The organism is Caballeronia calidae, from assembly GCF_900044055.2.
In the GTDB taxonomy this organism is placed as follows: Bacteria; Pseudomonadota; Gammaproteobacteria; order Burkholderiales; family Burkholderiaceae; genus Caballeronia; species Caballeronia calidae.
On the sequence record NZ_FCOX02000004.1, the window covers coordinates 112,736 to 168,285 of the forward strand.

A 55,550-nucleotide genomic window follows, 5' to 3' on the forward strand; every position below is an offset into this window, starting at 1 on the left:
TCACCGGGCGGATCGCCTGCGGCAGCACTACGCCGGTATAGGTGCGCCAGGGCGAGAGCGACAGCGCGCACGATGCTTCCCATTGCCCGCGCGCGACGCCGTTGAGCCCCGCGCGATACACCTCGGACACATAGCACGCATAGTGCACCGCGATGCCGAGCGTGCCCGCCGTCAGCGCGGACATCGTGAAACCGTAAAGCGGCGCGACATAGAAGAGCACATACACCTGAATCAGCAGTGGCGTGCTGCGTATGAACTCGATGAAAAACGCGGTCGTCTTCGCGAGCGGCGCGAATTCGCTGCGCCGCATGATCGCGAGCACGAGGCCGAGCACGAGCGCGATCGCAAAGCCGATGAGTGTGATGCCGATCGTATAGGTCGCCGCGCGCGCCAGCTCGGGCAGGATATGCAGCGCGTATTTCACATCGAAGAGTTGACCCAGCGTCGTCATGATGCGGCCCTCGGAACGGTGCTGCGGATGGCGACATGGCTGCTCACGCGCCGCTCGAACACGCGCATCACGGCGACGATCACCTGCGCGAGCACGAAGTAGATGAGGAGCGTGAGCCCGAAGACTTCGGCCGTCTTGAACGTGGCTTCATCGAGCTGGCGCGCGCGGAACGTGAGATCCGAGAGCGTGATCAGCGAGACGAGCGACGTGCCTTTCAGCAGTTCGATCATCAGGTTGGTCGCGGGCGGCAGCGCGTTGATCATCGCCTGCGGCAGCACCACGCGGCGCAGGCGCACCGCGGCCGGCATGTTCAGCGCGAGCGCCGCTTCGTATTGCCCGCCCGGCACCGAGCGCAGCGCGCCGCGCAGGATCTCCGAGCCATACGCGCCGTAGTGCAGCCCCAATCCGACGATGGCGACCGTGAAGGGCGTCAGCTGCAGATTGAAGGGCGGCAGCGGCAGCACGAAGAAAAGCCAGAACAGCTGCACGAGCAGCGACGTGCCGCGAAACACCTCGACATATACGTTGCCCGCCCAGCGCACGACGCGGTATGGCGCAGCGCGCAACGCCGTCGCGACACCCGCCATGACGATCGCGAGCAGGATGCTGATGACGGCGATCTGGATCGTGACGAGCGTGCCCTTCATCATCAGGGGCAGAAGCTCATTGAGGTCACTCATGACGGTTCCTCGCTAATGGATGAACGCTGCGCGCAGCGATGGACGGATGCTCAGCCCGCGCAAAGCTCGGGCGCTTTCTTCGTCGTCACGTTCGACTTGTCGAAGCCGAAGGGCGCGACCGTCTTCAGATGGTCCTCGGTGCCGAGCCACTGATGCAGCTCCTTATTCACGGCATCGCGCAGATCGGTGTCCTCCGGACGGAACGCGAGCGCGCCATAACCGGTGTGCTTCGGATCGTCGTTGAACTGGCTGATCGCCTCGACCTGCGGGCCGCCCTTCGATGCGAGACCCTTCATCGTCAATGCGGTGCCGACGGCCGCATCGGCGCGGCGCGCGCGCACGGCCTGCAATTGCGCGGTGGTGTCCGGAACCTGCAGGATCTGGTCATCCTTGATGCCGGCCTGACGCGCATAGCCCAACTCGGCCGTCCCTGCCATCACAGCAAGTTTCGTGTCCGGTTGCTTCGCGACATCGGCATAGCTGTGCAGGTTCTTCGGGTTGCCCTTCATCGTCAGCAGCGTGTCGGGGATCTGGTATTGCGGATCGGCGAACGCCACTTGCTTGCAACGCTCGGGCGTGATGTACATGCCCGCCGCGATCACGTCGAAGCGGCCGGCCTTCAGGCCCGGAATCAGCGCGCCCCACTCGGTCAGCACCGCATCCACCTTCTTCACGCCGAGCTTCGCGAACACCTTCTTCGCGATCTCGGGCGATTCGCCGGTCACGGTGCCGTCGGGCGTCGTGTAGGCGAAGGGCGTTTCGTTCGCATAGCCGATACGCACCTCGCCGGTGCGCTGGATGCGCTGCAGCGTGGTTTCCGCGCTCGCGCTCGTGGCATAGGCGGCAAGGCTCGCTGCCGCGACGCACGCCGCTGCCAGCATGCCAGACAGTCGCTTCGTGTTCATATCGTTCCCGTAGTAATGGTTCTTCAAGCGTGGTCGAGTGAGGGCAATCCAATGGCGGCATCGAAAGCGAGAGACAGAGAAAACCCTTACTCCACAGGGCTTTGAGGCGACTCGCAGCACAGCCACCGATGCAGAATACAAAGCCATATATTTGTTCCGATTGCTCTAGGACAATTATTTTCGCGCGGGCTTTTGCGCCACTATTGCGTATGGAACCCGGTATGCGAGGAGCAGGAAGTGAATGAAAGATGGCGCGACGCCGTGCGTACGGTGCAGGGCGTGCAGTCCAAGTACAAGCGGCTCGTCAAGGCGATGGCCGCCGATATAGAAAACGGCGCGCTCGCGTCGGGCGAACGCCTGCCGCCGCAGCGCGAGGTCGCGGCGGATCTCGCGATCAGCGTGCAGACCGTGACCAACGCGTACAAGGAACTCGAAAGGCAAGGGCTGATCCGCTGCGAAGTGGGGCGCGGCAGCTTCGTCTCGGCGCGCGTGACCGAGGCGATGTCCAACTACATGCTCGATACGGCCGAGCGCTCGGTGGTCGATTTTTCGATCGCGCGCATCGTGCATACCCCCGAGCACGACGCGATGTGGCGCAAGGTCTGCGCGACGCTATCGACCATCGAGGATCAGCCGTGGATACGCGCGTTCAGGCCCATCGCGGGCTTCGAGCATCATCGGCAGGCGGGTGTCGCGTGGCTCGCGTCGCTCAATATGCCGGCGAGCGCGGACACGGTGCTCGTCACGAACGGCGCGGCGCACGGCATCTTTCTCGCGCTCGCGTCGATCGTCGGTCCCGGCGATACCGTCTTGTGCGAGAGCCTGACGGATCACGGCGTGATCGGTTCGGCGAACGTACTGGGGTTTACGCTCAAAGGTCTGGAGATCGACGAACACGGGATACGTCCCGAGCACTTCGAGGAAGTCTGCGACAGCGAGCGCGTGAGCGCGCTCGTCTGCACGCCGACGCTGAACAATCCCACGGTCGCGATGATGCCGGATTCACGCCGCCGCGCGATCGCGCGCATCGCGGAGCGCTATGGCGTCTATGTGATCGAAGACGATGTCTATGGCGCGCTGCCCGCGAAGACGCAAACGCCCATCGCGAGCCTGATTCCCGAGCTCGCGTTCTATTGCACGAGCATGACGAAATCGGTGCTGAGCGGTTTGCGCACCGGCTTCATGACGGTGCCGCGCAGGCTCGCGCTGCGCGCGGAAAGCGTGCTGCGCGTGAGTAGCTGGATGGCGACTTCGCCGATCGCCGAAGTCACGGCGCGCTGGATCATGGACGGCACGGCGCAACGTCTCGTGCAGGTTCAACGCGAGCGGCTCGCGGCGCGCCAGAGTGTCGTGCGCGAAGTGCTCGGCGAGTACGTGCTGGGCAGTCATCCGAACGCGCTGTCGGCATGGCTGCGCGTGCCCGACGAATGGGAAGCGGAGCGCATGACGCGCGAATTGCGCAATCGCAATATCGCGGTGACATCGCCCGATCCGTTTCTCGTGCGCGGCGCGGAACGGCCCAATGCGGTGCGGCTTTGCGTGGGCGCGGAGGTCGGCGAAGGCGCGTTTCGCACGGCGATCGAAACGATTCGCGAAGTGTTCGGGCAATACCCGCATGTGCACGACTTCAACTAAATGAACTAGGACAATCGAAAACGATTTTTTAGGACATTAGACTGAGTTGCATCGTTACCCCGAACACGCAACTCAGTCCGATATGTCCGCACTCACGCTCGCCGATGTCTACCGCGCCCGCCAGCGCATCGAAGGACGCGCGCTCGTCACGCCGCTCGTTCAATCGGCGTCGCTCTCGCGTATCGCGGGCGTGCCGGTTCATCTGAAGCTCGAAACGCTGCAACCCACCGGCAGCTTCAAATTGCGCGGCGCGACCAATGCGCTCGCGCAGATCGCCGAGGAAGGCTGCAAGCGCGTCGTCACCGCATCGACGGGCAATCATGGCCGCGCGGTCGCACATGCGGCGCGTGCGCTCGGCATCGAGGCGGCCGTGTGCATGTCTGCGCTCGTGCCGAAGAACAAGGTCGATGCGGTGGCCGCGCTCGGCGCGCGCGTCGTCATCACGGGCAAGAGCCAGGACGATGCGCAGGTCGAAGCGCAACGTCTCGTGCGCGAAGAAGGCTATGCATTCGTGCCGCCTTTCGACGATCAACGCGTGATCGCGGGGCAGGCCACCATGGGCCTCGAAATTCTCGAAGCGCTGCCCGATGCGGCGAGCATCGTCGTGCCCTTGTCGGGCGGCGGCTTGTTCAGCGGCGTCGCGTTCGCGGCGAAGAGCATTCGTCCCCGGGTGAAGATGATCGGCGTGTCGATGGAACGCGGCGCCGCGATGCACGCGAGTCTCGCGGCAGGCAAGCCCGTGTTCGTCGACGAACTCGAAACGCTCGCCGATTCGCTCGGCGGCGGCATCGGCCTGGATAACCAGCATACGTTCGCCATGACGCGCGATCTCGTCGACGAGGTCGTGCTGCTCGATGAGGTGTCGATCGCGCGCGGCATCGTGCATGCCTATCGCGAGGAGCGGCTCGTCATCGAAGGCGCGGCCGCGGTCGGCATGGCGGCGCTGCTCGATGGCGCGATCAAGGCGCAGGGCGGGCCGATCGTCATCGTGGTGAGCGGAAGCAACATCGATATCGAAACGCATCGTCGCCTGATTGGAGCGGCCTAACCTATGTCCAACATCGATACCTCCACCGTACTGCTCGGGCAGGCGCAACTGCGCAAGCTCGTGCCGCTCGACCTCGACGCAATCGAGCAAGTCGAAGCCGCGTTCAGGTCGCTCGCGACCGAAGCCGTCGCGATGCCGCCGATCCTGCGCCTCGACATTCCCGAGCATGATGGCGAAGTCGACGTGAAAACCGCGTATTTGCCGCGCTTTCCGAGCTTCGCGATCAAGGTGAGCCCGGGCTTCTTCAACAATCCGTCGCTCGGCTTGCCGAGCCTGAATGGCCTGATGCTCGTGCTCTCGGCGCGCACGGGTCTCACCGAAGCGGTCTTGCTCGACAACGGTTATCTCACCGCGGTCCGCACGGCGGCCGCGGGCGCGGTCGCGTCGCGCTGGCTTGCGCGCAAGGATGCGAAGCGTGTCGCGATCATCGGCGCGGGCGAGCAGGCGCGTCTGCAACTGAAAGCGTTGCGTCTCGTGCGCGATATCGAGCATGTCACCGTATGGGCGCGCGATTCGAAGAACGCGCAGCAGTTCGCACGCGATTGCGAAGACTTGCCGTGCGAGGTCGCGGACAGCGTCAGTCAGGCGCTCAAACATGCCGACATCGCGATCACGACGACGCCGAGCCGCGAGCCCTTGATTCACGCACGCGATTTGCATCCCGGTCTGCATATCACCGCGATGGGCTCGGATGCCGAGCACAAGAACGAAATTGCGCCGGACGTGTTCACGAAAGCGCGCTACGTATGTGATCGCTTACAGCAGGTGCGCGTGCTGGGCGAACTGCATCACGCGATCGAAGCAGGCGTGACGGATGCTGGCAGTACCTTCGCCGAACTCGGCGAAGTCATCGCGCAAAAAATGCCGGGCCGCGCGAACGACGACGAAATAACCGTGTGCGACCTCACCGGCACCGGTGCGCAGGACACCGCGATTGCAACGCTCGCGATTCAGCGTGCGCGCGCGGCGAAGGCAGGAACCATTTTCCACAACGATGTGACCGCTTGATAGAGGGGACGATGTCCGAAATCACGCAACAGAAGAAGGGCGAGGCGCCCGTGGTACGCCTGCCGTTCGAGCGCAGCGAATACGATGCGCGCATCGCGAAGACGCGGCGCGCGATGGAGAAGGCGGGCATCGATCTGCTGATCGTGACCGACCCGACCAACATGGCGTGGCTCACCGGCTATGACGGCTGGTCGTTCTACGTGCATCAGTGCGTGCTGCTCGCGATGGACGGCGAGCCGGTGTGGTACGGCCGCGGCCAGGACGCGAACGGCGCGAAGCGCACGGTGTTCATGTCGCACGACGATATCGTCGGCTATCCGGATCACTATGTGCAATCCACGGTGCGCCATCCGATGGATTACCTGTCCACTGAAGTGATCGCCGCGCGCGGCTGGGATCAAAAGCGCATCGGCGTGGAGATGGACAACTACTACTTCAGCGCGAAGGCGTATGCGTCGTTGACGCAGCATTTGCCGAACGCGAAGTTCGTCGATGCGACCGCGCTCGTCAACTGGCAGCGCGCGGTGAAGTCGCCGCGCGAGATCGAATACATGCGCGTCGCGGCGCGCATCGTCGAGAAAATGCATGCGCGCATTCTCGACAAGGTCGAGCCGGGCATGAAGAAGAGCGATCTCGTCGCGCAGATTTACGAAGCGGGCATCACCGGCGTCGAAGGTTATGGCGGCGATTATCCGGCCATCGTGCCGCTGTTGCCGACTGGTTCCGATGCTGCCGCGCCGCACCTCACGTGGGACGATTCGGCGTTCACGGCGAACGCGGGCACGTTCTTCGAAATCGCGGGATGCTTCAAGCGCTATCACTGTCCGCTGTCGCGCACGGTGTATCTCGGCAAGCCGCCGCAGCATTTCATCGAAGGCGAGAAGGCGGTTGTCGAAGGCATCGAAGCAGGGCTTGCGATGGCGAAGCCGGGCAACAAGACCGAGGACATCGCCAATGCGTTCTTCGCGGTGCTGGCGAAGTTCGGCATCGAGAAGAACAGCCGTTGCGGTTATCCGATCGGCGCGAGTTATCCGCCGGACTGGGGCGAGCGCACGATGAGCCTGCGTCCCGGGGACAAGACCGTCCTCGAACCCGGCATGACGTTCCACTTCATGCCGGGCCTGTGGCTCGACGACTGGGGCCTCGAAATCACGGAGAGCATCCTGATTACCGATACGGGCGTCGAGACTTTCTGCAACACGCCTCGCAAATTGTTCGTGAAGGAGTAACACGATGCGCGCGTCACCGATCAGCCCGACCGTCGATTTCGACGCGGACGGCGAACAGCACGGCTTTCTGAAGCTGCCGTACTCGCGCAACGATTCCGCGTGGGGCGCCGTGATGATTCCGGTCACCGTGATCAAGCATGGCGACGGACCCACCGCGCTGCTCACGGGCGGCAATCACGGCGACGAGTACGAAGGGCCGATCGCGCTGGCGAAGCTCGCATCGACGTTGAAGGCAGGCGACGTGAACGGCCGTGTGATCATCGTGCCGTTCATGAACTACCCGGCGTTTCGGGCGGGCGCGCGCACTTCGCCGATCGATGCGGGCAATCTGAACCGCAGCTTTCCCGGCAAGCCCGACGGCACGGTGACGGAGAAGATCGCGGATTACTTCCAGCGTCATCTGTTGCCGCTCGCCGATTACGTGCTGGATATTCATGCGGGCGGCCGCACGCTCGACTTCCTGCCGTTCGCGGCGATTCACGTGCTGAACGACGCGACGCAGCAATCGCGTTGCGAGGCCGCGATGCGCGCGTTCGGCGCGCCTTACTCGATGCGCATGCTGGAGCTCGACAGCGTCGGTCTTTACGACAGCGCGGCGGAAGAGGCGGGCAAGGTGTTCGTATCGACGGAGCTGGGCGGCGGCGGTTCTTCGACGGCGAAGAGCGTCGCGGTCGCGGAGCGGGGCGTGTATGGCTTTCTTGCGTATGCGGGCATCATCGAGAAGTCGATCGTGCAGGGCGAAGCGCGCACGACCACGCTGCTCGACATGCCGGACGGCACCTGTTACACGACGAGCGAGCACACGGGTTTGCTGGAAATGTGCCGCGATCTCGGCGACATGGTGAAAGCGGGCGATGTGCTCGCGCGTGTCTATGACATCACGCGCACGGGCGCGGCGCCGGTTGAATATCGCGCGAAGCGTGATGGTCTGCTTGCGGCACGGCATTTCCCCGGCCTCGTGCAAACGGGCGATACTGTGGCTGTGGTAGCGGATATCGTCGAACGCAACATTGCTGTGAGCGTGTAATTTGATCAAACTCGATCGCTACGATCTGGCCATCCTTCGCATTCTTGCGCGGGATGGCCGCATCACGAAATCGCGCCTTGCGGAAGAGGTCAATCTGTCGATCTCGCCTGCATGGGAGCGCGTGAAGAAACTCGAAGATAGCGGGCTCATCAAGGGCTATCGCGCGGATATCGACTGGACGGCTGCTTTCAAAGGCAGCCGTATTGTCGTTGAGGTGACGCTTTCGCGTCATACGGCGGCGGATATGCGGCGGTTCGAGGAGCGGGTTGCTGCGGCTTCCGAAATCGTCCAGTGTTATGCCACCGGGGGTGGCGTGGATTATGTGCTGCATGTCGTGGCGCGGGATATCGATCACTATCAGCGGTTTATCGATTCTTTGCTTGTTGAGGAGCTTGGGATCGAGCGGTACTTCACTTATATCGTTACCAAGGTTGTGAAGAATGCGGCGGGGGCGCCGCCGGACTGGGCTGAAGAGGGGCTTTGATCTTTGTTGCCGGATCCCGGGGGGCGGGCGTGCGTGAAATCCTGTTTTCGTGTCGGTCTATTAGCGTTGCCCCTGTGCGGGGCGGCAGTCACTTTCTTTGCTGCTGCAAAGAAAGTAACCAAAGAAACAGCTATCCCCAGCCTAAGCACTTCATGCCGGCCGCGGCACAGAAGATTGCACGTGGTCCGGCAGTAGCGAGTGCCCTCACAAAACTCTCCGGGCTTGGACCGCGCACGGTCTGTCACATCGCACCACTCAACTGACCGGTAAGGCGCCAAATAGCTCCGGCCCGCTTCGCGGCCGACCGGCCAATCGGGGCTGCGCGCGCTTCCTTGCTGACATGTCCATCTCACTGCATCGGTGGTTCGTTGGTTTCCCTTGCATACCCAGCGGCAGCGCGTAGCGCTGTGCCGGAGCTATTTCGTGCTGAACCAGCGCCCTTAATGGTCTAGCTTGTCAGACCGTGCGCGGTCCACGCCCGATAAGACCTATGAGGGCACTCGCTACTGCCGGACCACGTGCGAAGTTCTGTGCCGCGGCCGGCCTGAAGTGCTTAGGCTGGGGAAAGCTGTTTCTTTGGTTACTTTCTTTGCAGCAGCAAAGAAAGTGACTGCCGCCCCGCACAGGGGCAACGCCAATAGACCGACACGAAAACAGGATTTCACAGAAAGCCCAGGCAAGCGGCCAGCTCCCAAAAAAACCACCGCAACGCGAAAGCCAAACAGAAAAAACACCAGCCCCCCGAGCCGATAACAAAAAATCCGCAGACAGCAAGAACCTTAAAGTAGACCCATCGGAACACAAACGAATGCACGCAAGGAGACGAACATGCTGCTGGGTCATCCCGTTCTATTCAAATCGCTTTGCTACATCGACGGCCGCTGGGTCCACAGCGACAGTGCCGCGTCGATCGCGGTAACGAACCCCGCAGATCAGAAAGTTATCGGCCATGTCCCGATGCTCGACAAGGCGCAAATCGTAGCCTCCGTCGATGCCGCCGACCGCGCGTTCCAATCATGGCGCTGGATGCCGCAGCAAAAACGCAGTGCGCTGCTGTTGCGCTGGCATGAGCTGATCATGCGTCATCAGGCAGACCTCGCCGGCATTCTGTCGCTCGAACAAGGCAAGCCGCTCGCCGAATCCAAAGGCGAAATCGCCTACGCAGCCAGCTTCGTCGAATGGTTCGCGAATGAAGCAAAGCGCCTGACGGGCCGCACGATCCCCACGCATATCGACGGTGCGCATCTCGGCACCGTGATGGAACCGGTCGGCGTCGCAGCGCTCATCACGCCGTGGAATTTCCCCGTCGCGATGATCACGCGCAAGGCCGCCGCCGCGATCGCCGCGGGCTGCACGGTCGTCGTCAAACCTGCACACGAAACGCCGTTCTCCGCGATCGCGCTCGCGCAACTCGCCGAAGAAGCGGGCTTCCCGCCGGGCGTGTTCAACGTCGTCATCGGTGAGCCGCAAATGGCGATGGAAACGCTCGTCAGCGATACCCGCGTGCGTGCCGTGAGCTTCACAGGATCGACGCGCGTCGGCGGTCTCGTCGCGAAGACGGCCGCGCAAGCAGGCATCAAGAAGCTGGCGCTGGAACTCGGCGGCAATGCGCCCTTTATCGTGACCGAAGATGCGGACCTGGAACAGGCCGTGCGCGTCGCGGTAGGCGCCAAGTTTCAAACGTCGGGACAGGATTGCTGCGCTGCAAACCGCATTCTCGTCGCGCGTCCGCTCTATGAGCAATTCGTTCAACGCTATACGGAAGCAGTGAAGGCACTCAAAGTAGGCACGGCATTCGAAGCGAATGTCGATGTCGGTCCGCTCATGCATCAGGCCGCATTCGATGCGACCGTCGCACGCGTCGAAGATGCGCAAGCGCAAGGCGCGCGCATCACCGCCGGCGGCAAGCCGCATGCGCTCGGCGGCTGGTTCTTTGAACCGACCGTCGTCGCCGATGCCAAACCGGGTATGCGTATCTACGACGAAGAGAACTTCGCGCCGATCTCCGCGATTTCCCCGTTCGATACGCTCGACGAAGCCGTCACGCGCGCCAACGACACGGAATACGGCCTCGCCGCCTACATCTGCGCGACGCGCATCGACACGATCTTCCAGCTCGTGCGACGGCTCGACTTCGCCATGGTGTCGGTCAACGGCGTGAAATTCACCGGCGCGCCGATTCCGTTCGGCGGCATGAAAGCCTCGGGCCTCGGCCGCGAAGGCGGCGCGGAAGGCTTCGAGCCCTTCGTCGAAACGAAATACTTTTGCCTCGGCAATCTCGGCCTGCCGCTCACGAGCGCGGCCTGACAGAACTATCCTCAAAGAGACACATCAGGAATACAAGGAGAAACACATGACCCAGCAAAACCAATCGCTCGAGCAACTGTTCGCCGAAGACCGCGCGCACTTCATGCACCCGTCCACGCACGCGCACGATCACGCGAGCGGCGCGCTGCCCGGCAAGATCGTCACGGGCGCGAAGGGCATCCGCATTCAGGATCATCAGGGCAAAAGCTATATCGATGCATTCGCGGGCCTCTACTGCGTGAACATCGGCTATGGCCGCACCGAAGTGGCCGAAGCGATCTACGAGCAGGCGAAGAAGCTCGCGTATTACCACACCTATGTCGGTCACTCGACCGATACGATCATCGAACTGTCGTCGCGCATCATCGACTGGTCGCCGGAAGGCATGAAGAAGGTGTACTACGGCATGTCGGGGTCGGATGCGAACGAAACGCAGATCAAGATCGTCTGGTACTACAACAATGTGCTCGGCCGTCCGAACAAGAAGAAGATCATTTCGCGCGAGCGCGGCTATCACGGCTCGGGCATCGTGACGGGCAGCCTCACGGGACTGCCGAGCTTCCATCAGAACTTCGATCTGCCGATCGATCGCGTGAAGCACACGGTATGTCCGCACTGGTATCGCAAGGCGCCGGCCGGCATGAGCGAAGCGCAATTCACCGCGTATTGCGTGGAAGAGCTGGAAAAGCTGATCGCCAAGGAAGGCGCGGATACGATTGCCGCATTCATCGCCGAGCCGGTGATGGGCACGGGCGGCATCATCGCGCCGCCGCAAGGTTATTGGGAAGCGATCCAGGACGTGCTGAAGAAGCATGACATCCTGCTGATCTCCGATGAAGTCGTGTGCGGCTTCGGTCGTCTGGGCTCGAAGATGGGCGCGCAGCACTTCGGCATCAAGCCGGACCTCATCACCGTGGCGAAGGGCCTGACGAGCGCGTATGCGCCGCTGTCGGGCGTGATCGTCGGCGAGAAGGTGTGGGACGTCATCGAGAAGGGCTCGCAGGAATACGGCCCGATGGGTCACGGCTGGACGTATTCGGGACACCCGATCTGCGCGGCCGCGGCGATCGCCAACCTCGATATCCTCGAGCGCGAGAACCTCACGCAGAATGCCGCCGATGTCGGCGCGTATTTCCAGCAGCAATTGCACGACGCATTCGACGGGCATCCGCTCGTCGGCGAAGTGCGCGGCGCGGGCATGCTGGCGGCGCTCGAATTCATGGCCGACAAGGACGCCCGCAAGCCGTTCGATGCAGCGCTGAAGGTCGGTCCGAAGGTTTCGGCCGCAGCACTCGAACGCGGCGTGATCGCGCGTGCGATGCCGCATGGCGATATCCTCGGCTTCGCGCCGCCGCTCACCACGACGCGCACCGAGGCGGACGAGATCGTCGGCATCGTGAAGCAGGCGGTGGATGCGGTCGCGAATGAAGTGATCGGCTCGGCGCTCGCGACTCAGGCAATCTGATCGCTCGCAGCAGTAGCACTGGCAGCACCGGAGGCCCGCGAAAAATTCGCGGGCCTTTTTCATGTCGATATGAACTGGAACGCGGGTTGCTCGACCATCTTCGATGCACGATCGAAAGGAGAACCACAATGAGCAATGGCGAGCAGGAATCGAAGAGCACCGACAAGCCGTTGGGCGACGCCGGCAGCGGCGCGAGCGGCGGCGGTTCCATCGGCAACACGCCGGGGCCGGGTTCGGCCACGGGCGGCGATCCGAAGCAGGGCGTGCGCCAGCCGAATGCAGGGGAAATCGAGCCGGAAAACCGTCGTCTGGATCAGCATCCGCATCAGACGGCGGAAGTGCCGTACGGCTCGGGCAACGCGCCGGAAATTGCCGGCAAGGGCGGGCTCGATGCGCAGAATGCGGACTTGCCCGATCCCGCGAATAAACATACGGAACCGCTAAAGCGCATTTGACGAAAGACCCGATGCGCCAATAAAACAAAACGGCCACGAAAGTGGCCGTTTTGTCATGTTCCAATCAATTCCGATTAACGCGTCGCGATGTACATCGTAATTTCAAAGCCGAAGCGCATATCGGTGAAACTCGGGGTTTCCCACTTCATAGAGCCTCCTTTGGTGATTGGCCAGACGGATGCCGGGCCGCTGCGCGGTTTCATCTCTTGCAGGCGCCGTGCAAAGCCGCGCATCCCGATTCGACGCAATTTGAATGCTAGCGCGAGAACGCCGGGCGCATGATTGGAAATTGCACCGGCGTTCATTTAATTTATTTATAGCGGACGTGGGCGATTTCCCGAATCGTCAGGCGTCGTACCGATTTTGTCGGGCTCATTCACCGGGTCGCGTTCGGTCGCTTCACCGGGCCGCGGGATTACCCTGTCTGCGTCCTTGGGATCGATATTGCTCAGATTATTGCCGCCAGGCGCGTGCGGCTTGTCGCGCGTGTCGGGCGCTGCGGGATTTTCAGTCATTACGTTTTCCTCTTTCGCGTGCTATTTGAGGAGCGTTATCGAAAGCGCATCGCGATGCGTTTGAATGCCGCATCGCGGAATGCGCGAAATTAACGCGTCGATATCATTCCGCCCGGGTCGCTTCGCGCAGCACCGCGTCGGCGCTATCGAAGTTGCGATCGCTCATCTTGTTGAGCACGGCCATGACTTCGCCGTCCGCGCCATTGCTTTTCGCGAGCGCCAGGAGTTTTTCCTTGCCCATCGGGTAGTCGGCCCCTTTCAGCGCGCGCGATATTTCTTCGAGGCGCGGCTCATCCGGATGCCGGTGATTCTGCGAATGCGCGGGGTGCTGTGCCATTTCGGCCTCCTTTTTCGACTCGACGATAACGCTTACGAATCAGCAACACGCGTACCCGCGAGCGGGAGCGCTTGATGCTAGTAGATCGACACGAATCACCGAAAAGAGCGAGGCACGAAGCAACATGACGATCACAGCAGACCGCATCTCCGACACCGAAATCAAGGTCGAGGACACTATCTATACATTCGATGCAAAGGCCCGCGCGGATGCCTTTCAACAATGCCTGGGAACGGATTCTGTCGAGATTTGCGCAAGGAATCACGCGCCCGTTTCGAAGCGCGCGGTGTCCAGCGCAAGCGGCGAGCCGAAGGGCGAACCGGGCAGCATCATTTCGCCTTCCATGGGCGGCATGCCCTGATGCGCATGCTCAGAGTAATGCGCTCGCAGTTATCGCGCGCGGCGCGAGCGAAGCACGCGTGAGCGCTTCGAGCGGCAAGGGCTTGTCGAAGAAATAGCCTTGTGCCTGCGCGGCGCCCATGTCGCGCAGCACGGAGAGCGTCGCCGCGTCTTCGACGCCTTCCGCGACCAGCGTCAGATCGAGCGATTCGGCCATGCGCACGATCGCGCGCACGATCGCGCGGCTGCGCGGGCTCGCGGTCAGTTCGAGAATGAAGGACTTGTCGATCTTCAGGCCTGTGAACTGATACTGATGCACGTAGCTGAGCGACGAGAAGCCCGCGCCGAAGTCATCGAGCACGACGGACATGCCGTTGTCCGCGAGCCGCTGCATCGTGCGGCGCGCGAGATCAGGTTCGGCGACGAGCGCGCCTTCGGTGAGCTCCAGACACACGCGCGACGGCGACACGCGATAACGCCGCAGCAGCGCGAGCACATCGTCGGCGAATTCGGGGCGCGTCATGCTGTAGCTGGAGCAGTTCACGTGCACCGGCGGCCAGTGCGCAAAGCGCGCGTTGGAGAGAATCGCGGCGACGCGCTCGAGCATGTAGAGATCGAGCCTGCCGATGAGCCTCAGACCCTCTACCGAAGGCAGAAATTCGCTCGGCCCGACGATGGTCCCGTCGGGCTGATGCCAGCGGATCAACGCTTCGAGCGCGACCACTTCGCCGCTTTTCACATCGACGATCGGCTGGAAGTAGGGCAGCAGCTCGTCGTCGCGCTTGATCGCATTGCGCAGCGCGCCTTCACGTTCCACCTGGTCCGACACTTCGCGTCGCAGTTCCTGATTGAACACGATGAAGCTGTCGCGGCCCGCGTTCTTCACGCGATACATCGCGGTATCGGCATCGCGCAGAAGATCGGCGGGCTCGGTGTGGAATTGACTGTCCGCACTCACGATGCCGATGCTGCACGACGAAAACACCACATGCTCTTCGATATGAAACGGCAGATCGAACGCGGCGAGAATGCGCTTCGCGATCGATACGGCATCGCGCACATGCGCGTTCGGCGAGAGCACGGCGAACTCGTCGCCGCCCAGACGCGCGAGGAGATCCGTCGAGCGCAGGCAGTCGCGCAGACGCGCCGCGGCCTGCACGAGCAGGATGTCGCCGAAGTGATGGCCGAGACTGTCGTTCACGACCTTGAAGCGATCGAGGTCGATGAACATTACCGACAGTTCATCGCCGCGCGTCTGATAGTCGCGCCATGCGCAGCGCAGCTTGTGCATCAGATGGCTGCGGTTCGGCAGGCCCGTCAATGAATCGTGTGCGTTCTCGTAGAGCAGGCGCGCGTTGGCGTCGTCGAGCTCGCGCGTGCGTGCCTGTACGCGCGCCTCGAGTTCGAGATTCGCGGCATGCAGCGCTTCGGCATCGCGGCGGCGCGAGAGCGCGGTATCGATATGGCGCGACACGAAGGTCAGCAATTCCTGATCGCGTTGCGAATAGCGCACGAGCGGCGAATAGCTTTGCACGGCGAGCACGCCGCGCACGACATCGCCGTCGAAGAGCGGTATGCCGAGCCACGAGCGCAGGCGCACTTCGCTATGCTCGATCTCGAACGCGCCTTCTTCGATGAGGCGCAACGCTTCCGCATGATCGATGAGCCGCGCGCGCCGCTCGCGGATCACATATTCGGTGAGGCCGCGCTGCCCGCGACGCGGCGCGGGGCGCTCCTGCACGATTTCATCGACGTAATACGGAAACGACACTTCGCCCGTTTCCGTTTCGAAAAGCGCGATATAGAAGTTGCGCGCATAGAGCAGCTCGCCGACGATGCCGTGCAGGCTGCGCAGAAACTCCAGCGTGTCGCCGGGACGGCTCGACAACTCCGCGATCTGATAGAGCGCCGCCTGCAAGTGCTCGGAACGCTCGCGCTCCGCGATGCCGTGACGCAGCGCCGCGTTGAGCTTCGACAATTCGGATGTGCGCCGCGCGACCTGCTCTTCGAGATCGGCGCGGTGCAGGATACGGTCGAGCGCCATCGCCACGTGGCGGGCCACCACGAGAAAGAGCGCGCGATCTTCGACGGTGTAAATGCGCGAGACGTCGTAGACCTGCATCGCCAGCATGCCGAACACTTCGTCGCTCGCGTTCTTGAGCGGTGCGCCCATCCAGAACTCGGGGCGATCGCCGATGCAATAGAAGCGGCCCGCGCGCTCGGCCTCGCGGATATCGGCGGCGGTGATGAAAAGCGGTTGCCCGCTCGTCAGCACCTGGCCTGTCATCGAGAGGCGCGCCGGATTCAGAAGGTCGTAGTTTTCCGCCGCGACGACATCGGTATCGATCACGTCGACGTAATACGGATACGTGATCTTGCCCGTCTTGCGGTCGTAGAGCGCGAGATAGAAGTTCTCCGCGTCGATCAGCGTGCCGAGACGTTCGTGCACGCCGCGCAGAAAATCGGCGCGCTCGGGCACCGAGCTCGCGAGATACGCGATTTCGTACAGCACGCGTTGCGTGAGTTGGGCGCGCGCGAGGACATCGGCCTGCACGAGTTCGCCCAGCGTGCGCGCGAGTTCGGCGAGGCGCGCATCGTCGCGATGTGCGGCGGGCGCGAGCAACCAGCCGAGCACGCTCTCGCCGCGTCCGGTCGGCCAGCAATGCCAGCCGTGCGCGGCGCATGTTGCGCCGAGCCGTTCCTCGGCGATGCTGTGGGGCCAGTCCTGCGCGCCGGGCAGCGGGGCATCGCCGCGCCGCTCCAGATGCAACTGCTCGTCCGCGCGATACCACGCCCATTGTTGCGGGCAGCCCTTCGCGGCGGCCTCGTGCAGCAAGGCTTCGATAGATGGCGCGACGCAGGCGCAGGTCTTCTCGTCGGTTGCCGCTACGGTTGCAGGTTCGACCGCCGTTGCGCGGGCAACCGGCGCGTCGTACGCGGGAAACACACTCATCGGCGCTCCAGGCCATATTGCCGCCACGGCGGGCGGTTCTCGTTCAGCGACTGCGCTCGTGCGCCGCGCGTGACGCGCGTCTCAAGCAAACGTTCGTTCTATATGGGGTAACGGCAGCGAGCATACAGGCTTGAGTACGCCGGACAAAAAAAGCGCCGCGCCCGGACGCCGGGCCGGGCATTCATGCCGAATGCGCGGTGCGGGCACTGTCGTGTCCGGTGAATCGCTCGCGCCAGGCCTGCGGCGATACGCCGAGCGAGCGCAGGAAGCCGCGCCGCATCGTTTCTTCGGTGCCGAAGCCGCAGCGCGCGGCGATGCGCTTGACGGGCAGTGCCGTATCGCCGAGGAGACGCCGCGCGGCTTCGAGCCGCATGCGCTCGATCGAGCGCGCGGGCGTCGTGCCGGTTTGCGCACGGTAATGGCGCACGAAGCTGCGTTCACTCATGCCGACGCGCGCGGCGAGCACGCCGACCGACAGATCCGCCGCGAGATTTTCCGCGATCCACGCGTGCAGTTCGCCGAAGCGCTCGCCCGATTTTTGCAGCGACAGCGCCGTGCTGAACTGCGCCTGCCCGCCGGGGCGCTTCAGAAACACGACGAGATGGCGCGCGACATCGAGCGCCAGCGTGCGCCCGAGATCCTCCTCGACGAGCGCGAGCGACAGGTCGATGCCCGCCGTCACGCCTGCCGAGGTCCATACGTCGCCGTCGCGGATGAAGATCGGATCGGACTCGACGCGCACCGCCGGGAAGCGCGCGGCCAGCTCGGCGCAGCGCGTCCAGTGCGTGACGGCGCGGCGCTCGTTCAGAAGGCCCGCCGCCGCGAGCAGAAACGCGCCGGTGCAGACCGACGCGGTGCGCCGCGCATGGGACGAGCGCGCGCGCACCCAGTCGACGAGCGCGCGGTCGTGCACCGCCTCGTGCACGCCCCAGCCGCCCGCGATAATCAGCGTGTCGCACGGTTCGCCCGCATCGGGCAAGGTCTCCCCGACGAGCCCCAGACCCGCCGACGCGTTCACGGTGCCGCCTCGCGAGACCACGCGCGGGCGATACGGGCGCGGCAAGCCCGCCATCGTGGCCAGTTCGTTCGCGGAGGCGAACACCTGCAACGGCCCGGCGACGTCGAGCAGCTGGACATCGGGGAAGGCGAGGATGTCGATGATGCGCGGTGCGTCTGTCTCCATGATGGCCTCGGATGGAGGATTGGCGGAAAACGTGGGTTGTGTGTCGATTTCGCCATAGCGTAGCGGCGTAGCATCGGTTCGTCCACTGCCAACGACGACCATCCAAGGAGAAAACGATGACCCACCACATCGGCCTGCTGCTGTTTCCGGGCGTGCAGCAACTCGACATGACCGGCCCCTACGACGTGTTCGCGCACATGCCCGACACGAAAGTACATCTCGTCTGGAAGACGCGCGAGCCTGTGGGATCGAGCGCCGGCATGATCCTGACGCCCGACGCGACTTACGCCGATTGCCCCGCGCTCGACGTGCTGTGCGTGCCGGGCGGCTCGGGCGTCGGCGATCTGATGGAGGACGACGAGACACTCGCGTTCATCCGCAAGCAGGGGGCGCTCGCGCGTTATCTGACGTCGGTGTGCACCGGCTCGCTCGTGCTCGGCGCGGCAGGGCTGTTGCGCGGCAAACGCGCGACGACGCACTGGGCGTATCACTCGCTACTGGCGGAATTGGGCGCGATTCCGGTGCACGAACGCGTCGTGCGGGACGGCAACCTGTTCACGGGCGGCGGCATTACGGCGGGCATCGATTTCGCGCTGACGCTCGCGGCGGAACTCGTCGGCGAGCACGAAGCGCAGGCGATCCAGTTGCAGATGGAATACGCGCCCGCGCCGCCTTTCGACGCCGGCGATCCGAAGCGCGCGCCGGATGCCGTCGTGAGCGACGTGCAAGAGCGCCTGGTGAAATCGCTCGCGGCGCGTAATGCGATCACGGCGCGCGTCGTGGACCGGTTGAAACTCGACGCGTGATTCTGGAATGCAAAACGCAAAATGCACTTTGGTTTTATGCATTCGTAATGCAAAACGCCAAAGCGCTAGAACCGCTTCTGCATGAAATAGCGTGACTGGCCCGCGTGAAAATCGGCGATCTCGCCGAAGGTCTCGTAACCGTGGCGCGCATAGAGCGCGCGCGCCGCGGGATTGACCGTGTCGAGCCACGCCGCGCGGCAGCCGCGCTTTCGCGCCTCGGTCTCGGCGGCTTCGAGCGCGCGCGTACCGAGCCCGGCGCGGCGTGCATCCTCGCGTATCCATAGCCATTTCACGAAGAGCCAGTCCCACGCGGTATAGCCCGCGAGGCCGCCGAGAAATTCGTCATCGCGATAAAGCGACACCGCGAGATCGCGCTGATGGCTCGGGCCGAGTTGCGCCCGGTTGAATGCGGCGAGGCCGCCCGCGACGTCATGCTCGAAGCTCGCGTCGATCCAGTCGGTGACGGCGAGCGTGACGTCGCTCATGGCTGCGCGGACGGCGCCACCGACGCGCCCTTGATGCCGTGCCGCGCGAGCGCGTCCGCGACGAAGCCCGAGCGCTTCACGTCCTCCACGAACTCGCGCAGATAGATCGCGGCTTCGTCGCCGCGGCTCTTCGGCAAGCCCATCGCCTGCTGGATCACCATGAAGCGTCCGTCGAGCAGGCGCAATCCGGGCGTGCGCGCCGCATCGGCCTCGAGTTGCTGCTTCACGCCCGCGGCAACTTCGAGCGCGTCGCGCACGAACGTTTCGACCACCGCCTGCGACGACTCCGCGCGAACGAGCGTCGCATGTTCGATCTCGCGCGTCAGAAAGAGGTCGTATGCGCTGCCCTTGCCGACCGCGATGCGATTGCCGTCGCGATCGACATCCTCGTTGCGCGTGAGCGGCGATGCATCGCGCACGAGATAGCAGCCTTCGATCAGCACGTAAGCCGCCGTGAACGCGATGCCCGCGCCACGCAGCGGATCGATCGCGAAGAAGCCGATATCGGCGGCTTCGTTCGTGACGGTTTCGACGGACTTCGCGGCGGTGTCGAACGCACTGAACGCGACCGGCACACCGAGCCGTGATGCGAGTTCGCGCGCGAGATCCACCGATACGCCGCCCGGCTCGCCGCTGTCGGTTCGATGCGCGAGGATCGGATTGCCGAGATTGATCGATGCGCGCAGCGTGCCGGTCGGAGCGAAGGCGTTCAGCAAGGCAGGGGAAAGGGTCATGGTGTCCGTCGATGAGTGGAAGGGAAGTGGCGACACGATCGATTCGATGCAGAATACGCGAACCGAAACGGCTCTGCCAAAGGAACGATATGCAACGCCAACGCATCGACAGCCGTGAATTGATCGAGCGCCTGAAGCTCGAGCCGCATCCCGAAGGCGGATTCTTCCGCGAGACGTATCGCGCGGGCGGCAAGGTCACGCGCGAGAAAGAAGGCACATTGCGCGCCGCGTCCACCGCGATCTACTTCCTGCTATGCGATGGCGCGCATTCGGCGTGGCATCGCATCCGCTCGGACGAGGTGTGGCATTTCTATGCGGGCGATCCGCTCGACGTGCACGTGCTCGATGCGAACGGCACGCTCGTTACGCATCGGCTCGGTAACGCGCTCGTGCATCCGGATGCCGTGTTTCAGGCGGTCGTCGAGGCCGGCGACTGGTTCGCCGCCGTCTGTCGCGATGAACGGGGCGCGGCGCTCGTCGGCTGCACGGTCGCGCCGGGCTTCGAGTTCAGCGAGTTCGAGCTGGCCGCACCGGGCGCGCTCGAAGCGCGCTATCCGCAGCATCGCGAGCTGATCGCGCGGCTCGGGCCCAAACCATGACGAGACGAGCGCAAGTGCGGTTATCATCGCGCGCATCATCGACAACGACACAGGGACAGGCATGAGCGGAGTGCGCCGCGGGATTCAATCGATCGAAGTAGGTGGGGCGCTCCTGCGCGCGCTCGTGGATCATGGCGGCCCGATGCTGCTCGGCGATCTCGCGAAGAAGGCGGGCATGCCGTCGGCGAAGGCGCATCCCTATCTCGTGTCATACGGCAATCTCGGCCTCATTCAGCAGGATGCCGCGACGGGCCGCTACGAGCTCGGGCCGTTCGCCTTGCAGATGGGGCTGATCAGCTTGCAGCGCGTCGATCCGGTGCGCCTCGCCATCGCGGAAGTGGCGAACATGACGCCGCGCATCGAGCATACGGTCGCGCTAGCGAGCGCGGGCAGCTATGGCCCGACGATCGTTCACATTCAACAGGCGAGCGTGCCCATCCACGTGACGATGCGCACGGGCACGGTGATGTCCCTGCTGCAGACCGCGACGGGCCGCGCATTCGCCGCGTATCTGCCGCCGATGACGGTCGATGCCCTCGTCGCGATCGAGCGTGCGGGCGCGTTGCAGATCGGCGCGCAGCGTCGCGATTACACGCGCGGGCAGATCGACGCGATGCTCACCGAAGTGCGCGAGCAAGGCATCGCGCGCGCCATCGACGAACCCGTCGCCGGCATCAGCGCGATGAGCGCGCCCGTGTTCGACCATTCGCGCAATATCGTGCTCGCGATCACGGCGATCGGGCCGAGCGGCTCGTTCGATGGCGCGTGGAATGGCGACATCGCGAAGGCGCTGCACGACTGCGCGCAACGCGTGTCGAAGATGCTCGGCTTCGTCGCCGTCTGATTCACGCCTGGCGGTCGAGTTGGCCGCCAGCGCTTCCCAGCGATATTTTCGCTTTCACACGTTCCATCTCCTAATGTTCATATAGAAGTCGCGGCGGTCCTGCCGCGGCTTTTCCCTGCGCGCTCGTACGGGTAAACGCAGATTCAACAATATAAAACGACTTGTACAATGATGAACAACTAACCGAGAGCGAAGCGATTCGCGCCTGAGCCGAACGCGTCTTGCGAAGACGAAAAGGCTCGACGATGGAGACGATCGAATGTCCGTGAATTACGCCAACCTGCGTTTCGAGTACGAGCGCGCGCCCGATCACGACGCGCCCGCGTCATCGCCTTATCCTGTGGCCGTGATCGGCGCGGGGCCGGTGGGCCTCGCGACGGCCATCGACCTCGCGCAGCAGGGCGTGCGTACCGTGCTGCTCGACAACGACGACACCGTGTCCACGGGGTCGCGCGCCATCTGCTTCGCGAAGCGCACGCTCGAGATTTTCGATCGCCTCGGCTGCGGCGAAAGGATGATGGAAAAGGGCGTGAGCTGGAACGTCGGCAAGGTGTTTCTGCAGGACGACCTCGTCTACACGTTCAATCTTCTGCCGGAAACGGGTCATTCGCGTCCCGCGTTCATCAACTTGCAGCAGTACTACGTCGAAGGCTTTCTGGCCGAGCGCGCGATGCAGCTGGAGCATCTGCAATTGCGCTGGAAGAGCAATGTGGCCGGCGTGACGCAGCATGATGACCACGTCGAATTGCAGGTCGAAACGCCCGACGGCGTGTATCCGCTCAAGGCGCAATACGTCGTGGCCGCCGATGGCTCGCGCAGCGCGATGCGCAAGCTGCTCGGTCTCGATAGCCACGGGCGCACGTTCAAGGACCGCTTCCTGATCGCCGATGTGAAGATGAAGGCGCCGTTCCCTACCGAACGCTGGTTCTGGTTCGATCCGCCGTTTCATCGCAACCAGTCGGTGCTGCTGCATCGTCAGCCGGACGATGTATGGCGCATCGATTTTCAGCTCGGCTGGGACGCGGACCCCGTCGCAGAGAAGGAGCCCGAGCGCGTGATTCCGCGCGTGAAGGCGCTGCTTGGCGAAGACGCCGAGTTCGAACTGGAATGGGTGAGCGTCTATACGTTCTCGTGCCTGCGCATGGATGATTTCAGACATGGCCGCGTCATCTTCGCGGGCGATTCCGCACATGGCGTGTCGCCGTTCGGCGCGCGCGGCGCGAACAGCGGCGTTCAGGATGCGGACAATCTCGCATGGAAGCTGAAGCTCGTCGTGAACGGCGATGCGCCGCAGACGCTGCTCGATACCTACGCGTCCGAACGCGAATACGCCGCCGATGAAAACATCCTCAACTCGACGCGCGCCACGGACTTCATCACGCCGAAGAGCCCTGTTTCACGCCTCTTTCGCGACGCGACCCTCAAGCTCGCGAAGGACTGCCCGTTCGCGCGGCGCATGGCGAACAGCGGACGGCTTTCGGTGCCGGCCGTGCTGCGCGATTCGACGCTCAACACACCGGACGCCGCTGACGATAGCTTCAATGGCGCGATGATTCCCGGTGCGCCTTGCGTGGATGCGCCGGTGCGCGTGGACGACCGCGACGCATGGCTCCTGCCGCAGACGCACGGCGGCGCGTTCACGGGCATTTATTTCTGCGGACTGGGTCACGGTCCCGACGCGTGCGCGCAAAGCCTCGCGACCTTGTCGAACGCGCCGCTTCCGGTGCGCGCGCTGATCGTCGTGCCAAAAGGGATGACCTGCAAGGTGCCGGGCGTGACCGTGGTGGAAGATGTCGAAGGCATGGTCGCGCATCGCTTCGATGCACGGCCGGGCACGTTCTATCTGCTGCGTCCCGATCAACACGTGTGCGCGCGCTGGCGCGCCTTCGATGCCGCATCGGTCACGGCCGCGGTCAAGCGTGCAACCTGCAACGGATGATGAATCGTATGAAGCTCAATCTCGAACTGAATATCGCGGACCACGATGCGTTCTACGAGCGCCTCATCGACACGCACAACGGACTCTCCGACGAGGAGAGCCAGTTGCTCAACGCGAAGCTGATCCTGCTGCTTGCGAATCACATCGGCGATAACGATGTGCTGAAAGAAGCATTGGCGATGGCGCGTCACGGTCTCGCCGCGAGTTAATCCTTCAACACGATGCCCACGCGCTCGCAGATGAACGCGCCGATGCCCGCGATATCGTCGAGCGCGAGCAAGGGCAGCGCCGATTCGATCGCGGCGGGCTCATCGGTTGCGATTGCAACTATCTCCACGTCGGTCCTGTAGAGCGGATCGCGGCCCGCCGAGGGCCGCACGACTTCCAGACGCGGCATCGGCTCGCGCGCGAATCCTTCGACGATCACGAGGTCCGCTTGCGACAGCCGCGCGGCGAGCTCGGCGAGCGGCGGCTCCGCGTCGCCGTTCAACTCGCGCACGATCGCATACCGGTAAGGCGATGTGATCAGCACTTCCCCCGCGCCCGCGCGACGAAAGCGCGCGCTGTCCTTGCCCGGCGGCTCGAGCTCGATCGAGTGATGACTATGCTTGATGACGTTGACCGTGAGGCCGCGTGCGCGCAGCCATGGCAACAGCGCTTCGATCAGTGTGGTCTTGCCCTGGCCCGAGCGGCCCGAGATGCCGAAGAGCGGCGGATGACGCGAATTCATGCGATTGGTCGGCTGATTGTTTTGGTTTCGATCAGACGAGTTTAACGGCTCGATGGCGAGGCGGGAGAAATCGCGCTATCGTCGGGCATTGCCTTTGCGGCAGATCACGCCAGCGCGCGCCACAGGTTTCAGACCCTATCGCGTGCCGCCCCAAGCGTTCAAAGGATCCGACATGGCCGAAGACAATCCCAGCACCGCTCTCGCACCGCAGCAGTTCTCCATCGACGTGATGCTCGAAAAATATGCCAAGGGGGACGAGTCGCGCGTCGAGGATATCTATCGCCGCGTGGCGCGCGGTGTCGCGCAAGCCGAGCCGAAAGAGGCGCGCGCGAAGATCGAAGCGGAGTTCGTCGATAACTTCAAGCGCGGCGCGCTCGGCGCGGGGCGCATCATGAGCGCGGCTGGCGCGGGCATCGACGCGACGCTCATCAACTGCTTCGTGCAGCCCGTGGGCGATGCCATACAGAGCGTCGATAGCAACGGGCTGCCGGGCATCTATGTCGCGCTGTTGCAAGCGGCCGAGACGATGCGTCGCGGCGGCGGCGTGGGCTATAACTTTTCCGCGATCCGTCCGCGCGGCGCGCGTGTTCATTCGACGGGATCGGCAGCATCCGGTCCATGCAGCTACATGGACGTATTCGATGCGTCGTGCCGCACCGTGGAAAGCGCGGGCGCGCGGCGCGGCGCGCAGATGGGCATTCTCGATTGCACGCATCCCGACCTGCTCGAATTCATCGCGGCAAAACATACGAAAGGGCGCTGGAACAATTTCAATGTATCGGTTGCGGTGAGCGACGAGTTCATGCAGGCCGTCGCGGACGATTCCATATGGCAGCTCGTGCACAAGGCCGAGCCATCGCCCGCGCAACGCGCCGCCGAAGACATGCATCAGCGCGATGACGGCCTGTGGGTCTATCGCGAAGTGCGCGCGCGCGAAGTATGGAACACGATCATGCGCTCGACCTACGATGTCGCGGAGCCGGGCGTCGTGTTCATGTCGCGCATGAACGACGACAACAACCTGCGCGCGGTCGAAGCGATCCGCGCGACCAATCCTTGCGGCGAACAGCCGCTACCCGCATACGGATGCTGCAATCTCGGCCCGCTCAATCTCACGCGCTTCGTGCGCGATCCTTTCGCGCAGATGCGCGGCGGCGTGCCTTCCTTCGATTGGGACGGTTTCGCGCGCACGACGCGCACACAAGTGCGCTTTCTCGACGACGTGCTCGACGTCACGCTCTGGCCGCTCGACGAACAGGCGCGCGAAGCGGCGGCGAAGCGTCGTATCGGTGTGGGCTTCACGGGGCTCGGCGATACGCTCGTGATGCTCGGCTTGCGCTACGACGCGCAGGAAGGGCGCGACTTCGCCACGCGCGTCGCGCGGTCGATGCGCGATGAAGCGTATCGCGCATCGGTCGAGCTCGCGAAAGAACGCGGCAAGTTTCCGCTCTTCGATGCGAAGCGTTATCTGGAGGAGGGCACGTTCGCATCGCGCCTGCCGGACGACATCAAGAGCGCGATCCGCGAGCATGGCATTCGCAACAGCCATCTCTTGTCCATCGCGCCGACGGGTACCGTGAGCCTCGCGTTCGCGGACAATGCATCGAATGGCATCGAGCCCGCATTCTCATGGACCTATCAGCGCACGAAGCGCATGGCTGACGGTTCGCGCCAGACCTTCGCCGTCGAGGATCACGCATACCGGCTCTATCGCGAGATGGGCGGCGACGTGAACGCGCTGCCTGAGTACTTCGTGAGCGCGCTCGAAATGTCCGCGCACGATCACATGGAGATGATGGCGGCGGTGCAGCCATTCGTCGATACATCGATCTCGAAGACCGTGAACGTGCCCGCCGATTATCCGTTCGACAAGTTTCAGGACCTCTATTTCGAAGCGTGGCGGCGCGGGCTCAAAGGGCTCGCGACGTATCGGCCGAACGAGACATTGGGCGCGGTGCTCTCCGTCACGCCCGCCGAGACGCCCAGCGATTCGCCCGATCCCGACTTCGATCTCGATCCTTTACGCATCGCGATCGACCATCGGCCGAAAGGGCAGTTGCCGGCGATCATTGAGAAGGTCGAGTATCTGACGCAGGCCGGGAAGAAGTCGCTGTATCTCGCGGTGTCGTTCATCGAGGTGACGGGGCGCCTCGCGGGCGAGGACGTAACTATCGAGCGGCCCATCGAGTTCTTCATTCCCACGGGGCAACGCGACGAATCGCAGCAATGGATCACGGCGACGATGCGCTCGCTGTCGCTGGCCGCGCGCGGCGGTTTCGCGGCGCGCACGCTGCAGGACATGCGCAAGGTGTCGTGGGATCGCGGGCAGGTGCGTCTCGGTGATGTCGAACGTCTCGACGGTCATCGCAGTCCGCGCTGGCACGACTCGGAAGTCGCCGCGCTAGCGTATGCGATCCAGCAGATTCTTCATCGTCGCGGCTTTCTCGATGCAGAAGGAAATCAGGTGCCGTCTCGCGTGCTTGCGCACAAGCGCGCCGATCACGCGGCGCGTGCGGTAGCTGCAGCTGACGAGCGCGAAGAGGTAACCGAGAGTATCGCGCAGGGCGAAATCGATCCGCATAGCCTTCCCCAGATGCACGGCCGTAAATGCGCGACGTGCGGTGCGAACGCGGTGATCCGCAAGGACGGGTGCGACTTCTGCACGGCTTGCGGCGAAATCGGCGCGTGCGGTTGAGTTGAAAAAAAGGCGCGGATATCGATCCGCGCCTTCTTACGCTCAATGTGAGCGTTCGGCAGTCTCTTGCTTCGCGTCTTGCGCACGAGCCGGCGCATGTGCCGCGTGCTGCACGAAAGGACGCCACACCGGCGTCACGAACGGAAGTTCATCGAGAAGCGAGAACTGATCGAGGGAAGTGTTTTCTGACATGATGACCTCTTGAATCTTCTTCGACGACGCGTTCTCAGCGCGCCGTCACATTGCCTTGCATCGCGGAGCCATTGGCATACTCGACGATCTCACGATTGCGCGCTTCAGCTTGCTCCGCATCGCGTGCGCGTTGCTCGCTCTGTGCGGCGACGGCATCGCCCCACATGCTGCGCTCCGGATACGTGTTGCGATTCAACGCAGGCAGCGAACCGTTCGAATACGCGGCGACGAGTTCGGCACGCACTTGCGCGCGCGTCTTCGGCGTATCGGTCGCACTCGCTTGTGTTTGCGTCTGAACCTGATATGTGCCCGCGCGGCCGATGCCCTGACCACCCTCCGCGAACGCGGTGGTCGCGACGACGGCGGAGATGGCGGCGAGAGAGAACCCCGTGATGAGCTGTTTCATGCTTGCGACTCCTTTCATTCCGGTGCAGCGTGCGGGCAAATGCGGATTGCATTCGATGATGAACACGCTGCGTCACAAGCGAATGTAGTCGCGCGGCGCGCGCGGATAAATGCCGTATCGGCGAATAGATTTATCGATTCCGGCGAATAATCGCGCAGAGCATTGACGGGCGGGCGTTTGCCGTTCGATGCAAACGTATCGGCCGGATCGATAGCGCAGCGATGAAGCGTTATTCAGGCGAGTTGCTTGTGGAAGAACGTGGTGGCGCAGAGCGTGCCGTCGGGCATCAGCGCATAGTTGGGCACGACGCCCACGCGCTGCCATCCGGCGCGTTCATAGAGGCGCTCGGCATCGCCGCCCGTCACGGTATCGAGCACGAGGACGGACTTGCCCGCGATGCGCGCGGCATCGTCTGCGGCGCTCATCAGACGCTGGGCAATGCCCTGACGTCTTGCACGACGCACCACGAGCATCTTCGCGATATCGGCGCGATGCGGCTGGTTTTCGGGCTGAGCGGTGATGACCTGCACCGTGCCGAGAACGCTTCTCTCTGCGTCTTCGGCAACGAGCAGAATGCGCTCATCGCGCGCAACGCCTTGCGCCACGCGTGTCCAGAATTCGGCGGCGGTCGCGCGCGAAATGGGCAACATGAAGCTGACCGATGCGCCGCCTTCTACGCAGTCGATGAGGACGTCCGCCAACGCCTCGATGTATTGCGATGCTTCGTCCGCGCCGACGCGGCGCACGGTGATGTTGTCGTTCATTGTTCGATCCGATGTAGCGCCCCGCGTGAATCCCCTGGCGTCAGATCATACCGTGCTCGCCGCTCCCGGCCGATGATTAGCTATGCAACGATATCCTCGGTGCCGGCGACTTCCGGCGTGCCATGCCGCACGATGGTCGGCGCTGACGTGCTCGTCGGCAGGCAGCGCTCTTCCGCATCCTTCTGACCCTGCAGCAGCGGGCAACGCTCGAACAGTTCCGCGGCCCAGTCGACGAACACGCGCACCTTCGGCGACAGATGGCGGTTATGCGGATATACCGCGGAAATCGGCATCGGCAGCGGATTCCATTGCGGCAGCACTTCGACGAGCTCGCCCGCGCGCAGATACGGCAGCGCCATGAAGCGCGGCACCTGAATGATGCCGACGCCCTTCAGGCCGCAGCTCAGATACGCTTCGGCATCGTTCACCGCGATCATGCCGCGCATCTTCACTTCGATGGTTTCATCGTCGACGACGAAGTCCATGTCCATGATGCGGCCCGTGCGGCTCGAAAAATAATTCACCGCCGTGTGATTCTGCAAATCGTCGATGGTCGTCGGCGTGCCGTTGCGTTCGAGGTATTGCGGCGCTGCGACCGTCACGCCCTGGAACACGCCGATGCGCCGCGCGACGAGACTCGAATCCTGCAGCGTGCCCACGCGAATCACGCAGTCCACGCCTTCCTGAATCAGATCGACGGGCTTGTCGCCGAAGCCCATCATCAACTCGATATCCGGATAGCGCGTGTGGAAATCGCATAGCTGCGGCATCACGATGAGCCGCCCGATCGCGCCCGGCATATCGACCCGCAGCTTGCCGTGCGGCCCTTTGCCATTGTTCGAGAAGGTGCTTTCCGCTTCCTCGATGTCCGCGAGGATGCGCACGCAGCGCTCGTAGTACGCGGCGCCGTCCGGCGTGAGGTTGAGCCTGCGCGTCGTGCGCTGAAGCAGCCGCACGTTCAGATGCGCTTCCAGATTCTGGATGATCGTCGTGACCGAGGCGCGCGGCAGATTGAGCGTGTCCGCGGCGCGGGAAAAGCTGTTGGTGTCGACGACGCGGGTGAAGACCTGCATTGCTTGTAGCCGATCCATGTTCTCTCACCTTCTTTACTTAGCGACGCAACTATTAAGCGTGCGCCAAAGAATGACCGATTGAACAATCGCAAGGGATAACCACGATTGTTCGGTGCGACCGAATTGTGTTGCCGGATTATAGGCATTTATTAAAAAAGGCGCGGACTCCAGAATTCGCAGCATCGCAACTTATGCGTGAAGGCCTTGCACCATCGGCCTCGCACTGAGAATAACCATGGCAACACTGTTGGATCTGGAGTCGAGCCCGCGCCTGTGCATCGAGGATGTGCAGATCACGGGGCACGCGCAACCGATCACACTGCGCAGCTATCGCCCCGCGTCGGACGGCACGGTTCTGCCCATCGTTCTGTACTTCCACGGCGGCGGTTTCATCGGCGGCGCACTCGACGATGCCGATATCGCCGCCGCGACGATTGCACGCGATACACCCGCGTGGGTCGTGTCCGTCGGCTATTCGCTCGCGCCGAAATATCCGTTTCCCGCCGCGCCCGAAGACGGCTATCGCGCGGCGCAATGGGCGGTGGCGCATGCCCGCGCGCAGCGCGCGGACCCGCAGCGCATCGGCATCGCGGGCCATGACGCGGGCGGCAATCTCGCCACGTGCGTCGCGGCTATCGCACGTGATCGCGGCGATCTTCGCATGTCCGCGCAAGCCTTGCTCGCGCCGCTGCTCGATCCGAGCATGACGCGCCTCGCCGACGAACGCAAAGTGCTGTGCCCCGATTTCGAGGCATGCGAATGCGCGCAGTGGTATCGCGCGTATCTGCCGAATCCTTCGCAACGTCTGCATCCGTATGCCGCGCCGCTCGAATCGCGCCGTCTCGGCGGCCTGCCGCCCGCGATGATCGCGAGCGCCGAGCACGATCTGCTGCATATCGAGGCGGAGAAATACGCGGGCGAACTGATCGCCGCGGGCGTGCCGACGGAAGTCACGCGTCACGGCAAGACGTCGCATCACGCGCTCGCCGCGCATCCCGACGCGCTAGCGGATGTCGTCGTGTTCTTCAAGAAGCGCCTCGCACGCGCGAAATGAGCGCGACGTAAGCGCAAAACGCCCACGCGAAAAGCAAGCGCAAGAAACGGCACGCACGCCTCGCATCGCACAACAACAATCTCAACGCAACCGGAGCCTTCACCATGTCTTTCAACCGCAAACGCATCTACGCCGCGCTGGGCGCGGTGCTGATCATTGCCGGCGCGGGTGGTTATACCGCCTGGCGAGGCCACGGCGATTCGGCGATGAACGAAGCCAAAGCCGCCGCGCATAGCCCGACGGCAACGGAAGTGGACGTCGCCGCCGTGATCTCGAAGACGATCACCGACTGGCAAAGCTATTCGGGCAGGCTCGAGGCGGTCGATCACGTCGACATTCGCCCGCTCGTGCCGGGCACGATCGTCGCCGTGCATTTCAAGGATGGCCAGCTCGTGAAGAAGGGCGATCCGCTCTTCACGATCGATTCGCGTCCCTACGAAGCCGAAGTGGATCGCGCGCAGGCTCAGCTCGCGGCGGCGCAGGCGCGCAACGGCTACACGTCGACGGATGCGGCGCGCGCTGAGCGCCTGCTCGCCGATAACGCGATCGCCAAGCGCGATTACGACGAGAAGCAGAACGCCGCGCGCGAGGCCGTCGCCAACCTGAAGGCCGCGCAGGCTGCGCTCGAAACCGCGAAGATCAATCTCGCGTACACGCATATCACCGCGCCGGTTTCGGGCCGCGTGTCGCGCGCGGAGCTCACGGTCGGCAATATCGTATCGACGGGCGGCAACGCGCCCTTGCTGACCACGCTCGTGTCGGTCTCGCCGATCTACGCATCGTTCGATGTCGATGAGCAAACCTATCTGCGCTATCTCGGCCGCGATGGCGGCAGCGCCGTGCCCGTGTCGCTCGGTCTCGCGAACGAGGACGGCTATTCGCGCGAGGGTGTCGTCGATTCCGTCGACAACCGGCTCGACACGACCTCGGGCACGATCCGCGTGCGCGCGCGCTTCAACAATCCGGACGGCACGCTCGTGCCCGGCCTCTATGCGCGCGTGAAAGTGGGCGGGGGGACGCCGCATCCGGCCGTGCTCGTGGAAGACGAAGCCATCGGCACCGATCAGGACAAGAAGTACGTCATGGTCGTCGACAAGGACAACCGCGTGCAGTACCGCGAAGTCGCGCTGGGCCAGACGCATGAAGGCCTGCGCGTGATCTCGAAGGGTCTGCAGCCGGGCGAGCGCATCGTCGTGAACGGCTTGCAGCGTGTACGTCCCAACGATGTGATCAAGGCCAACAACGTCGCGATGAATGACAGCGGCGCAGCGCCCGTCGTGAAGACGGCATCCGCACAGTGATGCGCGTCATCCGCAACAGACAGAACTCGTCATGAACATATCCAAATTCTTCATCGACCGCCCGATCTTTGCGGGCGTGCTCTCGGTGGTCGTGCTGCTCGCGGGCATCATCGCGATGTTCAAGCTGCCGATCTCCGAGTATCCGGAAGTCGTGCCGCCTTCGGTCGTCGTGCATGCGCAGTATCCCGGCGCGAACCCGAAGGTGATCGCGGAGACCGTGGCCTCGCCGCTCGAAGAGCAGATCAACGGTGTCGAAGACATGCTCTATATGCAGTCGCAAGCCAACAGCGACGGCAATCTCACGACCACGGTCACGTTCAAGCTCGGCACCGATCCTGACAAGAACACGCAGCTCGTGCAGAACCGCGTGAATCAGGCGTTGCCGCGTTTGCCGCAGGACGTGCAGCGTCTCGGCGTGACGACGATCAAGTCATCGCCCACGCTGACGATGGTGGTCCACCTGAACTCGCCCAACGGCCGTTACGACATGACGTATCTGCGCAATTACGCGCTGATCAACGTGAAGGACCGGCTCGAACGCATCGCGGGCGTGGGCGAAGTGCAGTTGTGGGGTTCGGGCGATTATTCGATGCGCGTGTGGCTCGATCCGCAAAAGGTCGCGCAGCGCGGCATGACGGCGACGGATGTCGTCAATGCGATCCGCGAGCAGAACGTGCAGGTGGCGGCGGGCGTGATCGGCGGCTCGCCGACGCTGCCCAACGTGCCGCTGCAACTGAACGTGAATGCGCGCGGCCGCTTGCAGAACGAGTCGGAGTTCCGCGACATCGTGCTGAAGACTTCGCCGGATGGTGCGGTCACGCATCTCAGCGACGTTGCCCGCGTCGAGCTGGCCGCATCGGAATACGGCCTGCGCTCGTTGCTGGACAACAAGTCGGCGGTTGCAATCGCGATCAATCAGCAGCCGGGCGCGAACTCGCTGCAGATCTCCGACGAAGTTCGCAAGACGATGAAGGAGCTGAAGGCGGACATGCCGGCGGGCCTCGAATATCAGATCGTCTATGACCCGACGCAGTTCGTGCGGTCCAGTATCGAAGCGGTCATTCATACGCTTGTCGAAGCGATCGCGCTGGTCGTGCTCGTGGTGATCGTGTTCCTGCAGACCTGGCGCGCGTCGATCATTCCGTTGCTCGCGGTGCCGGTGTCGATCGTCGGGACATTCTCGCTGCTGCTTGCGTTCGGTTTCTCGATCAACGCGTTGTCTTTGTTCGGGATGGTGCTCGCGATCGGTATCGTCGTCGACGATGCGATCGTCGTCGTCGAGAACGTGGAGCGCAACATCGAAGCGGGCTTATCGGCGAGAGACGCCACGTATCAGGCGATGCGCGAGGTGAGCGGGCCGATCATCGCGATCGCGCTGACGCTGGTTGCCGTGTTCGTGCCACTCGCGTTCATGTCGGGTCTCACGGGCCAGTTCTACAAGCAGTTCGCGATGACCATCGCCATTTCGACGGTGATCTCCGCGTTCAACTCGCTGACGCTGTCGCCGGCACTCGCCGCGCTCTTGCTGAAGGGCCACGACGAGCCGAAGGACTGGCTCACGCGCGGCATGGACCGCGTGTTCGGCGGCTTCTTCCGCGGCTTCAACAAGGTGTTTCATCGCGGCTCGGATGCGTATGGCAAGGGCGTGAAGAGCGTCATCAATCGCAAGGCATTGATGATGGTCGTGTATGCCGTGCTGCTCGGCGGCGCCGTGCTGATGGGCAAGATCGTGCCGGGCGGCTTCGTGCCCGCGCAGGACAAGGAGTATCTGATCAGCTTCGCGCAATTGCCGAACGGCGCATCGCTCGACCGCACCGAAGGCGTGATCCGTCAGATGTCGGATATCGCGCTGAAACAGCCGGGCGTGGAAAGCGCGGTGGAGTTTCCGGGTCTGTCGGTGAATGGCTTCACCAATTCGTCGAGCGCGGGCATCGTGTTCGTCACGCTGAAGCCTTTCAAGGAGCGCGTGCATGACAAGGCGCTGTCGGCCAATGCGATTGCCGGCGCGCTCAACCAGAAGTATGCGGGCATCAAGGGTTCGTTCATCGCCGTGTTCCCGCCGCCGCCGGTGCTGGGCCTGGGCACGCTCGGCGGCTTCAAGATGCAACTGGAAGATCGCGGCGCGCTCGGTTATTCGGCACTCGCCGATGCCACGCAGGCGTTCATCAAGCGCGCATCGCAGACGCCTGAACTCGGCCCGACGTTCTCCAGTTATCAGATCAACGTGCCGCAGTTGAACGTCGATCTGGATCGCGTGAAGGCGAAGCAGCTTGGTGTCTCGGTGACGGATGTATTCGACACGATGCAGGTCTATCTCGGCTCGCTCTATGTGAACGACTTCAATCGCTTCGGACGCGTGTATCAGGTGCGCGTGCAGGCGGATGCGCCGTTCCGTGCGAATCCGGAAGACATCGGTTTGCTGAAGACACGCAACGCGAACGGCGACATGGTGCCTTTGTCATCGCTCGTGAAGGTGACGCCGACATACGGCCCCGAGATGGTGGTGCGCTACAACGGCTACACCGCCGCGGATATCAACGGCGGTCCTGCTCCGGGCTATTCGTCGGGTCAGGCTCAGGCAGCGGCGGAACGCATCGCGGCGGAAGTGCTGCCGCGCGGGATCAAGTTCGAATGGACCGATCTCACGTATCAGCAGATCCTCGCGGGCAACGCGGCCCTGTGGGTCTTCCCGATCAGCGTGCTGCTCGTGTTCCTCGTGCTCGCCGCGCTGTATGAAAGCCTGACGTTGCCGCTCGCCGTCATTCTGATCGTGCCGATGAGCATTCTGTCCGCGCTCGTGGGCGTATGGCTCACCGATGGCGATAACAACATCTTCACGCAGATCGGCCTGATGGTGCTCGTGGGCTTGTCGGCGAAGAACGCGATTCTGATCGTCGAGTTCGCACGCGAACTGGAGATGCAGGGACGCTCGATCGTGCAGGCCGCGATCGAAGCGAGCCGGCTGCGTCTGCGCCCGATTCTGATGACGTCGATCGCGTTCATCATGGGCGTGGTGCCGCTCGTGCTGTCGACGGGCGCGGGCTCGGAAATGCGTCACGCGATGGGCGTCGCGGTGTTCTTCGGCATGCTGGGCGTGACGCTCTTCGGTCTGATGCTGACGCCGGTGTTCTACGTGATCCTGCGCAAGCTCTCGCGCACGGAACACGTGACGGACAAGCACGGCTCGCATCCGCAGATGCGCGGTATCGGTGCTTCGTATGAAGCGCAATGAGGTCAATGATGAATAAGCTGCATGTTTTATCGAGTCTGATGGCGTCGTTAATGCTGGTCGCGGGCTGCTCGCTCGCGCCGACCTACGAGAAGCCGAACGTCAACGAACCGTCCGCCTACAAGGAAACGCCGCAGAAGACGCTCGACGCTTCGGAAGCGGGAACGTGGAAGACCGCGCAGCCTTCCGAAGAGATGCTGCGCGGCGAATGGTGGAGCATCTTCGGCGACGCCACGCTCAACGATCTGGAAAAGCAGGCGCAGGACGCGAACCAGAATCTGAGGGCCGCGGCGGCGCGCGTGAAGGAAGCCCGCGCGATCAACCAGACGGCGCGCGCGGGTCTGTTCCCGAAGCTCGACGCGGGCTTCGGTCCGACGCGCGAGAAGCTCTCGCCCGCCTCGCAGTTCCTGCCGCCCGATGGCAACGTGGCCGCGCAGACGTTGTGGCGTGCGCAGGCGAGCGTCTCGTATGAAGTGGATCTCTTCGGCCGCGTGTCGAACACGGTGCAGGCCGCGAACGCGGACACGCAGCAAAGCGAGGCGCTGTTCCGCTCGGTGCAGCTGGCGTTGCAGGCGGATGTCGCGCAGAACTACTTCAATTTGCGCGAGCTCGATGCCGAAACCGATGTCTATACGCGCACGGTGCAGTTGCGCGAGGAAGCGCTGAAGCTCGTGCAGAAGCGCTTCAAGGAAGGCGATATCAGCGAGCTCGACGTGGCGCGCGCGAAGTCGGAACTCGCAACGGCGCGTTCCGACGCGATGACGGTGCAACGGCTGCGAGCGGCATCGGAGCATAGCCTCGCGGTGCTGCTCGGCAAGGCGCCCGCGGAGTTCTCGATGGCCGCCAATCCGCTCAAGCCGGTGACGGTGCGCGTGCCGCCGGGCCTGCCTTCGTCGCTGCTCGAACGTCGTCCGGATATCGCGGCGGCGGAGCGCGCGATGGCGGCGGCGAACGCGCGCATCGGCGTGGCGAAGGCGGCGTTCTTCCCGTCGCTGACGCTGACGGGCTCGGGCGGCTTCGAATCGGCGACGCTCGGCGATCTCTTCAAGTGGTCGAGCCGCACGTTCCTGCTCGGGCCGTTCGCGGGCACCATGCTCAATATCCCGATCTTCGACGGCGGCCGCCGCAAGGGCGATCTCGCGAATGCGCGGGCGGTGTATGAAGAAGATGTCGCGAGTTATCGTCAGCAGGTGCTCGTTGCGTTCCGCGAGGTCGAGGACAATCTTTCGGATCTGCGCATCCTCGAAGATCAGACGGCCACGCAGGACGACGCGGTGAAGGCATCGGTGCGCGCGGCGCAGCTTTCGCGCACGCAGTACACCGAAGGCGCGGTGAATTATCTCGACGTTATCGACGCGGAGCGCACCGTGCTGCAATCGCAGCGTTCTTCGGTGCAGTTGCAGGGGGCGCAGGCGGTGTCGACGGTGAATCTGATTCGCGCGCTGGGCGGCGGCTGGGGCGATGCGATGCCCAAGCCCGTGCCCGAGCCGAGTCTCGCGCAGAAGTAAAGCCACGCATGGCCCTGCACCCCGCAGGGCCATTTTGTTTGAGTGACCGCACTAGAGAACGCTTGAAGAACCGAAGCCGATTGTTCGTCTATCGGAACATATGTCTTCACTTACGGAGCGTTTATCCGCGAGGCCCGAATCCATAGAATGCTGATCATGGGATAGGGAGCCGATGATGAAAGACTTGATCGCAAGACAACTGTATCAGCCGGCGGTGGTGCTGCCACTGCTGCTGTTGACGCGCCTGATGGTCACGCTCGACTTCAATCTCGCGCAGGTGATGTTCGTGATGGTGCTGAGAGGCTCACAGCACGCATATCACTTCGCGCTGCGTCATACGGTGGCGCGTCAGCGCGGCGAAGCATCCGTAAAGCACATCGCCTGCAATAACTGCTGCTGACGCGCGGCCTATCGAAGTTCAATAAACCTCGGGAACGTACATCTCATCGGGCACGGGCTGTCGCAGATAATCGGGATTGAACACGCGATCGGGCAGTTCGACCGGATCATGCTCGACCTCGTGATACGGCATCTGGCTCAGCAGATGATGGATGCAGTTCAGGCGTGCACGCTTCTTGTCGACGGCGTGCACGACCCACCACGGCGCTTCGGGAATGTGCGTGCGCTGGAGCATCACTTCCTTCGCCGCCGTGTACGCTTCCCAGCGGCGGCGGCTTTCCAGGTCCATCGGGCTCAGCTTCCACTGTTTGAGCGGATCTTCGATGCGCGCCTGGAAGCGCACTTCCTGTTCGTCATCGGTGATCGAGAACCAGTACTTGACAATCTGGATGCCGCTTCTCACCAGCATCTTCTCGAACTCGGGAACCGAGCGGAAGAATTCCTCATACTCTTCGTCGGTGCAGAAGTTCATCACGCGCTCGACACCCGCGCGGTTGTACCAGCTGCGATCGAACAACACGATTTCGCCGGCCGCCGGCAGGTGCGACACGTAACGCTGGAAATACCATTGCGTGCGCTCGCGATTGTTCGGCGCGGGCAACGCCGCCACGCGGCACACGCGCGGATTCAGCCGTTGCGTGATGCGTTTGATCGCGCCGCCTTTGCCCGCCGCATCGCGTCCCTCGAAGATCACGACGAGACGATGCCCCGTATGCACGATCCAGTCCTGCAACTTCACGAGCTCGCCCTGCAGACGGAACAGCTCGCGGAAGTACGTCTTGCGCAGCGCCCGCTCTTCGTCGGAGAAGGTCGATTCGCCGTCCAGGAAGCGATCGTCGACCTCCATTTCGAACTCTTCGTCGTAGCTGTCGATGATGTCAGCGTGGAAACGGCGCTGCTTGTCCGTGTTCATGTAAGGCTCCGTGGCGTTCTTGGGCTGCCGCGTCGTCGTGGACGGCCGCGGCGCGGGACGGCCGATTATGACGACATTCGATGGCAGTCGTATGACAGTGGCCGTTTTCGGGAATTGTAGAAAGCGGCGCACGCGCTCACAAATCCGGCGCGGCACTTTCTGACACGACGCCGCGCGCCGTTAGAATGTTCCGGCACTTCGATGGCATGCCGATGGCACCGCGACCTCATTTCTAATCGACGACGAGCGAACCCGATGACCGCAACGATCCAGACTTTCGACGAAGTCCAAACCGCGCGTCTCGTGCCGTATGACCGGCTCGTGGACACGCTCGCGGCGACCATGCTCGACTACGCGGCCGGGCGCATCGTGAGTCCCGAGCGCATGGTGGTACCGATCGAGGGCGGCGTGATGCTGTCGATGCCCGCGAGCGCCGCCGATCTCGCGATGCACAAGCTCGTGAACGTCTGCGCCGGCAATGGCGCGCGCGGCCTGCCGACGATTCACGGCCAGGTCACGGCCTACGATGCCGTGACGGGCGTGCCGCAGTTCATGCTCGATGGCCCGACGGTGACGGGGCGGCGCACGGCCTCGGTATCGATGCTCGCGATCCGCGCGCTGCATGCGAGCGCGCCGCGGGAGGTGCTCGTCATAGGCACGGGCAAGCAGGCGGCGTATCACGTCGAGGCGCTCGCCGCCGTTTATCCCGGTGCGCATATCCACGTGCAAGGCTCGCGACCGGAACGCGCGCGCGAATTCTGTTCAGCGCATGCGTCGGTTTGCAACAACCTGTCCGTGCTGGAACAGTCTGTGATTCCGGATTCCATCGACGTCGTGATCGCCGGGACCACGAGCAAGACGCCCGTCTACACGATGCCGGCGCGCGCGGGGCGCCTCGTGATCGGCGTGGGCGCATTCACCGCCGATGCCGCCGAGATCGCCGCCGCGACCGTGCATGCGAGCGCGCTCTATGTCGACGACCCCGCGGGAGCGCGGCACGAAGCGGGCGATTACATTCTCGCGGGCGTCGACTGGGACGCGGTGCATCCGCTGTCCGAGGCGCTGGCGGCGCCGTCGACAGCCATCGATGCCGCGCGTCCCGTGATGTTCAAGTCGGTCGGTTGCGCGGCGTGGGATCTCGCGGCGTGCCGCGTCGCGCGCGCGGTTTTGTCGGACGAAAACAGCGCGTTGCGCCATGTGCAGCAAGGGTAGACGGCTTGGAACGGGACTTGCTCCTTGCCTGCTTTATGAGTGGCGCTCGGGGCGCCACGGGACGAACGGCGCGAAAGTCGCGCCACAGCAATCGAGCCAGCGAACTCATCCATGAAAAGTCGATACGACAGCAAATGGCACCCCTGGATTCCGGCGCGCGACGGCGGCCATGAAGGCGCCGGCGGCACCGCGCGCGGGGAACGCCAGACGCCAGCCCATGCGAGCGCCGCGCCGCCCGCGGCCTACTTCATCTCGGTGCTCGAGCTCGCCACAGGCGAGAAGCTCGGCAACGACGAGCGCACGCGCGCCGTGGCGATGCTCGAATCGCAATTCGGCGCGGGTCGCCCGCGCACGCTGAAGGAGGCGGTGCGCATCTGCGCGGCAGCGATCGATTCGTCGACACTGCAGCGCATGGCGCGCGGCGCGAAGGCCTGAAGAAGGTCCGGGCGGTTTGCGCATCCGAGGTGCGTTTTTTCACACGCATGTAAAAGGCGCGTGCTCCGCAACAAAGCGCGCGAACGTTCGGACGCGCGCATCGCCCCTTATTTGACGGTCTGAATCACCTCGAAGCCTTCGAACTCGGGATGGCCGAGATAGAGTTGCCGCGTTTCGCCGCCCGCGTTGCGATGGGCCGCGCGAAACGCGTCCGAGCGCGTCCAGTCCTCGAAGGCCGCCTTGTTCGCCCAGATCGTATGGCTCGAATACAGGACGTGGTCATCCTTGACCGGTCCTTTGAGCAGATGAAACTCGACGAATCCCGGCACATCCTTGAGATGCGTGTCACGGCTGGTCCAGAGGCGTTCGAAGTCGGTCTCGGCGCCGGGCACGATCCTGAAGCGGTTCATGGCGATATACATGTCGATGCGTTTCCTTCGCGGTAAGCGGTCGTCAATAGAAAAAATCAGCTGCGTTCGAGTTCGACTATCGTCTTGAAGCCGCCGAAGAACATGCGCTGCGCGTCGAACGGCGGCGCGGCGGATTCCATCATCGTCTTCAGGCGCGGGTCTTCCATCACCTTGGCGTTGACGCTGTCGCGCTGCTCGCGCGACTCGTAGACGATATACGAGAACGCCACCGTTTCCCCTTCCTTCAGTTGCACGCTCTGCGGAAAGGACGTGACCTTGCCGGGCTTCACATCGTCGGCAATGGTCTCCACGAATTGCAGCGCGCCATGTTCCAGCCAGATCTTGCCGGCTGCTTCGGCCATGGTGCGGTAGGCGTCGATCTTGTCGATCGGCACCGGCACGACGAATCCATCCACGTAGTGCGCCATATGAGTCTCCTGATTCGGTTAGAGAGGTCCGCGCATGCGATGCGCTTTCCTTTGAGCCATTCGCCGGGAGCGAAGTTCAGGCGCTCGCGTGCGGCAGTTCGGCCGTCCATGCATCGGCGGGCGAGGCGCGCCTGAGCACCGTCGCCGACAGCGGCGCGATGTCCATCGTGTAGACGGACGCGAGCGGCATGCCGAGCGCATGCGCGAGCGCCGCTTTCACGACGATCGCATGCGTGACGACGATGCAGCGCTCGCGCGCATTCAGGTGATCGCTGAATGCGAGAGCGTCCGCGACGCGCGCCGCCAGCATGGCGACGCTCTCGCCGCCGTGCGGGCGCGCTTGCGGATCGGCGAGCCATGCGGCGACATGGCCGGGCTCGCGCGTGCCGGTGTCGCGTATCGATAAGCCGCGCCAGCGGCCGTAGTCGATGTCGTCGAACGCGGGCACGATCTCGAATGCGTCCGCGATCCATGCCGCCGTTTCGCGTGCCACGCGCGCGGGACTGGCGATCACGCGCGTATTGCGGCGCGCACGCAGCGGCGCGAGCACGGCGCGGGCATCGCGTTCGGCGGACTCATCGCCGCTGGGAAAGAAGCCGGCTTTCATCGCGCGCGTGGCGGCGTGGCACAACAGGATGAGTTCCAAGGGAGCGTGACGGGCAATCGGAATCGTTTTACTTTGCCGTCAATCATCATAGAATGGCAAGCTTGCAGTGCGAGGAAGCCGGTGCAAATCCGGCACGGTCGCGCCACTGTATGCGGTTCGTGAGCTTAAAGGCGCTCTGCCGCGAGTCAGACCCCGCTGCATGCTCTTCATCAATCGGGACGCGCTTTTCCCTGGAGAACCACCATGAATGTTTCCAACGCGCCGGTCTTTTCCGCACCGGTTTCCCCCTCGCTCGACGCGCCCATCCCCATTCCGGTGCGCGAAGTGCTGCCGTGGGCCGTCTTCATCGGCCTCCTTCTGCTGATCGCCATTTATTTCGTGGGCGCGGAGCAGGGCGCGACGTCGATCTTTTCCGGCACGTACGTTCACGAGTTCGTCCACGACGGCCGGCATCTGCTCGGCTTTCCGTGCCACTGAGGGCGCGTCATGATTCGCACGTTGCTGATACGCGGCATGATCGCGGGACTGGTCGCGGGCCTGATCGGCTTCGGCTTCGCGCGCGTCTTCGGCGAGCCGACGGTGGCGCGGGCCATCGCGTTCGAGGAACAGCATGAGCATGCGGCCGCGCCGCATGAGCACGAACATGGCGATGCCTCGACAAGCGCCGCGCATTCGCACGATCACGGCGACGAAGCGCTCGTCTCCCGCGATACGCAAGCGGGTCTCGGCCTGCTGACGGGCGTCGCGGTGTTCGGCACCGCACTGGGCGGTCTCTTCTCGCTCGTGTTCGCGTTCGCGTATGGCAGGCTCGGCGCGTTGCATGCGCGCGGCACGTCGGCGTTGCTGGCGTTGTTCGGCTTCGTGAGCGTGGCCATCGTGCCGTTTCTCAAGTACCCGCCGAATCCGCCGGCGGTCGGCGGTGCCGAGACCATCGGGCCGCGCACGGCGCTGTTCTTCGGCATGGTGGCGATTTCGCTCGTGGCCGCGGTGTTCGCCGTGCGGCTGCAGCGGCGCATGGCGGCGCGTCACGGCGGCTGGAACGCGACGCTGATCGCCGCGGCCGCGTACATCGTCGCGATCGTGGTTGCGCAGGTCGCGTTGCCGCGCATCGACGAAGTGCCCGCCGATTTCTCGGCTTCGCTACTGTGGAATTTCCGTGTGGCCGCGATCGGCATGCAGGCGTTGATCTGGGCGACGCTCGGCCTCGTGTTCGGCGCACTCGCGGCGCGTGAACTCGAAAAGCCGCCGGTCAGAAGAATGGCCGCGGCCTGAGCGATTCATCACGCTGAGAATACGGCCCGCGTTCCGTCAGGAGCGCGGGCTTTTCACTTGGTCTTCGCCGCACGGCGCGCGAGCAATTCGTCCAACAAAACGCGCTTCGCGTCATCGTCCATCGATCTGAACGTCTTGATCTCTTCGCGGCTTCTGAAGCAGCCGAGGCACAGGCCGGTGTCGGCATCGAGCTTGCAGACGTCGGTGCAGGGCGAGCCGACCGGCGCCTGCGTCTTTGCGCGCTCGATGGTGAAGGCGAGATCGAGCGGCGTGCGAATGTCTTGTGTGGTCGTCATAGTTGTTCGCCGCGAAAGAGCGCGGCGGCGGCAGCGGGATTCGATGGCCAGTATGCGTGCATATAGGTGGCCGTCACCGGGCCATGCCGATAGAGCGCTTCGCCTGCTGTGCCCGTTGTCGCATGTGTCGCTTGAAGGACAGGCTGCATCGGCGTTTGCAGGGTCGAGTAATGGAACGTGTGGCCGGTCATCGCACCATGCATCGTATCGATGCGCTGCATTGCGAGGCGCGAGAGCTTGCGTTGCATCGCGGCATCGCCGGGGAGCATGCCGAGCATCGCGTGCTTCGTTCCTTCGATGTCGGTCAGCGAATCGAGCAGATAGAGCATGCCGCCGCATTCCGCGACGACTGGCTTCGCACGCGCGACATGCTCATCGATCGAAGCGCGCGTGTGCGCGTTCGCGGCGAGCGCCGCCGCATGCAGTTCGGGATAGCCGCCGGGAAGATAGAGCGCATCGGCATCGGGGGGCGCGGGCTCGTCGGCGAGCGGCGAGAAGCTGCTGATGCGCGCGCCCATCGCGACGAGCAGATCGATGTTCGCCGGATAGATGAACGAGAACGCGGCATCGCGCGCAATCGCGATGTGCATGCCGTCGAGAAGACGCGGCGGCGCGGGCAGCACCGCATCGTCGAAATGAACCGGTGGCGGAAGATCGGCCAGCGATGTTTGCGCGATCGCATCGGCGGCGCGGTCGAGCCGCGCGTCGAGGCCCGCGATTTCTTCCGGCTGCGTGAGGCCGAGGTGTCGCTCGGGCAGCGCGATATCGTCGGCGTTCGACAGATGGCCGCAATAGCGCAGGCCCTCGGGAATGGTCTCCGACAACATTTGCGCATGACGCGGCGATGCGACGCGATTCGCGAGCACGCCATGAAACGGCACGTCCGCGCGATAACGCGCGAGCCCGAAGGCGATGGCGCCGAAGGTCTGCGCCATGCCGTGCGCGCCGATGACCGCGAGCACGGGCACGTTGAACGCGGCGGCGAGATCGGCGCTGCTGGGCGTGCCGTCGAAAAGGCCCATCACGCCTTCGATGAGGATGAGATCGGCTTCGCGCGCCGCTTGCGCGAGCAGTGCGCGGCACGCATCGAGCCCGACCATCGACAGATGCAGCGAGTAGACGGGCGCGCCGCATGCGCGCTCGAGAATCATCGGATCGAGAAAATCCGGGCCGGTCTTGAAGACGCGCACGTTCAGGCCGCGGCGCGCGTGATGCCGCGCGAGCGCGGCCGTCACCGTGGTCTTGCCTTGATGCGACGCGCTCGCGCCGATGAAGAGAGCGGGGCAGTCCGGCATCGCGTTCAGAACTCGACGCCGCGTTGCGCCTTCACGCCCTGCTCGCGATACGGATGCTTCACGAGGCGCATTTCCGTGACGAGATCGGCGAGCTCGACGAGCGCATCGGGCGCATGACGGCCGGTGACGACGACATGCAGCATCGCGGGCCGCGCCTTCAGTACGTCGAGCACTTCGTCGAGCGGCAGATAGTCGTACTTGAGCACGGTGTTGAGCTCATCGAGCACGACCATCTGATACTCGCCGCTTTCGATCATGCGCCGCGCCTCGTTCCAGCCGCGGCGCGCGGTGGCCATGTCGGCTTCGCGGTTCTGCGTGTTCCAGGTGTAGCCGTCGCCCATCGTGACGAAATCGCAATTGGCGATGGTGCCGAGAAAATCGCGCTCGGACGTATGCAGCGCGCCCTTGATGAACTGCACGACGCCGAGCTTCATGCCGTGACCGAGCACGCGCACGGCCATGCCGAAGGCGGCCGTGGTCTTGCCTTTGCCGTTGCCGGTATTCACGATCAGCAGGCCTTTCTCGTGATCGGCCGCGGCCTGCTTCTTCTCGTGACCTTCCTTGCGGCGCTGGGTCATGCGCAGATGCGATTCGGTATCGGTTTTCACATGATCTCCGGGTTCGAAGGGAATCGATGCGTGTGGGCGCATTTGAAGGACGGCCGTATCGTACCTCAGTGGCGGCTTCGATATGCCTCGTTCGCGGGTTAATTCTGCGCTAAGAGACGGTGTGCATGATGCAGTCACCGACTTGAGGAGCAGAGAAATGAACGTGGTCTATTTATGGCTGGAGCTCGTGGCGCTTGCGGTGCTCGCCTGGCTTTGTCGTGACAAGATCAAGCCTGTAATCGGCGGGTTACTCGATAGAAAGGCATGCGCGCACGGCGCGGTCAAACCGCGATCGATGCTTCGCTCGCATCGCCCTCACGCGCCATTGCCACCGCGACGGTTACGCCGCAATCGATCGTCTTTGGCACGATGAGTGTCTGCGCATTCCCCGCAAGCAGCGCGCAAGGCTCGCATACGCCATCGACGTTCATATGCTTCGCCGCATGATGCGACACCGCGATGCCGCGCGCTCGCGCAATTTCATCGGCGCTAAAAAAACGCAAAGTCAGGCGATGACCCGCGCAGAACGCGAGCAATCCGGCTTCGTCCCGCTTTGCGTCGATGCTCGCGACGATCGCGATATCGGCGAACGAATGCGAGCCGAGTGCTTGCCGCACGGCGTGTTCGATCGCATCGGCGCTCGTGCCGCGCCTGCAGCCGATACCGACCGCGAGCCGCGTGGCAGAGGCCGCATTCATGCGAACGATGACGGGTTTCATGAAAAGTAGAGATCGATGCGCGCGGCACGCGCGTTCGGAGCGGACCCGCATTATCGCAGCGCAATGCCCGAATGTGCCCGCCGCGGCCGGTCCTTTCTTGACGCTCACGCGCGCCGGGCCTAGACTTTCACGCAGTTTTGGTGCTCGCGCGCGGATTCTCTCGTGCGCAGTTAAACGGGAAGCAGGGCGCGTTCCATTCGACCGGTCGAACGAGCGTCAACCTGCGCTGCCCCCGCAACGGTAAGCGATTCCCGCATCGGCAATGTTTTCATCGCCCGTGCGGGAAGCCGCCTTCGAGGCCACTGCGCTCATGCGGCGCGGGAAGGCGAAGCGGCGTCGTCGTCAGCCCGGATACCGGCCAGACATGAGAGGGTGCGTTGCCGCGGGGATGCGGTGCGTCCCGTGATCCATCGAATCGTGCGCTTCTCCTTTCGTCTCATCCGCGAAGCCGCTCGCATCCCGCGAGATGAAGCGCACGCACCATAAGCCCCGGAGCTACGATGCAAACCCGCAAGATCCCCGTCACGGTCGTGACCGGCTTTCTCGGCAGCGGCAAGACCACATTGATGCGGCATATCCTGTCCAATGCGCAAGGCAAGCGCATCGCGGTGATCGTCAACGAGTTCGGCGAGCTCGGCATCGACGGGGAAATTTTGAAGGGCTGCGGCATCGGCTGCGACGACGAAACCGGCTCGAAGGACCGCAATCTCTATGAACTCGCGAACGGCTGTCTGTGCTGCACGGTGCAGGAAGAGTTCTATCCGGTGATGGAGCAGCTCGTCGAGCGGCGCGACAGCATCGATCACGTATTGATCGAAACCTCGGGTCTCGCGCTGCCCAAGCCGCTCGTGCAGGCATTCAACTGGCCGTCGATCAAGAACGCCTTTACCGTCGACGCGGTCGTGACCGTCGTCGATGGCCCCGCTGCCGCGAGCGGCCAGTTCGCGGCGAATCCCGTCGCCGTCGATGCGCAACGCAAGGCCGATCCGAACCTCGATCACGAATCGCCGCTGCACGAGTTGTTCGAGGATCAGCTTGCGTCGGCGGATCTCGTCATCGTCAACAAGACCGATCTCATGGACGATGCCGCGCTGCGAAAGGTCGAAGCGCTCGTGCGCCCCGAGATTCCGCCCGAAGTGAAAGTCGTGCCCGCGCAGATGGGCAGGCTCGATGTGCATACGCTGCTCGGGCTCGAAGCGGCATCGGAAGAGAGCATTCATCTGCGGCACGATCATCACGGCTCGCCCGATGACGAAGGCCACGCCGATCATCATCACGACGAGTTCGATTCGGTCGTCGTGCAAGGCACGGTCGAATCGCGCGAGCAGGCGCTGGCGGCATTGCATGCGCTCGTCGAGCGTCACACGATCTATCGCGTGAAGGGCTTCGCCGCGTTGCCGGGCGCCGCGATGCGCCTCGTTGTGCAGGGCGTCGGACGGCGCTTCGACAGCTATTTCGATCGCCGCTGGCAAGCCGATGAAGCGAACACGCCGAGCCGCTTCGTGCTGATCGGCGAAGACCTCGAACGCGATACGCTGCAACGCGCCTTCGACGCGGCGCTTGCGAGCGCACCCGTGCAGGCGTAACAGCGATGCATCTGCTCCGCACGACACCGGGCGGCTTCGTCGACGACGCGCAGGGCGTCATGCGCATCGATCAGACGAGCGCGCCGATCGTCGTGCTCAGTTCCGCCGATACGACGCTCGCGTTGCTCGCGAGCGTGTTTCCGCGCCTGGAAGCCGGCTTTCCCGAAGTGCGGCTCGCGAATCAGGCATTCCTGCGCCAGCCTGCATCGGTCGATTTCTATGTCGACGATGTCCTGCGTCACGCGAAGGTCGTGATCGTCGATCATCTCGGCGGCGAATCGTACTGGCCGTACGGTATCGAGCGCCTCGTCGCGCTCGCGAAGAAAGAGAAGCAGATGCTCGCGATGTTCTCGGGCGATCTGACCGAAGACCCGAATCTCATCGGCAAGAGTACGGCCGATGCGCAGTTCTGCCGCGAGTTGTCGCGCTATCTGCGCGAAGGCGGCGCGCGCAATGCGGAAGAGTTTCTGCGCTCGATCGCGCATCGCGCATTCGGCTTCGGACGCGAGCCGCAAGCGCCGAGCCCGCTGCCGGCCGTCGCGATCTATCATCCCGAGCGCGATATCGCGGCGATCGAAGACTGGCAGGCGCGCTGGACCGCAGGCGCGCCCGTCGTCGGCGTGCTGTTCTATCGCGCGCACTTGCAATCGGGCAATACCGCCGTGTTCGATGCGCTCATCGAAGCGCTCGAAAAAGAAGGCATGAATCCGCTGCCGATCGCGATTTCGTCGCTGAAGGAAAGCGTGAGCCGCGAAGTGGTCGAGCGCTTGTGCGCCGAGCATCGCGCGTCGCTCGTGTTGAACACGACGGCCTTTGCCGCGAGCGTGATCGGCGAGGACGAAGCCTTCGAAGTCGCGGGCGATGCGCCCGTGCTGCAAGTCATTCTGAGCGGCGGCAATCGCGACGACTGGCAAAAGGACAATCACGGCCTCAACTCACGCGATGTCGCAATGCACGTCGCGCTGCCCGAAGTCGATGGCCGCATCATCACGCGCGCGGTGAGCTTCAAGGGCCTTGCGTATCACTGCAAGCATACGCAGGTGGATGTCGTTCGCTATCAGGCCGATGCGGAGCGCGTGCGCTTCGTGGCCGAGCTGAGCCGGCGCTGGTGCAAGCTGCGTCATACGCCGAACGCGCAGAAGCGCATCGCGCTCGTGCTCGCGAACTATCCGGCGAGCGAAGGGCGCATCGGCAATGGCGTGGGGCTGGATACGCCCGCATCGGCCATCGGCATTCTGTCGATGCTCGCGCGTGAAGGCTATCGCGTCGGCCGCATTCCCGCGAGCGGCGATGCGCTCATCGCCGCGCTGACCGAAGGCGTGACCAACGATCCTGTCGTGCGCGATCTGCGTCCCGCGTTGCAGAGCCTTTCTCTCGACGAATACGTCGATGCCTATCGCCTGCTTCCCGCCGATGCGCGCGCCGCGCTAGAAAAGACCTGGGGCGCGCCCGAAGACGACCCGACGATAAGACGCGGCCGCTTCATGATCGCGGGTTATCGCTGCGGCGAAATCTTCATCGGTATTCAGCCTTCACGCTCGCGCGAGCGCAACGATTACGCGAGCTATCACGACGCCGATCTCGTGCCGCCGCATTCGTATCTGGCGTTCTATTTCTGGCTGCGCCTGCGTTTTCAGGCGGATGCGCTCGTGCATGTGGGCAAGCACGGCAATCTCGAATGGCTGCCGGGCAAGAGCGTGGCGTTGTCGTCGTCGTGCTGGCCCGATGCGATTCTCGGGCCGATGCCGCATCTCTATCCGTTCATCGTGAACGATCCGGGCGAAGGCAGTCAGGCGAAGCGCCGCGCGCAGGCGGTCATCATCGATCATCTGATGCCGCCGCTCACGCGCGCCGAAAACTACGGGCCTTTGCAGGATCTCGAGCGTCAGGTCGACGAATACTACGAAGCGCTGATGGTCGATGCGCGCCGTGCGAAGCTCTTGCGCAAGTCGATTCTCGCGAACATCGTCGAGAACAGGCTGCATGAAGAACTCGGGCTGGACGCGCCGCGCGATATCGCCGGCGAAGATGCGCTGCTCACGCGCGCCGATGCCTATCTCTGCGAGCTGAAGGAAGCGCAGATTCGCGACGGCCTGCATGTGTTCGGCGTGTCGCCGCAAGGCGTGCAGCGGCGCGACACGCTGCTCGCGCTCGGCCGCTTTCCGATCGGCGACGGGCAAGGCGCGAACGCGAGCCTCATCACGGCGATCGCGCGCGATCTGCAACTCCCCGATGCCTTCGATCCGCTCGATGCCGACTGGTCCGCGCCGTGGGACGGGCCGCGCCCGCACGCGCTCGCCGAAGTCAGCGACGCGCCGTGGCGCCATCACGGCGATACGCGCGAGCGTCTCGAATCGTTAGCGATGCAACTATTGTCGGACGATGATGCCCACGCGCCCGGTCCGCATGCCGCGCTCGTGCTCGAACGACTGCGCGGCGACGTGCTCGCGCGGCTCGACGCATGCGGGCCGCAAGAGCTGATGCAACTGAAGCGCGGCCTCGAAGGACGTTTCGTGCCGCCGGGGCCGAGCGGCTCGCCTTCGCGCGGCAGGCCGGATGTGTTGCCCACGGGACGCAACTTCTATTCCGTCGATACACGCGCGCTGCCGACGCAAGCTGCATGGTCGCTCGGCGTGAAATCCGCGAATGCATTGGTCGAGCGCCACGTGCAGGATCACGGCGATTTCCCGCGTGCGATCGGCTTGTCGGTGTGGGGCACGGCGACGATGCGCACCGGCGGCGACGATATCGCGCAGGCGTTCGCGCTGATCGGCGTGCGGCCGAAGTGGGCGGCGGGCAGCCATCGCGTGACCGACTTCGAGATACTGCCGATCTCCATCTTCAACCGGCCGCGCATCGATGTGACGCTGCGCGTGTCGGGCTTCTTCCGCGATGCGTTCGCGAATCTGATGCATCTCTTCGATGCGGCCGTGCAGGCCGTCGCCGAACTCGACGACGAGCCCGCCGACGTGAACCCGATCCGCGCACGCATTCTGCGCGAGCGCGACGAGCTGATCGCGCGCGGCGTCGATGCGAAGGATGCGCGGCGGCGCGCGGGCTGGCGTGTGTTCAGCACGAAGCCGGGCGCATACGGCGCGGGGCTGCAGGAGTTGATCGATGCAAGGCAGTGGCAGACCGACGCCGATCTCTCCGCCGCCTATCAAAGCACCGGTGGTTACGCGTACTCGCAAGGCGGCGATGGCGTGGAGGCGCGCGCGAGCTTCGGCACGCGGCTTTCGAACCTCGATGTCGTGCTGCAAAACCAGGATAACCGCGAACACGATCTGCTCGATTCGAACGACTATCATCAGTTTCAGGGCGGCATGGTTGCAGCCGTGCGTTACCTGTCGGGCGTGCAGCCGCAGACGTACAACGCGGATCACAGCAATCCCGCCGCGCCGCGCGTGCGCACGCTGAATGAAGAGATCGCGCGCGTGGTGCGCTCGCGCGTCGTCAATCCGAAGTGGATCGATGGCGTGAAGCGTCATGGCTACAAGGGCGCGTCCGAGCTTGCCGCGACGGTCGACTATCTCTTCGGCTATGACGCGACGGCGCGCGTCGTGTCGGATCATCAGTACGCGCTCGTCACCGATGCCTATGTGAACGACGTGGACACGCGCGCGTTCATCACGGCGCACAATCCGCACGCGCTGCAATCGATCTGCGAGCGCCTGCTCGAAGCGATGGAGCGCGGCTTGTGGCAGGAACCCGCTGGCTATCGCGAGCAGGTCGAACGGCATCTGCTCGATGTCGAACAGCGAATCGAAGGCCGACAGTCTTGAACGAAACCATTTCATCTCCGGTATTTCCTTTCTCAGCGCTCGTCGCGCAAGCGCCCTTGCAGCAGGCACTTTTGCTGGCGGCGGTCGATCCGTCGATCGGCGGCGTGCTCGTCAGCGGGCCGCGCGGCACGGCGAAATCCACGGCGGCGCGCGCGCTCGCGGAGCTGATGCCCGAAGGAAAGTTCGTCACCTTGCCGCTCGGCGCGAGCGAGGAGCAACTGATCGGCACGCTCGATATTCAAAGCGCATTGCGCGATGGCGGCGTGAAGTTCTCGCCGGGGCTGCTTGCGAAAGCGCACCTGGGCGTGCTGTATGTCGATGAAGTCAATCTGCTGCCGAATCCGCTCGTCGATCAGTTGCTCGATGTCGCCGCGAGCGGCGTGAACATCGTCGAGCGCGATGGCATTTCGCATCGGCATGACGCGCGTTTCGTGCTGATCGGCACGATGAATCCCGAAGAGGGCGAACTGCGTCCGCAATTGCTCGATCGCTTCGGGCTCGCCGTGGAGATGAGCAATTGCTTCGATGCGAGTGTGCGGCAGCGCATCGTAAAGGCGCGCCTCGCATTCGATGCCGGTCCCGATGCGTTTCGCGCGCGGCATGAAAGCGAGCAGGCGTCATTGAACCAGCGCATTCACGCGGCGCGCGCAGCGCTTTCGACCTTCGATTTCGACGACGCCGTTCATGCGCGCGTGAGCGAGCTTTGCATCGCGGCGCATGTCGACGGCTTGCGTGCCGATATCGTGATGCTGCGCGCGGCGCGGGCGCTGGCCGCATTCGAGAGCGCTTCGAGCGTGGGCGTGACGCATGTCGAGCGCGTTGCGGATGCGGTGTTGAAGCATCGTCGCAGGGAAGCTCACGCGTCATCGCCGGATCATGCGGAGCGTGAATCAGCACCGCGCGAGACGAACGCGGGCGATTCGGATTGGGGCTACCTGCCGCCCGAGCCTGCGGGCACCGTGAAGGTCAAGCAAGTGAGGCCGCTCGCCGCAAAAAAAGCCTGAGCCATCGAAGGCACGACGCGGATGCCTTCGACACAGGGCATCGCCTTCGATGGAACGAAACGCGTTCCAAAGGCCGCTTCGCCGCGCGCGAGGGCGAGGAGAGCACGGCCATCGACTGGATAGCGACGTTGCGTGCGAAGCGTTCCGCGCGTCTCGATGCACATCATCTTCGCTATCGGCGCACGCAGGCCGAGGGCGCAATGCTGCATTGCTTCGTGCTCGACTGCTCGGGTTCGATGCTCGCGGGCGAGCGGCTCGCGCGCGCGAAAGGCATGCTCGTCGCGTTGTTCGATCGGGCTTATCGCGAGCGTGCGGAGATCGCGCTCGTGTGCTTCGGCGGCGGGCGGGCGGAGGTGCGTCGTCAGCCTGGCGCGGCGCATTGGTTCAATGAGCGCTGGATCGCGCCGATCGGCGGTGGTGGCGGCACGCCGCTCGCGCTCGGTTTGTCGAGTGCGGAAACCGTGCTTGCGCGCGCGGCGCGGCGCAGGCCGTCGCAACAGCGCTGGCTGTGGCTGCTGACCGACGGGCGCACGAATGAACGGCCCGCTGCGCCGTCGTCGGCGGATGAGATCGTCGTTGTGGATTTCGAAGAGGGGATGGTGCGAGCCGGGCGCGGCGAATCGCTAGCGCGCGACTGGGACGCGCAATACGTCACCGCCGACGCGCTGTCCTACTCATACCAGCGCGGCGTATAAACCCAATCCCCGACAACGCGCGTCGTCGATGATCCGACGATCACCATCGTTCGCATATCGACGAGTTCGCTTTTCAACTCGCCGAGCGTCACCACGCGCAAGGTCTCGGCAGGCCGCCCGATATCGCGCCCGAGCACAACGGGCGTCTTCGAATCCCGAAATCGCTTCACGATCTCCATCGCGCGATCGAACTGCCATGGCCGCGCCTTCGACAGCGGGTTATAGAACGCCATCACGAGATCCGCTTCGCCCGCATGCGCGATGCGCTTCTCGATCACGCTCCACGGCTTGAGGTTATCCGACAGCGACAACACGCAAAAGTCATGGCCCAGCGGCGCGCCCGCACGCGCGGCCGTCGCGAGCGATGCCGACACGCCGGGCACGATCGCGAGCTTCACGGTGCTCCATTCGGGATGCGCCGCGCGTCCTTCGTCGAGCGCTTCGAGCACGGCTGCCGCCATCGCGAAGACGCCGGGATCGCCCGACGACACCACGACCACGCGCCGTCCCTCGCTCGCGAGTTCGAACGCATGACGCGCGCGCTGCAGCTCTTCGCGGTTGTCCGTCATGTGCACGCGTTGTTCGTCGCGAAACGGCCCGGCCATGCGCACATAGGTTTCGTAGCCGAGCACGTCCTGCGCAGCGCCGAGCGCGGCGCGCGCGGCGGGCGTCATCAGTTCCGCGCTGCCGGGGCCGAGTCCGATCACGGTCAGCGTGCCGCGTGCGCGGCCTGTCGATTGCACGTCGACGGGCGCATCGCCGACGTGCAGCGCGATACCTTGCACATCGCTGGCATCGAAGGGCGCGGCATCGCAGAAGCGCAGCGGCACATTCAACGCGCGCGCGGCATCGTCGAGCGAGGGCGAAGCCATGTCACGCACAGGCGCGGTCAACGCTGCAAGCGCAAGCGGCGACAAACCGCGTTCGCGCATCGCGAGACGCACGCGTTCGGCGATGTTTTCGCCGGAAGATGCATTGCCGATCCACGCCAGCACGCAACGGGGATGAATCACGAGACTGTCTGCATCGTTCGCGACGAGCGGCGTGATGCGCACGGCAAGACGCGCATCGTCGGCGCGGGGCAGGGCGGCATCGTCGAGCCAGGGCGCGCGGCCTTCGATGCGCGTCGTCGCGCCCGCCAGCAGGTCCGACACGAAGCGCTTGCCCTGTTCGATATCCGCGAGCGCATAACCTTCCGGCGGCGCGAGCAGACATTGACCGAAGCGCAATTCGCCGCTCGTCGTGATCGCGGGCGCGACGTCGAGCGCAATGCCGATCTCGCGCGCCAGCACGTTCACGCCACTCATTCCGCCGATGAGCGGCACGACCGCGCTGCCGTCCTGCGCGACCGCGAGCACGGGCGGCTCGGCCTCCTTGTCGATGAGACAAGCCGCGAGCGCGCGAATCACGATGCCCGCCGAACACAGCGCGACGATCGGCACGTCCGCTCGATACAACTCGCGCACGTGCGCGCCGAAGTCGTCGTAAGCGATATCCGCGCTCACGCGATTCGCGAGTCCATGCACGCGCGCTTCAGGAAAGCGCGCCTGAATGTGCCGCGCGGTATCGATCGCGGCGGGGCCGAGCACGACGATCGCCATCGATGCAGAAGCATTCACGCCCGCCATTTTTTCCCCGGCACGACGAGCAGCGAAAAATACGGCGACGCCATCGGATCGACTTCATCGAGCGGCACGATGCGCTGATTGGCCATCGTCGCGCGCTCGACATACAGCGCGCGTTCATCGAGGCCGAGCTCCGCGAGCACGCGCCGCACTTTGTCGAAATTGCGGCCGAGCTTCATGACGACGGCCGCATCCGCCGCTTCGAGGCGGCGCTTCAGTTCGTCTTTCGGCAGCACGCCCGACAGCACCGACAAGCTCTGATTGCGATACACGAGCGGCACGCCCAGCACCGCGACGCCGCCGAGCATCGAGCAGACGCCAGGCACGACATGCGCGTCGAAGCGCCCGGCGAGACGATCGTGCAGATACATGTACGAGCCGTAGAAGAACGGATCGCCTTCGCAGATCACCGCGACATCGCGGCCCGCTTCGAGATGACCGGAGATCGTGAGCGCGGCTTCGTCGTAGAACGCGCTGATGATCGTTTCGTAGCAGAGCGGCGGTTCGAGCGCTTCCGTCGTCACTGGATAAACGAGCGGCAGGCGCGTCTGTGCATCGTCGAGATGCGATTCGATGATGCCGAACGCATTGCCCTTCTTGCCCTTCGCGACGAAATACGCGACGACCGGCGCGGCCTTCAGAAGCCGCAGCGCCTTCACCGTGATCAGTTCGGGATCGCCGGGACCGACGCCCAGACCATAGAGACGTCCGCTCATCATTCGGCCTCCGAGGCAAGTGCGTTCACCGCTGCCGCCGCCATCGCGCTGCCGCCGCGCCGGCCGAGCAGCGCGACGAAGGGCACGCCGCGGCTGTCGGCGGCGAGCATCGCCTTCGATTCCGCCGCGCCGATGAAGCCGACCGGAAAGCCCAGTATGAGCGCGGGCTTCGGCGCGCCCGCATCGAGCATGTCGAGCAGATGGAAGAGCGCGGTCGGCGCATTGCCGATCGCGACGATCGCGCCTTCGAGATGCGGCCGCCAGAGTTCGAGCGCGGCGGCCGAGCGCGTGTTGTTCATCGCGCGGGCGCGCTCGGCGATCGACGGATCGCTCAATGTGCAGATCACGCGGTTATCGGCGGGCAGGCGCGCGCGCGTGATGCCTTCGGCGACCATGCGCGCGTCGCACAGAATCGGCGCGCCGGCGGCGAGCGCGCGGCGGCCCGCGCTGCCCGCGCCGGCAGAAAAGCGCAGATCGCTCGCGATATCGACCATGCCGCATGCATGGATCAGGCGCACCGCGAGTTTTTCGAGGTCGGCGGGAACGGCGGCGAGGTCGGCTTCGGCGCGGATCGTCGCAAAGGACTGGCGATAGATCTCCGCGCCGTCGCGGATGTAGTCAGGCATCGGCATGGCTCCGGGCGACCCGTTCGGCCGCCTCTTCGATGGTCAGGTTGCGCGCGACGGCGTGAGCGTCGCGATGCAGGTCGTATCGGCCGGGCGCGACTGCGTATAACGTCACCGGCACGGGATGCGCCGCCGCGCACGAACGCTCGCAGCCGCTCAGATGCACTTGCCCTGCGTCATGCGCGGGCAGAAGCGGGGCGAGGCGATGCGCGTCGGCTTTGGTATCGGCATGGCTCTTGATGCAGCCCTCGGAACCCGCGCACGCGATGAGGCGCGCGAGCGGATCGCGCGGATCGGTGGCGAGGTCGAGTGCGCGCAGATCTTTCAGAACGTCGTGCGCGTTGTGAGGCGCGACGCCGGGTATCAGCACGCTTTGCCACGGCGTCATCATGAGGCGGCCTTCGGCGTGCGTATCGGCGAGATCGGCGAGGGCTTCGAGCGTGCGCGCATCGAGGCGGCCGAGCGGCGTTTGCGCGCCTGCATACCACGTCGCGCGATGCGGTTCCTTATGCGCGCCGAGACGCAGCGATGCATCGGCGGGC

The 55,550-nt window shown here is 64.1% G+C and carries 55 protein-coding genes and 2 riboswitches (2 of these 57 running past the window's edge); of the genes, 29 read left to right on the forward strand and 26 right to left on the reverse strand.

Features of this window, described 5'->3' with window-relative positions:
• The 3 genes in view from ehuD to ehuB are tightly spaced (at most 50 nt apart) and all read right to left on the reverse strand, a layout consistent with a single transcriptional unit that may run on beyond the window.
• Nucleotides 1-451: the 5' portion of an ectoine/hydroxyectoine ABC transporter permease subunit EhuD gene (gene ehuD / locus AWB78_RS05860; protein ID WP_062603144.1), read on the reverse strand. It extends 218 nt beyond the left edge of the window; 451 of the gene's 669 nt are visible here — the first part of the coding sequence; its start codon is at nt 449-451; its stop codon lies beyond the left edge, outside the window.
• On the reverse strand, nt 448-1,131 hold the full coding sequence (gene ehuC, locus AWB78_RS05865) for an ectoine/hydroxyectoine ABC transporter permease subunit EhuC (protein ID WP_198399222.1): 684 nt from the start codon (nt 1,129-1,131) through the stop codon (nt 448-450). Before ehuC ends, ehuD begins: the two co-directional genes overlap by 4 nt.
• A 50-nt stretch (nt 1,132-1,181) precedes the next feature.
• Nucleotides 1,182-2,036, reverse strand: coding sequence for an ectoine/hydroxyectoine ABC transporter substrate-binding protein EhuB (gene ehuB, locus AWB78_RS05870; protein ID WP_062603146.1), 855 nt, complete (start codon nt 2,034-2,036; stop codon nt 1,182-1,184).
• Nucleotides 2,037-2,273: 237 nt separating this feature from the next.
• On the opposite strand from ehuB, the gene ehuR reads away from it, so the two are divergent.
• The 9 genes from ehuR to AWB78_RS05915 all read left to right on the forward strand — a co-directional run bounded on the left by ehuR (nt 2,274) and on the right by AWB78_RS05915 (nt 12,694).
• The gene (gene ehuR, locus AWB78_RS05875; RefSeq protein ID WP_062603148.1) at nt 2,274-3,671 is read left to right on the forward strand and encodes a MocR-like ectoine utilization transcription factor EhuR; all 1,398 of its coding nucleotides are present in this window, start codon (nt 2,274-2,276) and stop codon (nt 3,669-3,671) included.
• Nucleotides 3,672-3,753: 82 nt separating this feature from the next.
• Complete coding sequence (gene eutB / locus AWB78_RS05880) at nt 3,754-4,719, forward strand: hydroxyectoine utilization dehydratase EutB (protein ID WP_062603150.1); 966 nt, start codon at nt 3,754-3,756, stop codon at nt 4,717-4,719.
• 3 nt (nt 4,720-4,722) lie between these two features.
• Entirely contained in the window at nt 4,723-5,727 is a 1,005-nt protein-coding gene (locus tag AWB78_RS05885) for a cyclodeaminase (protein ID WP_062603151.1), read from the forward strand.
• A gap of 11 nt (nt 5,728-5,738) precedes the next feature.
• Nucleotides 5,739-6,956, forward strand: a complete 1,218-nt coding sequence (doeA, locus tag AWB78_RS05890) for an ectoine hydrolase DoeA (RefSeq protein ID WP_062603153.1) — start codon at nt 5,739-5,741, stop codon at nt 6,954-6,956.
• Between the two features lie 4 nt (nt 6,957-6,960).
• Nucleotides 6,961-7,983, forward strand: a complete 1,023-nt coding sequence (gene doeB / locus AWB78_RS05895) for a N(2)-acetyl-L-2,4-diaminobutanoate deacetylase DoeB (protein ID WP_062603155.1) — start codon at nt 6,961-6,963, stop codon at nt 7,981-7,983.
• A 1-nt stretch (nt 7,984) separates the two neighbouring features.
• Nucleotides 7,985-8,467, forward strand: coding sequence for an Lrp/AsnC family transcriptional regulator (locus tag AWB78_RS05900; protein ID WP_062603157.1), 483 nt, complete (start codon nt 7,985-7,987; stop codon nt 8,465-8,467).
• A gap of 828 nt (nt 8,468-9,295) precedes the next feature.
• Nucleotides 9,296-10,774, forward strand: coding sequence for an NAD-dependent succinate-semialdehyde dehydrogenase (locus AWB78_RS05905; protein ID WP_062603159.1), 1,479 nt, complete (start codon nt 9,296-9,298; stop codon nt 10,772-10,774).
• 46 nt (nt 10,775-10,820) lie between these two features.
• Nucleotides 10,821-12,239 carry an aspartate aminotransferase family protein gene (locus tag AWB78_RS05910; protein WP_062603160.1) on the forward strand — a complete coding sequence of 473 codons (1,419 nt, stop codon included), beginning with the start codon at nt 10,821-10,823 and terminating at the stop codon, nt 12,237-12,239.
• Between the two features lie 128 nt (nt 12,240-12,367).
• On the forward strand, nt 12,368-12,694 hold the full coding sequence (locus AWB78_RS05915; protein ID WP_062603163.1) for a hypothetical protein: 327 nt from the start codon (nt 12,368-12,370) through the stop codon (nt 12,692-12,694).
• Nucleotides 12,695-12,768: 74 nt separating this feature from the next.
• Here the strand turns inward: AWB78_RS05915 and pqqA are convergent, their stop codons facing one another.
• The 3 genes from pqqA to AWB78_RS05925 form a co-directional block, all read right to left on the reverse strand.
• On the reverse strand, nt 12,769-12,843 hold the full coding sequence (gene pqqA / locus AWB78_RS49285; protein ID WP_008353049.1) for a pyrroloquinoline quinone precursor peptide PqqA: 75 nt from the start codon (nt 12,841-12,843) through the stop codon (nt 12,769-12,771).
• Between the two features lie 165 nt (nt 12,844-13,008).
• Nucleotides 13,009-13,209 carry a hypothetical protein gene (locus AWB78_RS46305; RefSeq protein WP_157697416.1) on the reverse strand — a complete coding sequence of 67 codons (201 nt, stop codon included), beginning with the start codon at nt 13,207-13,209 and terminating at the stop codon, nt 13,009-13,011.
• A 103-nt stretch (nt 13,210-13,312) separates the two neighbouring features.
• A complete protein-coding gene (locus AWB78_RS05925; protein WP_062603165.1) occupies nt 13,313-13,546 on the reverse strand; it encodes a DUF2795 domain-containing protein in 234 nt (77 codons plus the stop codon).
• Nucleotides 13,547-13,670: 124 nt separating this feature from the next.
• Here AWB78_RS05925 and AWB78_RS05930 point away from each other — a divergent pair, with 124 nt between their 5' ends.
• Nucleotides 13,671-13,907 (forward strand): hypothetical protein, encoded by a 237-nt coding sequence (locus tag AWB78_RS05930; RefSeq protein ID WP_062603166.1) that lies wholly within the window; start codon nt 13,671-13,673, stop codon nt 13,905-13,907.
• 9 nt (nt 13,908-13,916) lie between these two features.
• Here the strand turns inward: AWB78_RS05930 and AWB78_RS05935 are convergent, their stop codons facing one another.
• Together AWB78_RS05935 and AWB78_RS05940 are read right to left on the reverse strand one after the other, a co-directional pair.
• Complete coding sequence (locus tag AWB78_RS05935; protein WP_062603168.1) at nt 13,917-16,838, reverse strand: bifunctional diguanylate cyclase/phosphodiesterase; 2,922 nt, start codon at nt 16,836-16,838, stop codon at nt 13,917-13,919.
• Between the two features lie 181 nt (nt 16,839-17,019).
• On the reverse strand, nt 17,020-18,021 hold the full coding sequence (locus AWB78_RS05940; RefSeq protein ID WP_074173388.1) for a GlxA family transcriptional regulator: 1,002 nt from the start codon (nt 18,019-18,021) through the stop codon (nt 17,020-17,022).
• A 116-nt stretch (nt 18,022-18,137) separates the two neighbouring features.
• On the opposite strand from AWB78_RS05940, the gene AWB78_RS05945 reads away from it, so the two are divergent.
• Nucleotides 18,138-18,827 carry a DJ-1/PfpI family protein gene (locus tag AWB78_RS05945; RefSeq protein ID WP_062603170.1) on the forward strand — a complete coding sequence of 230 codons (690 nt, stop codon included), beginning with the start codon at nt 18,138-18,140 and terminating at the stop codon, nt 18,825-18,827.
• Nucleotides 18,828-18,892: 65 nt separating this feature from the next.
• Here AWB78_RS05945 and AWB78_RS05950 read toward each other — a convergent pair whose 3' ends face one another.
• Together AWB78_RS05950 and AWB78_RS05955 are read right to left on the reverse strand one after the other, a co-directional pair.
• Nucleotides 18,893-19,312: a GNAT family N-acetyltransferase gene (locus AWB78_RS05950; protein WP_062603172.1), complete on the reverse strand. Its 420-nt coding sequence runs from the start codon at nt 19,310-19,312 to the stop codon at nt 18,893-18,895.
• Nucleotides 19,309-20,046, reverse strand: coding sequence for an ABC transporter substrate-binding protein (locus AWB78_RS05955; RefSeq protein WP_062603174.1), 738 nt, complete (start codon nt 20,044-20,046; stop codon nt 19,309-19,311). Before AWB78_RS05955 ends, AWB78_RS05950 begins: the two co-directional genes overlap by 4 nt.
• Before the next feature lie 89 nt (nt 20,047-20,135).
• Here AWB78_RS05955 and AWB78_RS05960 point away from each other — a divergent pair, with 89 nt between their 5' ends.
• From AWB78_RS05960 to AWB78_RS05975, 4 genes are all read left to right on the forward strand, one after another.
• The gene (locus AWB78_RS05960; RefSeq protein ID WP_062603175.1) at nt 20,136-20,645 is read left to right on the forward strand and encodes a cupin domain-containing protein; all 510 of its coding nucleotides are present in this window, start codon (nt 20,136-20,138) and stop codon (nt 20,643-20,645) included.
• A 61-nt stretch (nt 20,646-20,706) separates the two neighbouring features.
• Entirely contained in the window at nt 20,707-21,489 is a 783-nt protein-coding gene (locus AWB78_RS05965) for an IclR family transcriptional regulator (RefSeq protein WP_062603177.1), read from the forward strand.
• 259 nt (nt 21,490-21,748) lie between these two features.
• Complete coding sequence (locus AWB78_RS05970) at nt 21,749-23,428, forward strand: FAD-dependent oxidoreductase (RefSeq protein ID WP_062603178.1); 1,680 nt, start codon at nt 21,749-21,751, stop codon at nt 23,426-23,428.
• Nucleotides 23,428-23,637 (forward strand): DUF2783 domain-containing protein, encoded by a 210-nt coding sequence (locus tag AWB78_RS05975; protein ID WP_082883241.1) that lies wholly within the window; start codon nt 23,428-23,430, stop codon nt 23,635-23,637. The genes AWB78_RS05970 and AWB78_RS05975 overlap by 1 nt, the downstream gene beginning before the upstream one ends.
• On the opposite strand, the gene mobB is transcribed toward AWB78_RS05975, so the two are convergent.
• Complete coding sequence (gene mobB, locus AWB78_RS05980) at nt 23,634-24,158, reverse strand: molybdopterin-guanine dinucleotide biosynthesis protein B (protein WP_062603180.1); 525 nt, start codon at nt 24,156-24,158, stop codon at nt 23,634-23,636. The genes AWB78_RS05975 and mobB overlap by 4 nt on opposite strands.
• A gap of 172 nt (nt 24,159-24,330) precedes the next feature.
• On the opposite strand from mobB, the gene AWB78_RS05985 reads away from it, so the two are divergent.
• Nucleotides 24,331-26,853: an adenosylcobalamin-dependent ribonucleoside-diphosphate reductase gene (locus AWB78_RS05985; RefSeq protein ID WP_062603181.1), complete on the forward strand. Its 2,523-nt coding sequence runs from the start codon at nt 24,331-24,333 to the stop codon at nt 26,851-26,853.
• Nucleotides 26,854-27,079: 226 nt separating this feature from the next.
• Here the strand turns inward: AWB78_RS05985 and AWB78_RS05990 are convergent, their stop codons facing one another.
• From AWB78_RS05990 to AWB78_RS06000, 3 genes are all read right to left on the reverse strand, one after another.
• The gene (locus AWB78_RS05990) at nt 27,080-27,451 is read right to left on the reverse strand and encodes a DUF4148 domain-containing protein (protein ID WP_062603183.1); all 372 of its coding nucleotides are present in this window, start codon (nt 27,449-27,451) and stop codon (nt 27,080-27,082) included.
• Between the two features lie 233 nt (nt 27,452-27,684).
• Nucleotides 27,685-28,215: a GNAT family N-acetyltransferase gene (locus AWB78_RS05995; RefSeq protein ID WP_062603185.1), complete on the reverse strand. Its 531-nt coding sequence runs from the start codon at nt 28,213-28,215 to the stop codon at nt 27,685-27,687.
• Nucleotides 28,216-28,295: 80 nt separating this feature from the next.
• Nucleotides 28,296-29,306 (reverse strand): LysR family transcriptional regulator, encoded by a 1,011-nt coding sequence (locus AWB78_RS06000; RefSeq protein ID WP_062603186.1) that lies wholly within the window; start codon nt 29,304-29,306, stop codon nt 28,296-28,298.
• 217 nt (nt 29,307-29,523) lie between these two features.
• Here AWB78_RS06000 and AWB78_RS06005 point away from each other — a divergent pair, with 217 nt between their 5' ends.
• The 5 genes from AWB78_RS06005 (at nt 29,524) to AWB78_RS06025 (ending at nt 36,780) form a co-directional block, all read left to right on the forward strand.
• Complete coding sequence (locus tag AWB78_RS06005) at nt 29,524-30,342, forward strand: alpha/beta hydrolase (protein ID WP_062603188.1); 819 nt, start codon at nt 29,524-29,526, stop codon at nt 30,340-30,342.
• 104 nt (nt 30,343-30,446) lie between these two features.
• Entirely contained in the window at nt 30,447-31,643 is a 1,197-nt protein-coding gene (locus AWB78_RS06010) for an efflux RND transporter periplasmic adaptor subunit (protein ID WP_062603190.1), read from the forward strand.
• Between the two features lie 31 nt (nt 31,644-31,674).
• Entirely contained in the window at nt 31,675-34,875 is a 3,201-nt protein-coding gene (locus AWB78_RS06015) for an efflux RND transporter permease subunit (protein WP_062603192.1), read from the forward strand.
• A complete protein-coding gene (locus tag AWB78_RS06020) occupies nt 34,872-36,380 on the forward strand; it encodes an efflux transporter outer membrane subunit (protein ID WP_062603194.1) in 1,509 nt (502 codons plus the stop codon). Before AWB78_RS06015 ends, AWB78_RS06020 begins: the two co-directional genes overlap by 4 nt.
• A 172-nt stretch (nt 36,381-36,552) precedes the next feature.
• A complete protein-coding gene (locus AWB78_RS06025) occupies nt 36,553-36,780 on the forward strand; it encodes a hypothetical protein (RefSeq protein WP_062603195.1) in 228 nt (75 codons plus the stop codon).
• 18 nt (nt 36,781-36,798) lie between these two features.
• Here the strand turns inward: AWB78_RS06025 and ppk2 are convergent, their stop codons facing one another.
• On the reverse strand, nt 36,799-37,692 hold the full coding sequence (gene ppk2, locus AWB78_RS06030; protein WP_062603197.1) for a polyphosphate kinase 2: 894 nt from the start codon (nt 37,690-37,692) through the stop codon (nt 36,799-36,801).
• Between the two features lie 255 nt (nt 37,693-37,947).
• Here ppk2 and lhpI point away from each other — a divergent pair, with 255 nt between their 5' ends.
• Nucleotides 37,948-38,904 (forward strand): bifunctional Delta(1)-pyrroline-2-carboxylate/Delta(1)-piperideine-2-carboxylate reductase, encoded by a 957-nt coding sequence (lhpI, locus tag AWB78_RS06035; protein ID WP_062603199.1) that lies wholly within the window; start codon nt 37,948-37,950, stop codon nt 38,902-38,904.
• A 111-nt stretch (nt 38,905-39,015) separates the two neighbouring features.
• Nucleotides 39,016-39,339 carry a hypothetical protein gene (locus tag AWB78_RS06040; protein ID WP_062603201.1) on the forward strand — a complete coding sequence of 108 codons (324 nt, stop codon included), beginning with the start codon at nt 39,016-39,018 and terminating at the stop codon, nt 39,337-39,339.
• A 107-nt stretch (nt 39,340-39,446) separates the two neighbouring features.
• Here the strand turns inward: AWB78_RS06040 and hmuQ are convergent, their stop codons facing one another.
• The 3 genes from hmuQ to AWB78_RS06055 form a co-directional block, all read right to left on the reverse strand.
• Nucleotides 39,447-39,761: a heme-degrading protein HmuQ gene (gene hmuQ / locus AWB78_RS06045; RefSeq protein WP_062603202.1), complete on the reverse strand. Its 315-nt coding sequence runs from the start codon at nt 39,759-39,761 to the stop codon at nt 39,447-39,449.
• A gap of 44 nt (nt 39,762-39,805) precedes the next feature.
• Entirely contained in the window at nt 39,806-40,177 is a 372-nt protein-coding gene (locus tag AWB78_RS06050) for a DUF1428 domain-containing protein (RefSeq protein ID WP_062603204.1), read from the reverse strand.
• A 76-nt stretch (nt 40,178-40,253) separates the two neighbouring features.
• Nucleotides 40,254-40,823: a histidine phosphatase family protein gene (locus AWB78_RS06055; protein WP_062603206.1), complete on the reverse strand. Its 570-nt coding sequence runs from the start codon at nt 40,821-40,823 to the stop codon at nt 40,254-40,256.
• 48 nt (nt 40,824-40,871) lie between these two features.
• A riboswitch (cobalamin riboswitch) is annotated at nt 40,872-40,998 on the forward strand.
• A 29-nt stretch (nt 40,999-41,027) separates the two neighbouring features.
• Here AWB78_RS06055 and AWB78_RS06060 point away from each other — a divergent pair.
• The gene (locus AWB78_RS06060; RefSeq protein WP_062603208.1) at nt 41,028-41,261 is read left to right on the forward strand and encodes a CbtB domain-containing protein; all 234 of its coding nucleotides are present in this window, start codon (nt 41,028-41,030) and stop codon (nt 41,259-41,261) included.
• 9 nt (nt 41,262-41,270) lie between these two features.
• Nucleotides 41,271-42,056, forward strand: coding sequence for a CbtA family protein (locus AWB78_RS06065; RefSeq protein ID WP_062603210.1), 786 nt, complete (start codon nt 41,271-41,273; stop codon nt 42,054-42,056).
• Nucleotides 42,057-42,109: 53 nt separating this feature from the next.
• Here the strand turns inward: AWB78_RS06065 and AWB78_RS06070 are convergent, their stop codons facing one another.
• From AWB78_RS06070 to AWB78_RS06085, 4 genes are all read right to left on the reverse strand, one after another.
• Nucleotides 42,110-42,352 (reverse strand): DUF1289 domain-containing protein, encoded by a 243-nt coding sequence (locus tag AWB78_RS06070; protein ID WP_082883242.1) that lies wholly within the window; start codon nt 42,350-42,352, stop codon nt 42,110-42,112.
• Complete coding sequence (locus AWB78_RS06075; RefSeq protein WP_062603212.1) at nt 42,349-43,647, reverse strand: cobyrinic acid a,c-diamide synthase CobB; 1,299 nt, start codon at nt 43,645-43,647, stop codon at nt 42,349-42,351. Before AWB78_RS06075 ends, AWB78_RS06070 begins: the two co-directional genes overlap by 4 nt.
• A gap of 5 nt (nt 43,648-43,652) precedes the next feature.
• Nucleotides 43,653-44,255, reverse strand: coding sequence for a cob(I)yrinic acid a,c-diamide adenosyltransferase (gene cobO / locus AWB78_RS06080; RefSeq protein ID WP_062603508.1), 603 nt, complete (start codon nt 44,253-44,255; stop codon nt 43,653-43,655).
• A gap of 281 nt (nt 44,256-44,536) precedes the next feature.
• On the reverse strand, nt 44,537-44,974 hold the full coding sequence (locus AWB78_RS06085) for a cobalamin biosynthesis protein (RefSeq protein WP_062603214.1): 438 nt from the start codon (nt 44,972-44,974) through the stop codon (nt 44,537-44,539).
• A 121-nt stretch (nt 44,975-45,095) separates the two neighbouring features.
• Nucleotides 45,096-45,351: riboswitch (cobalamin riboswitch) on the forward strand.
• 123 nt (nt 45,352-45,474) lie between these two features.
• Here AWB78_RS06085 and cobW point away from each other — a divergent pair.
• The 4 genes from cobW (at nt 45,475) to AWB78_RS06105 (ending at nt 52,041) form a co-directional block, all read left to right on the forward strand.
• Nucleotides 45,475-46,560, forward strand: coding sequence for a cobalamin biosynthesis protein CobW (gene cobW / locus AWB78_RS06090; protein ID WP_062603216.1), 1,086 nt, complete (start codon nt 45,475-45,477; stop codon nt 46,558-46,560).
• Between the two features lie 5 nt (nt 46,561-46,565).
• Nucleotides 46,566-50,342 carry a cobaltochelatase subunit CobN gene (cobN, locus tag AWB78_RS06095; RefSeq protein ID WP_062603217.1) on the forward strand — a complete coding sequence of 1,259 codons (3,777 nt, stop codon included), beginning with the start codon at nt 46,566-46,568 and terminating at the stop codon, nt 50,340-50,342.
• On the forward strand, nt 50,339-51,346 hold the full coding sequence (locus AWB78_RS06100; RefSeq protein WP_062603219.1) for a magnesium chelatase ATPase subunit I: 1,008 nt from the start codon (nt 50,339-50,341) through the stop codon (nt 51,344-51,346). The genes cobN and AWB78_RS06100 overlap by 4 nt, the downstream gene beginning before the upstream one ends.
• 119 nt (nt 51,347-51,465) lie before the next feature.
• Complete coding sequence (locus AWB78_RS06105) at nt 51,466-52,041, forward strand: vWA domain-containing protein (protein WP_062603518.1); 576 nt, start codon at nt 51,466-51,468, stop codon at nt 52,039-52,041.
• Here the strand turns inward: AWB78_RS06105 and cobJ are convergent.
• The 4 genes in view from cobJ to cobG are tightly spaced (at most 14 nt apart) and all read right to left on the reverse strand, a layout consistent with a single transcriptional unit that may run on beyond the window.
• On the reverse strand, nt 52,017-53,642 hold the full coding sequence (gene cobJ, locus AWB78_RS06110) for a precorrin-3B C(17)-methyltransferase (protein ID WP_062603514.1): 1,626 nt from the start codon (nt 53,640-53,642) through the stop codon (nt 52,017-52,019). The genes AWB78_RS06105 and cobJ overlap by 25 nt on opposite strands.
• Nucleotides 53,643-53,656: 14 nt before the next feature.
• Complete coding sequence (locus AWB78_RS06115) at nt 53,657-54,385, reverse strand: precorrin-2 C(20)-methyltransferase (RefSeq protein ID WP_062603221.1); 729 nt, start codon at nt 54,383-54,385, stop codon at nt 53,657-53,659.
• Nucleotides 54,382-55,008 (reverse strand): precorrin-8X methylmutase, encoded by a 627-nt coding sequence (locus AWB78_RS06120; RefSeq protein ID WP_062603512.1) that lies wholly within the window; start codon nt 55,006-55,008, stop codon nt 54,382-54,384. Before AWB78_RS06120 ends, AWB78_RS06115 begins: the two co-directional genes overlap by 4 nt.
• Nucleotides 55,001-55,550 carry the end of a precorrin-3B synthase gene (gene cobG, locus AWB78_RS06125; protein ID WP_074173390.1) on the reverse strand. 719 nt of this gene lie beyond the right edge of the window, so only the last 550 of its 1,269 coding nucleotides appear in the window; its start codon lies off the right edge, out of view — the gene reads right to left on this strand; its stop codon occupies nt 55,001-55,003. The genes AWB78_RS06120 and cobG overlap by 8 nt, the downstream gene beginning before the upstream one ends.

What these genes read in the sequence shown, in the direction of transcription:
- AWB78_RS05905 (WP_062603159.1), top strand. Translation starts at nt 9,296, where the DNA reads ATGCTGCTGGGTCATCCCGTTCTATTCAAATCGCTTTGCTACATCGAC.
- AWB78_RS05950 (WP_062603172.1), bottom strand. Translation starts at nt 19,312, where the DNA reads ATGAGCGACGTCACGCTCGCCGTCACCGACTGGATCGACGCGAGCTTC.
- AWB78_RS06020 (WP_062603194.1), top strand. Translation starts at nt 34,872, where the DNA reads ATGAGGTCAATGATGAATAAGCTGCATGTTTTATCGAGTCTGATGGCG.
- cobJ (WP_062603514.1), bottom strand. Translation starts at nt 53,642, where the DNA reads ATGGCGATCGTCGTGCTCGGCCCCGCCGCGATCGATACCGCGCGGCAC.
- AWB78_RS05945 (WP_062603170.1), top strand. Translation starts at nt 18,138, where the DNA reads ATGACCCACCACATCGGCCTGCTGCTGTTTCCGGGCGTGCAGCAACTC.
- AWB78_RS06010 (WP_062603190.1), top strand. Translation starts at nt 30,447, where the DNA reads ATGTCTTTCAACCGCAAACGCATCTACGCCGCGCTGGGCGCGGTGCTG.
- AWB78_RS06075 (WP_062603212.1), bottom strand. Translation starts at nt 43,647, where the DNA reads ATGCCGGACTGCCCCGCTCTCTTCATCGGCGCGAGCGCGTCGCATCAA.
- mobB (WP_062603180.1), bottom strand. Translation starts at nt 24,158, where the DNA reads ATGAATTCGCGTCATCCGCCGCTCTTCGGCATCTCGGGCCGCTCGGGC.
- AWB78_RS05955 (WP_062603174.1), bottom strand. Translation starts at nt 20,046, where the DNA reads ATGACCCTTTCCCCTGCCTTGCTGAACGCCTTCGCTCCGACCGGCACG.
- ppk2 (WP_062603197.1), bottom strand. Translation starts at nt 37,692, where the DNA reads ATGAACACGGACAAGCAGCGCCGTTTCCACGCTGACATCATCGACAGC.
- AWB78_RS05915 (WP_062603163.1), top strand. Translation starts at nt 12,368, where the DNA reads ATGAGCAATGGCGAGCAGGAATCGAAGAGCACCGACAAGCCGTTGGGC.
- doeA (WP_062603153.1), top strand. Translation starts at nt 5,739, where the DNA reads ATGTCCGAAATCACGCAACAGAAGAAGGGCGAGGCGCCCGTGGTACGC.
- AWB78_RS05885 (WP_062603151.1), top strand. Translation starts at nt 4,723, where the DNA reads ATGTCCAACATCGATACCTCCACCGTACTGCTCGGGCAGGCGCAACTG.
- AWB78_RS05975 (WP_082883241.1), top strand. Translation starts at nt 23,428, where the DNA reads ATGAATCGTATGAAGCTCAATCTCGAACTGAATATCGCGGACCACGAT.
- eutB (WP_062603150.1), top strand. Translation starts at nt 3,754, where the DNA reads ATGTCCGCACTCACGCTCGCCGATGTCTACCGCGCCCGCCAGCGCATC.
- AWB78_RS06050 (WP_062603204.1), bottom strand. Translation starts at nt 40,177, where the DNA reads ATGGCGCACTACGTGGATGGATTCGTCGTGCCGGTGCCGATCGACAAG.
- AWB78_RS06025 (WP_062603195.1), top strand. Translation starts at nt 36,553, where the DNA reads ATGATGAAAGACTTGATCGCAAGACAACTGTATCAGCCGGCGGTGGTG.
- AWB78_RS46305 (WP_157697416.1), bottom strand. Translation starts at nt 13,209, where the DNA reads ATGACTGAAAATCCCGCAGCGCCCGACACGCGCGACAAGCCGCACGCG.
- doeB (WP_062603155.1), top strand. Translation starts at nt 6,961, where the DNA reads ATGCGCGCGTCACCGATCAGCCCGACCGTCGATTTCGACGCGGACGGC.
- ehuC (WP_198399222.1), bottom strand. Translation starts at nt 1,131, where the DNA reads ATGAGTGACCTCAATGAGCTTCTGCCCCTGATGATGAAGGGCACGCTC.
- AWB78_RS06015 (WP_062603192.1), top strand. Translation starts at nt 31,675, where the DNA reads ATGAACATATCCAAATTCTTCATCGACCGCCCGATCTTTGCGGGCGTG.
- AWB78_RS06120 (WP_062603512.1), bottom strand. Translation starts at nt 55,008, where the DNA reads ATGCCTGACTACATCCGCGACGGCGCGGAGATCTATCGCCAGTCCTTT.
- hmuQ (WP_062603202.1), bottom strand. Translation starts at nt 39,761, where the DNA reads ATGTATATCGCCATGAACCGCTTCAGGATCGTGCCCGGCGCCGAGACC.
- AWB78_RS05925 (WP_062603165.1), bottom strand. Translation starts at nt 13,546, where the DNA reads ATGGCACAGCACCCCGCGCATTCGCAGAATCACCGGCATCCGGATGAG.
- AWB78_RS06065 (WP_062603210.1), top strand. Translation starts at nt 41,271, where the DNA reads ATGATTCGCACGTTGCTGATACGCGGCATGATCGCGGGACTGGTCGCG.
- AWB78_RS05970 (WP_062603178.1), top strand. Translation starts at nt 21,749, where the DNA reads ATGTCCGTGAATTACGCCAACCTGCGTTTCGAGTACGAGCGCGCGCCC.
- lhpI (WP_062603199.1), top strand. Translation starts at nt 37,948, where the DNA reads ATGACCGCAACGATCCAGACTTTCGACGAAGTCCAAACCGCGCGTCTC.
- AWB78_RS05990 (WP_062603183.1), bottom strand. Translation starts at nt 27,451, where the DNA reads ATGAAACAGCTCATCACGGGGTTCTCTCTCGCCGCCATCTCCGCCGTC.
- cobN (WP_062603217.1), top strand. Translation starts at nt 46,566, where the DNA reads ATGCATCTGCTCCGCACGACACCGGGCGGCTTCGTCGACGACGCGCAG.
- AWB78_RS05960 (WP_062603175.1), top strand. Translation starts at nt 20,136, where the DNA reads ATGCAACGCCAACGCATCGACAGCCGTGAATTGATCGAGCGCCTGAAG.
- AWB78_RS06005 (WP_062603188.1), top strand. Translation starts at nt 29,524, where the DNA reads ATGGCAACACTGTTGGATCTGGAGTCGAGCCCGCGCCTGTGCATCGAG.
- AWB78_RS06060 (WP_062603208.1), top strand. Translation starts at nt 41,028, where the DNA reads ATGAATGTTTCCAACGCGCCGGTCTTTTCCGCACCGGTTTCCCCCTCG.
- AWB78_RS05910 (WP_062603160.1), top strand. Translation starts at nt 10,821, where the DNA reads ATGACCCAGCAAAACCAATCGCTCGAGCAACTGTTCGCCGAAGACCGC.
- AWB78_RS06085 (WP_062603214.1), bottom strand. Translation starts at nt 44,974, where the DNA reads ATGAAACCCGTCATCGTTCGCATGAATGCGGCCTCTGCCACGCGGCTC.
- AWB78_RS05965 (WP_062603177.1), top strand. Translation starts at nt 20,707, where the DNA reads ATGAGCGGAGTGCGCCGCGGGATTCAATCGATCGAAGTAGGTGGGGCG.
- cobW (WP_062603216.1), top strand. Translation starts at nt 45,475, where the DNA reads ATGCAAACCCGCAAGATCCCCGTCACGGTCGTGACCGGCTTTCTCGGC.
- AWB78_RS06070 (WP_082883242.1), bottom strand. Translation starts at nt 42,352, where the DNA reads ATGACGACCACACAAGACATTCGCACGCCGCTCGATCTCGCCTTCACC.
- AWB78_RS06000 (WP_062603186.1), bottom strand. Translation starts at nt 29,306, where the DNA reads ATGGATCGGCTACAAGCAATGCAGGTCTTCACCCGCGTCGTCGACACC.
- AWB78_RS05985 (WP_062603181.1), top strand. Translation starts at nt 24,331, where the DNA reads ATGGCCGAAGACAATCCCAGCACCGCTCTCGCACCGCAGCAGTTCTCC.
- AWB78_RS05935 (WP_062603168.1), bottom strand. Translation starts at nt 16,838, where the DNA reads ATGAGTGTGTTTCCCGCGTACGACGCGCCGGTTGCCCGCGCAACGGCG.
- AWB78_RS05940 (WP_074173388.1), bottom strand. Translation starts at nt 18,021, where the DNA reads ATGGAGACAGACGCACCGCGCATCATCGACATCCTCGCCTTCCCCGAT.
- AWB78_RS06115 (WP_062603221.1), bottom strand. Translation starts at nt 54,385, where the DNA reads ATGATGAGCGGACGTCTCTATGGTCTGGGCGTCGGTCCCGGCGATCCC.
- AWB78_RS06040 (WP_062603201.1), top strand. Translation starts at nt 39,016, where the DNA reads ATGAAAAGTCGATACGACAGCAAATGGCACCCCTGGATTCCGGCGCGC.
- AWB78_RS05930 (WP_062603166.1), top strand. Translation starts at nt 13,671, where the DNA reads ATGACGATCACAGCAGACCGCATCTCCGACACCGAAATCAAGGTCGAG.
- AWB78_RS05995 (WP_062603185.1), bottom strand. Translation starts at nt 28,215, where the DNA reads ATGAACGACAACATCACCGTGCGCCGCGTCGGCGCGGACGAAGCATCG.
- ehuB (WP_062603146.1), bottom strand. Translation starts at nt 2,036, where the DNA reads ATGAACACGAAGCGACTGTCTGGCATGCTGGCAGCGGCGTGCGTCGCG.